Origin of the sequence: Megamonas rupellensis DSM 19944 (genome assembly GCF_000378365.1) — a bacterium.
Classification (GTDB): domain Bacteria; phylum Bacillota; class Negativicutes; order Selenomonadales; family Selenomonadaceae; genus Megamonas; species Megamonas funiformis.
This window is the reverse complement of sequence record NZ_KB899566.1, coordinates 115344-173014: the sequence shown is the minus strand read 5'-3', so window position 1 is coordinate 173014 and position 57671 is coordinate 115344. Positions and strand designations below refer to the sequence as shown.

The 57671-nt window shown below is 31.5% G+C and carries 59 protein-coding genes, 2 tRNA genes and 1 riboswitch (2 of these 62 cut by a window edge); of the genes, 44 read left to right on the top strand and 17 right to left on the bottom strand.

Going from position 1 to position 57671, the window contains the following annotated elements:
- The 6 genes from F553_RS0100965 to F553_RS0100940 all read right to left on the bottom strand — a co-directional run.
- Window positions 1-13, bottom strand: partial view of a DUF2905 domain-containing protein gene (locus F553_RS0100965; protein ID WP_015563056.1) — the start only. 200 nt of this gene lie to the left of the window's left edge; only the first 13 of its 213 coding nucleotides appear in the window; it begins with the start codon at window positions 11-13; the stop codon falls past the left edge of the window.
- A gap of 24 nt (window positions 14-37) precedes the next feature.
- Window positions 38-2482: a DNA gyrase subunit A gene (gene gyrA, locus F553_RS0100960; protein ID WP_018998628.1), complete on the bottom strand. Its 2445-nt coding sequence runs from the start codon at window positions 2480-2482 to the stop codon at window positions 38-40.
- A 185-nt stretch (window positions 2483-2667) separates the two neighbouring features.
- Window positions 2668-3363, bottom strand: coding sequence for a DNA alkylation repair protein (locus F553_RS0100955; RefSeq protein WP_018998627.1), 696 nt, complete (start codon window positions 3361-3363; stop codon window positions 2668-2670).
- A 6-nt stretch (window positions 3364-3369) separates the two neighbouring features.
- The gene (locus tag F553_RS0100950) at window positions 3370-4278 is read right to left on the bottom strand and encodes a Ppx/GppA phosphatase family protein (protein WP_018998626.1); all 909 of its coding nucleotides are present in this window, start codon (window positions 4276-4278) and stop codon (window positions 3370-3372) included.
- 457 nt (window positions 4279-4735) lie between these two features.
- Complete coding sequence (locus F553_RS0100945; protein WP_018998625.1) at window positions 4736-5500, bottom strand: TSUP family transporter; 765 nt, start codon at window positions 5498-5500, stop codon at window positions 4736-4738.
- A 161-nt stretch (window positions 5501-5661) separates the two neighbouring features.
- Window positions 5662-6681 (bottom strand): pyridoxal-phosphate dependent enzyme, encoded by a 1020-nt coding sequence (locus tag F553_RS0100940; RefSeq protein WP_008539063.1) that lies wholly within the window; start codon window positions 6679-6681, stop codon window positions 5662-5664.
- Between the two features lie 401 nt (window positions 6682-7082).
- Between F553_RS0100940 and F553_RS0100935 the strand changes: the two genes are divergently transcribed.
- Together F553_RS0100935 and F553_RS0100930 are read left to right on the top strand one after the other, a co-directional pair.
- Window positions 7083-7159: transfer RNA gene (locus tag F553_RS0100935), tRNA-Pro, on the top strand.
- A 100-nt stretch (window positions 7160-7259) separates the two neighbouring features.
- The gene (locus tag F553_RS0100930; RefSeq protein WP_018998624.1) at window positions 7260-8438 is read left to right on the top strand and encodes an MFS transporter; all 1179 of its coding nucleotides are present in this window, start codon (window positions 7260-7262) and stop codon (window positions 8436-8438) included.
- A gap of 71 nt (window positions 8439-8509) precedes the next feature.
- On the opposite strand, the gene F553_RS0100925 is transcribed toward F553_RS0100930, so the two are convergent.
- Window positions 8510-9475 (bottom strand): type I phosphomannose isomerase catalytic subunit, encoded by a 966-nt coding sequence (locus F553_RS0100925; RefSeq protein WP_018998623.1) that lies wholly within the window; start codon window positions 9473-9475, stop codon window positions 8510-8512.
- A gap of 274 nt (window positions 9476-9749) precedes the next feature.
- On the opposite strand from F553_RS0100925, the gene F553_RS0100920 reads away from it, so the two are divergent.
- The 11 genes from F553_RS0100920 (at window position 9750) to F553_RS0100870 (ending at window position 18168) form a co-directional block, all read left to right on the top strand.
- Window positions 9750-10661, top strand: coding sequence for a cation diffusion facilitator family transporter (locus F553_RS0100920; protein WP_018998622.1), 912 nt, complete (start codon window positions 9750-9752; stop codon window positions 10659-10661).
- Between the two features lie 2 nt (window positions 10662-10663).
- Window positions 10664-10858, top strand: a complete 195-nt coding sequence (locus tag F553_RS0100915) for a DUF951 domain-containing protein (RefSeq protein ID WP_008539055.1) — start codon at window positions 10664-10666, stop codon at window positions 10856-10858.
- A 72-nt stretch (window positions 10859-10930) separates the two neighbouring features.
- Window positions 10931-11018: transfer RNA gene (locus F553_RS0100910), tRNA-Ser, on the top strand.
- An 80-nt stretch (window positions 11019-11098) separates the two neighbouring features.
- A complete protein-coding gene (locus F553_RS0100905; protein WP_008539053.1) occupies window positions 11099-11389 on the top strand; it encodes a hypothetical protein in 291 nt (96 codons plus the stop codon).
- Between the two features lie 36 nt (window positions 11390-11425).
- Complete coding sequence (locus F553_RS0100900; protein WP_018998621.1) at window positions 11426-12649, top strand: molybdopterin molybdotransferase MoeA; 1224 nt, start codon at window positions 11426-11428, stop codon at window positions 12647-12649.
- 33 nt (window positions 12650-12682) lie between these two features.
- Window positions 12683-13645 carry a GTP 3',8-cyclase MoaA gene (gene moaA / locus F553_RS0100895; RefSeq protein ID WP_018998620.1) on the top strand — a complete coding sequence of 321 codons (963 nt, stop codon included), beginning with the start codon at window positions 12683-12685 and terminating at the stop codon, window positions 13643-13645.
- A gap of 62 nt (window positions 13646-13707) precedes the next feature.
- The gene (locus tag F553_RS0100890; RefSeq protein ID WP_018998619.1) at window positions 13708-15018 is read left to right on the top strand and encodes a nucleobase:cation symporter-2 family protein; all 1311 of its coding nucleotides are present in this window, start codon (window positions 13708-13710) and stop codon (window positions 15016-15018) included.
- Window positions 15019-15168: 150 nt separating this feature from the next.
- Window positions 15169-16182: a selenide, water dikinase SelD gene (gene selD, locus F553_RS0100885; protein WP_018998618.1), complete on the top strand. Its 1014-nt coding sequence runs from the start codon at window positions 15169-15171 to the stop codon at window positions 16180-16182.
- A gap of 20 nt (window positions 16183-16202) precedes the next feature.
- Window positions 16203-16814: a sulfurtransferase-like selenium metabolism protein YedF gene (gene yedF, locus F553_RS0100880; protein WP_008539041.1), complete on the top strand. Its 612-nt coding sequence runs from the start codon at window positions 16203-16205 to the stop codon at window positions 16812-16814.
- Window positions 16811-17938 carry an aminotransferase class V-fold PLP-dependent enzyme gene (locus F553_RS0100875; protein WP_008539039.1) on the top strand — a complete coding sequence of 376 codons (1128 nt, stop codon included), beginning with the start codon at window positions 16811-16813 and terminating at the stop codon, window positions 17936-17938. Before yedF ends, F553_RS0100875 begins: the two co-directional genes overlap by 4 nt.
- The gene (locus tag F553_RS0100870) at window positions 17926-18168 is read left to right on the top strand and encodes a putative Se/S carrier protein (protein ID WP_018998617.1); all 243 of its coding nucleotides are present in this window, start codon (window positions 17926-17928) and stop codon (window positions 18166-18168) included. The genes F553_RS0100875 and F553_RS0100870 overlap by 13 nt, the downstream gene beginning before the upstream one ends.
- Here the strand turns inward: F553_RS0100870 and F553_RS0100865 are convergent.
- Window positions 18165-18773, bottom strand: a complete 609-nt coding sequence (locus F553_RS0100865; RefSeq protein WP_018998616.1) for a nucleotidyltransferase family protein — start codon at window positions 18771-18773, stop codon at window positions 18165-18167. The genes F553_RS0100870 and F553_RS0100865 overlap by 4 nt on opposite strands.
- Window positions 18774-18801: 28 nt before the next feature.
- Here F553_RS0100865 and yqeC point away from each other — a divergent pair, with 28 nt between their 5' ends.
- Genes yqeC through F553_RS0100830 form a run of 7 tightly spaced genes read left to right on the top strand, consistent with a single transcriptional unit; the run spans window position 18802 to window position 23035 of the window.
- Complete coding sequence (yqeC, locus tag F553_RS0100860) at window positions 18802-19524, top strand: selenium cofactor biosynthesis protein YqeC (protein ID WP_018998615.1); 723 nt, start codon at window positions 18802-18804, stop codon at window positions 19522-19524.
- A gap of 34 nt (window positions 19525-19558) precedes the next feature.
- Window positions 19559-20368, top strand: coding sequence for a selenium-dependent molybdenum cofactor biosynthesis protein YqeB (gene yqeB / locus F553_RS0100855; protein WP_018998614.1), 810 nt, complete (start codon window positions 19559-19561; stop codon window positions 20366-20368).
- A complete protein-coding gene (locus F553_RS0100850; RefSeq protein ID WP_018998613.1) occupies window positions 20365-21354 on the top strand; it encodes an XdhC family protein in 990 nt (329 codons plus the stop codon). The genes yqeB and F553_RS0100850 overlap by 4 nt, the downstream gene beginning before the upstream one ends.
- 26 nt (window positions 21355-21380) lie before the next feature.
- The gene (tatA, locus tag F553_RS0100845) at window positions 21381-21575 is read left to right on the top strand and encodes a twin-arginine translocase TatA/TatE family subunit (protein WP_008539032.1); all 195 of its coding nucleotides are present in this window, start codon (window positions 21381-21383) and stop codon (window positions 21573-21575) included.
- A 21-nt stretch (window positions 21576-21596) separates the two neighbouring features.
- The gene (gene moaC, locus F553_RS0100840; protein ID WP_018998612.1) at window positions 21597-22076 is read left to right on the top strand and encodes a cyclic pyranopterin monophosphate synthase MoaC; all 480 of its coding nucleotides are present in this window, start codon (window positions 21597-21599) and stop codon (window positions 22074-22076) included.
- 22 nt (window positions 22077-22098) lie between these two features.
- Entirely contained in the window at window positions 22099-22533 is a 435-nt protein-coding gene (locus F553_RS0100835; RefSeq protein WP_018998611.1) for an MOSC domain-containing protein, read from the top strand.
- Window positions 22534-22546: 13 nt separating this feature from the next.
- Window positions 22547-23035: a MogA/MoaB family molybdenum cofactor biosynthesis protein gene (locus F553_RS0100830; protein WP_018998610.1), complete on the top strand. Its 489-nt coding sequence runs from the start codon at window positions 22547-22549 to the stop codon at window positions 23033-23035.
- 120 nt (window positions 23036-23155) lie between these two features.
- On the opposite strand, the gene F553_RS0100825 is transcribed toward F553_RS0100830, so the two are convergent.
- The 3 genes from F553_RS0100825 to F553_RS0100815 form a co-directional block, all read right to left on the bottom strand.
- On the bottom strand, window positions 23156-24319 hold the full coding sequence (locus tag F553_RS0100825) for an MFS transporter (protein WP_018998609.1): 1164 nt from the start codon (window positions 24317-24319) through the stop codon (window positions 23156-23158).
- A 572-nt stretch (window positions 24320-24891) separates the two neighbouring features.
- Complete coding sequence (locus F553_RS12050) at window positions 24892-25155, bottom strand: VOC family protein (protein WP_018998608.1); 264 nt, start codon at window positions 25153-25155, stop codon at window positions 24892-24894.
- 24 nt (window positions 25156-25179) lie between these two features.
- Entirely contained in the window at window positions 25180-25965 is a 786-nt protein-coding gene (locus F553_RS0100815) for a histidinol-phosphatase HisJ family protein (protein ID WP_018998607.1), read from the bottom strand.
- A gap of 113 nt (window positions 25966-26078) precedes the next feature.
- Between F553_RS0100815 and F553_RS0100810 the strand changes: the two genes are divergently transcribed.
- Window positions 26079-26954 (top strand): AraC family transcriptional regulator, encoded by an 876-nt coding sequence (locus F553_RS0100810; RefSeq protein ID WP_018998606.1) that lies wholly within the window; start codon window positions 26079-26081, stop codon window positions 26952-26954.
- A gap of 49 nt (window positions 26955-27003) precedes the next feature.
- Here the strand turns inward: F553_RS0100810 and F553_RS0100805 are convergent, their stop codons facing one another.
- On the bottom strand, window positions 27004-29373 hold the full coding sequence (locus F553_RS0100805) for a heavy metal translocating P-type ATPase (RefSeq protein WP_018998605.1): 2370 nt from the start codon (window positions 29371-29373) through the stop codon (window positions 27004-27006).
- Between the two features lie 405 nt (window positions 29374-29778).
- Between F553_RS0100805 and F553_RS0100800 the strand changes: the two genes are divergently transcribed.
- The 14 genes from F553_RS0100800 (at window position 29779) to F553_RS0100735 (ending at window position 42628) form a co-directional block, all read left to right on the top strand.
- On the top strand, window positions 29779-30828 hold the full coding sequence (locus F553_RS0100800; RefSeq protein WP_018998604.1) for a DNA cytosine methyltransferase: 1050 nt from the start codon (window positions 29779-29781) through the stop codon (window positions 30826-30828).
- Window positions 30825-31784, top strand: coding sequence for a HaeIII family restriction endonuclease (locus F553_RS0100795; RefSeq protein ID WP_018998603.1), 960 nt, complete (start codon window positions 30825-30827; stop codon window positions 31782-31784). Before F553_RS0100800 ends, F553_RS0100795 begins: the two co-directional genes overlap by 4 nt.
- 148 nt (window positions 31785-31932) lie before the next feature.
- Complete coding sequence (locus F553_RS0100790; protein WP_018998602.1) at window positions 31933-32511, top strand: GNAT family N-acetyltransferase; 579 nt, start codon at window positions 31933-31935, stop codon at window positions 32509-32511.
- A gap of 46 nt (window positions 32512-32557) precedes the next feature.
- Window positions 32558-32732, top strand: a riboswitch (cobalamin riboswitch).
- A 109-nt stretch (window positions 32733-32841) separates the two neighbouring features.
- Window positions 32842-33948, top strand: coding sequence for a cobalt-precorrin-5B (C(1))-methyltransferase CbiD (gene cbiD / locus F553_RS0100785; protein WP_018998601.1), 1107 nt, complete (start codon window positions 32842-32844; stop codon window positions 33946-33948).
- Window positions 33933-34559, top strand: a complete 627-nt coding sequence (cbiE, locus tag F553_RS0100780; protein ID WP_018998600.1) for a precorrin-6y C5,15-methyltransferase (decarboxylating) subunit CbiE — start codon at window positions 33933-33935, stop codon at window positions 34557-34559. Before cbiD ends, cbiE begins: the two co-directional genes overlap by 16 nt.
- A gap of 36 nt (window positions 34560-34595) precedes the next feature.
- Window positions 34596-35177 (top strand): precorrin-6Y C5,15-methyltransferase (decarboxylating) subunit CbiT, encoded by a 582-nt coding sequence (gene cbiT / locus F553_RS0100775; protein ID WP_018998599.1) that lies wholly within the window; start codon window positions 34596-34598, stop codon window positions 35175-35177.
- Window positions 35178-35201: 24 nt separating this feature from the next.
- A complete protein-coding gene (gene cobM, locus F553_RS0100770) occupies window positions 35202-35963 on the top strand; it encodes a precorrin-4 C(11)-methyltransferase (protein ID WP_008539017.1) in 762 nt (253 codons plus the stop codon).
- A complete protein-coding gene (locus F553_RS0100765) occupies window positions 35963-37024 on the top strand; it encodes a cobalt-precorrin 5A hydrolase (RefSeq protein WP_018998598.1) in 1062 nt (353 codons plus the stop codon). The genes cobM and F553_RS0100765 overlap by 1 nt, the downstream gene beginning before the upstream one ends.
- Window positions 37015-37752: a precorrin-3B C(17)-methyltransferase gene (gene cobJ, locus F553_RS0100760; protein ID WP_015563025.1), complete on the top strand. Its 738-nt coding sequence runs from the start codon at window positions 37015-37017 to the stop codon at window positions 37750-37752. Before F553_RS0100765 ends, cobJ begins: the two co-directional genes overlap by 10 nt.
- Entirely contained in the window at window positions 37749-38516 is a 768-nt protein-coding gene (locus F553_RS0100755; RefSeq protein WP_018998597.1) for a cobalt-precorrin-6A reductase, read from the top strand. Before cobJ ends, F553_RS0100755 begins: the two co-directional genes overlap by 4 nt.
- An 11-nt stretch (window positions 38517-38527) precedes the next feature.
- Window positions 38528-39163, top strand: a complete 636-nt coding sequence (locus tag F553_RS0100750; protein WP_008539011.1) for a precorrin-8X methylmutase — start codon at window positions 38528-38530, stop codon at window positions 39161-39163.
- 15 nt (window positions 39164-39178) lie between these two features.
- A complete protein-coding gene (locus tag F553_RS0100745) occupies window positions 39179-40573 on the top strand; it encodes a cobyrinic acid a,c-diamide synthase CobB (protein ID WP_018998596.1) in 1395 nt (464 codons plus the stop codon).
- Window positions 40573-42105 carry a cobyric acid synthase gene (locus F553_RS0100740; protein WP_018998595.1) on the top strand — a complete coding sequence of 511 codons (1533 nt, stop codon included), beginning with the start codon at window positions 40573-40575 and terminating at the stop codon, window positions 42103-42105. Before F553_RS0100745 ends, F553_RS0100740 begins: the two co-directional genes overlap by 1 nt.
- A 166-nt stretch (window positions 42106-42271) precedes the next feature.
- Window positions 42272-42628 carry a hypothetical protein gene (locus tag F553_RS0100735; protein ID WP_008539008.1) on the top strand — a complete coding sequence of 119 codons (357 nt, stop codon included), beginning with the start codon at window positions 42272-42274 and terminating at the stop codon, window positions 42626-42628.
- Between the two features lie 38 nt (window positions 42629-42666).
- On the opposite strand, the gene F553_RS0100730 is transcribed toward F553_RS0100735, so the two are convergent.
- On the bottom strand, window positions 42667-42945 hold the full coding sequence (locus tag F553_RS0100730) for a metal-sensing transcriptional repressor (protein ID WP_008539007.1): 279 nt from the start codon (window positions 42943-42945) through the stop codon (window positions 42667-42669).
- 222 nt (window positions 42946-43167) lie between these two features.
- Between F553_RS0100730 and F553_RS0100725 the strand changes: the two genes are divergently transcribed.
- From F553_RS0100725 to manZ, 8 genes are all read left to right on the top strand, one after another.
- Window positions 43168-44421 (top strand): Nramp family divalent metal transporter, encoded by a 1254-nt coding sequence (locus tag F553_RS0100725; RefSeq protein ID WP_008539005.1) that lies wholly within the window; start codon window positions 43168-43170, stop codon window positions 44419-44421.
- A 131-nt stretch (window positions 44422-44552) separates the two neighbouring features.
- Window positions 44553-45818, top strand: coding sequence for a DAK2 domain-containing protein (locus F553_RS0100720; RefSeq protein WP_015563018.1), 1266 nt, complete (start codon window positions 44553-44555; stop codon window positions 45816-45818).
- A gap of 50 nt (window positions 45819-45868) precedes the next feature.
- The gene (locus F553_RS0100715; RefSeq protein ID WP_018998594.1) at window positions 45869-46624 is read left to right on the top strand and encodes a C40 family peptidase; all 756 of its coding nucleotides are present in this window, start codon (window positions 45869-45871) and stop codon (window positions 46622-46624) included.
- Between the two features lie 116 nt (window positions 46625-46740).
- Window positions 46741-49467, top strand: coding sequence for a sigma-54-dependent transcriptional regulator (locus tag F553_RS0100710; RefSeq protein ID WP_018998593.1), 2727 nt, complete (start codon window positions 46741-46743; stop codon window positions 49465-49467).
- 237 nt (window positions 49468-49704) lie between these two features.
- Complete coding sequence (locus F553_RS0100705) at window positions 49705-50148, top strand: PTS sugar transporter subunit IIA (RefSeq protein WP_008538999.1); 444 nt, start codon at window positions 49705-49707, stop codon at window positions 50146-50148.
- On the top strand, window positions 50148-50624 hold the full coding sequence (locus tag F553_RS0100700; protein ID WP_018998592.1) for a mannose/fructose/sorbose PTS transporter subunit IIB: 477 nt from the start codon (window positions 50148-50150) through the stop codon (window positions 50622-50624). Before F553_RS0100705 ends, F553_RS0100700 begins: the two co-directional genes overlap by 1 nt.
- A 70-nt stretch (window positions 50625-50694) precedes the next feature.
- Complete coding sequence (locus F553_RS0100695; RefSeq protein ID WP_018998591.1) at window positions 50695-51513, top strand: PTS mannose/fructose/sorbose transporter subunit IIC; 819 nt, start codon at window positions 50695-50697, stop codon at window positions 51511-51513.
- Window positions 51514-51529: 16 nt separating this feature from the next.
- Complete coding sequence (gene manZ / locus F553_RS0100690; protein ID WP_018998590.1) at window positions 51530-52345, top strand: PTS mannose transporter subunit IID; 816 nt, start codon at window positions 51530-51532, stop codon at window positions 52343-52345.
- 70 nt (window positions 52346-52415) lie between these two features.
- Here manZ and F553_RS0100685 read toward each other — a convergent pair whose 3' ends face one another.
- Window positions 52416-53261, bottom strand: a complete 846-nt coding sequence (locus F553_RS0100685; RefSeq protein WP_015563011.1) for a menaquinone biosynthesis protein — start codon at window positions 53259-53261, stop codon at window positions 52416-52418.
- Between the two features lie 306 nt (window positions 53262-53567).
- Between F553_RS0100685 and dhaL the strand changes: the two genes are divergently transcribed.
- Window positions 53568-54191, top strand: a complete 624-nt coding sequence (gene dhaL / locus F553_RS0100680) for a dihydroxyacetone kinase subunit DhaL (RefSeq protein WP_008538994.1) — start codon at window positions 53568-53570, stop codon at window positions 54189-54191.
- Between the two features lie 724 nt (window positions 54192-54915).
- On the opposite strand, the gene F553_RS0100675 is transcribed toward dhaL, so the two are convergent.
- From F553_RS0100675 to F553_RS0100665, 3 genes are all read right to left on the bottom strand, one after another.
- Window positions 54916-56109 carry an FtsW/RodA/SpoVE family cell cycle protein gene (locus tag F553_RS0100675; RefSeq protein WP_008538992.1) on the bottom strand — a complete coding sequence of 398 codons (1194 nt, stop codon included), beginning with the start codon at window positions 56107-56109 and terminating at the stop codon, window positions 54916-54918.
- Entirely contained in the window at window positions 56109-56777 is a 669-nt protein-coding gene (trmB, locus tag F553_RS0100670) for a tRNA (guanosine(46)-N7)-methyltransferase TrmB (RefSeq protein WP_018998589.1), read from the bottom strand. The genes F553_RS0100675 and trmB overlap by 1 nt, the downstream gene beginning before the upstream one ends.
- 121 nt (window positions 56778-56898) lie before the next feature.
- On the bottom strand, window positions 56899-57671 hold the 3' portion of the coding sequence (locus F553_RS0100665) for a sulfite exporter TauE/SafE family protein (protein ID WP_018998588.1). 13 nt of this gene lie beyond the right edge of the window; the window shows 773 of its 786 coding nt (coding positions 14-786); its start codon lies off the right edge, out of view — the gene reads right to left on this strand; it ends in the stop codon at window positions 56899-56901.

Below are 57671 nucleotides of genomic sequence, written 5' to 3'. Positions count from 1 at the left end.
CCATATCATACATAGCAAAATCCTTTTGTCTTATAAATTATTTATCGTCTTCTTTGATTTCAAAAGCGGCAAGAGCAGCTACTTTATCATTATTATCCATATTCATCATTTTTACGCCTTGAGTATTTCTGCCAATTACAGAAACTTCTTCAATATTTGAGCGAATGACGATACCTTCAGTAGAAATGAGCATGAATTCTTGTTGGCTATCTACAACTTTAATGCCGATTACAAAACCAGTTTTTTCAGTGACTTTGATATTGATAAGACCAATGCCACCGCGAGTTTGTGTGCGATATTCAGAAGTTGCAGTACGTTTGCCAAAGCCATGTTCAGTAACAGTTAAGACTTCGCAATCATCACGGATATTGTCCATGCCAATTACTGTATCTTCACCTTTTAATTTTATGCCAATGACACCGCGAGCAGTTCTACCCATAGGACGAACATCTTGTTCATTGAAGCAAATAGACATACCATCACGAGTACCGATGATGATTTGGCGATTACCATCAGTGAGTTTTACACCGATTAATTCATCATTTTCTTTTAAAGAAAGTGCGATAAGACCTGTCTTTTTGCGATTAGTATCAAATTCGCTAAGACCTGTCTTTTTAACGATACCATGACGAGTAGCCATAAATAAATATCTATCTTTAGAGAATTCCTTAATAGGAATGATAGCTGTGATAGTTTCTTCTTTTGCTAATGGTAAAAGATTTACAATGGCTGTGCCTTTTGCAGTTCTACCGGATTCAGGAATTTCATATCCTTTTAATTGATATACAAGTCCTTTATTAGTAAAGAATAAGATTGTATTGTGTGTAGATGTGATAATCATATTTTCAACATAATCTTCTTCTTTTGTACCCATGCCAGTAACGCCACGACCACCGCGTTTTTGATTGCGGTACGTAGTTACAGGGATACGTTTGATATAGTTATTATGTGTTAAAGTGATTACTACATCTTCTTCAGCAATTAAGTCTGCGATATCTACATCAGAACTATCATCTGTGATTTGAGTGCGACGAGCATCGCCGAATTTAGCTTTAACAGCAGAAAGTTCTTCTTTAATGATATCTAAGATTTTTTGTTCATCTGCTAAGATATTTTGTAAATCAGAGATATAATCTAAGATTTCAAGATATTCATTTTCGATTTTTTCGCGTTCAAGACCAGTTAAACGTTGTAATCTTAAATCCAAAATAGCTTGAGCTTGTTTTTCAGTAAGCGTATAATCGCTCATTAAGACTTCTTTAGCGCTATCGCCATTTTTAGAATCACGAATAGTTTTAATGATTGGGTCTAAATGGTCAAGTGCAATAGTTAAGCCTTCTAAGATATGAGCACGAGCTTGAGCTTTTGTGAGTTCATACTGTGTACGACGGCGAATAACATCTTCTTGATGTTTGATATAGTAATGTAAAACTTGTTTCAAGTTGAGAATACGAGGTCTGCCATCAACTAAAGCAAGCATAATTACACCGAAAGTTTCTTGTAATTGAGTATGTTGATATAATTGATTTAAAATAACTTCTGGATTTGCATCGCGACGTAAATCAATTACAATACTCATACCATTGCGGTCTGATTCGTCATTTAAATCGGTAATACCATCAATTGTTTTATCACGAACAAGTTCAGCAATGCGTTCTACAAGACGAGCTTTATTTACTTGATATGGTAATTCAGTTACAGTGATACGTGGTTTACCATTTGGCAAAGTAGTAATTTCTGTGCAAGCACGCATTTTTACTGCACCACGACCTGTTTTATAAGCAGAAATAATGCCATCACGACCCATAATCATTGCTCCAGTAGGGAAATCTGGACCTTTGATAGTTTGCATTAATTCTTCAATAGTAATTTCAGGGTTATCAATCATCTGTAAAACGCCATCAATTACTTCGTTTAAATTATGTGGTGGTATATTAGTTGCCATACCAACGGCAATACCAGAAGAACCATTTACTAAAAGATTTGGTATTTTAGATGGTAATACAGATGGTTCTTGTAGGGATTCATCATAGTTTGGTGTGAAATCTACTGTTTTTTTATCGATGTCTTGGAGCATTAATTCTGCAATTTTTGACATACGAACTTCTGTATAACGCATAGCAGCAGCAGAGTCGCCATCAATAGAACCAAAGTTTCCATGACCATCAGCTAATACATAACGGCAAGAGAAATCTTGAGCCATACGAACAATAGCATCATAAACGGAAGTATCACCATGTGGATGATATTTACCTAGTACTTCCCCGACGATACGAGCAGATTTTTTATATGGTTTATTAGAGCCCATACCAGCTTCTTGCATAGCATACAAAATACGGCGATGAACTGGTTTTAAACCATCACGTACATCAGGTAACGCACGCATAACAATTACACTCATAGCATAATCAATATATGAGTTTTTCATTTCATCTTCAAGATTTACAGGGAGAATTTTTCCTGTATTTATAGTTTCTGTCACATTCTCACCTCAATTTTAATCTACGGTCAAAATATGACCGAAATAACAAATTACGACAATCATCTTAACTAATATATTTTATCATTTTTAGCGAAAAAAGTCTATGATATAAGGCTTTAGAGCTATATTAGATAAAAAAATCAGTTGTTAAATAATGAATGTTAGATAACAACTGATAAAAATTTTTATAAATTTTTTAATGCCTCTTTATAACGAGAAGAAACTCTGTGAGAGTCTCTTATTTTTTGACAAGTCATTTTAAAAACATCTTTAGATAATGACTGTGTTTGCAAAAATTTTAAGCCTTTGTCTGGATAATACGAAAAATATTTACTAAAAGCCCATGCTTTAGCCATATTTACACTATAGGAAATATCTTTTGTGTTATAGACTAATTGAAGTGTATTGTCAGCAAAATCTTCTGTTAAATAATAGTCTAATAACATCACGATGGCAAAACGCAATTCATATTCGTTAGGGCTGTTTAAATAATTTTTTATAAAAGATAGATATAAATCTTTATCTTTAGTTTTTAATTGGAAACTGGCGCAAAAACTATCGCAAATAGACCAATTATTTATCTTAGGTAAGAAATTTTGAATTAATTTTTGTTTTGCATTTACATCAATAGGAGCATAAGCAATGACAAAGCCTTCAAGCATGATTTGCTCAAAATATTCATTTGTATTTTGATTTAAAAATTCTTGCCAATTATTTTTTACTAGGTCTTTAGCAATTTTTCGCAATTGTGGTAAACGAGTACCGATAATTTTTATATTTTCTCTATTAATATTTTTAGGCAATAATTTTTGTACAAATTGAGCATAATTTTTATCTTGATAGGAGAATAATATTTGTAAAATATCGTTATTTTTTTGCATAAAAAACTAACCTTCAATTACATGAGTATATAAAAATCCTTCACGCATACCAGCGTCTTTATAAGTTATTGCTGTAGCATGGATTAATTTAGCGATTTCATTAGCTATGACCATGCCAGGAATGATAGTATGCAAACGGTCAGGTACGGTTTTTAATAAAGTTGTGATATCTTTATCTGTTAATTTATGCCCACGAGTGAAATGAGAAATCATTTCAGGAATTTTGTCAGCAGGTATAGTTTCATTTGCATCATCTTGAGCGTACATTTCGTTATATAAAGCTCTAGCTCCTTTACATGTACCGCCAATGCCACAGATTTCAGCATGGGAAATATCTTTAAATTCAGGTGCTGTATCAATAATAGCATGAACTTCTTTTATCATTTGTGCGATTTCTTCTTCGCTAGGTAAAAAGTCAGTCGCATATTTTGTATGGAGAGCTAAAGAGCCGATAGGCAAGCTAGTCTTTTGGATAATTTTATTGTCAGCAAAACGAATGAGTTCTGTACTAGCACCACCGATATCAATGATAAAACCATCATGATAATCAAGTTCATGTGTAGCAGCGATAAAATCATAAGTTGCTTCTTCATCACCAGAGATGATATGCAAATCAATACCAGTACGAGCAATGATTTCAGCGACAGCTTCTTTACTATTTTGAGCATTGCGAAGTGCAGCAGTAGTGAAAGCACTTACATTTTCGATATTAAAAGAAGTCAAGAAGGATTTAAAGCTATTTAAAATCTCGCAAGCTTTATCAATACCAGCTTGTTCCATGACATTATCCTTGACATAACTTGCTAAACCTACAGTATATTTGCGCTTATGAATAAGATTTAACTTATTATCCAAGATTTCATAAATAGCCATACGAATAGTAGTAGAACCAATGTCAATAACTGCATATAACATAAAAATATACCCTCCCAATTATAATATGTTCATTTCTTTGATGACAAAGAAACGAACCAAAGAAATCACCGCAGATAAATTTTTAGCTTTGAAAATAATTTTCGCTTCATACAACGCTTAGAAACTCGCTTCGCTCAAACATTCAGACTAAAACCGTATTCAGCGACAATTATTTTCAATAACCTAAAGGTTACCACTAAAAATTTATAATGCGGAAAATAATATTACGTGTTATTAATATAATACCAAACTTTCCCGTATTAGCAGACTTTTACGGTAGCTGAAAGCTATTGACAAAGATAAAACTATGGATACGGTTTTAGTCCTACTGTTTGAGCGAAGCGAGTTTAGAGCGTTGTAGACATAGTTTTATCTTTGTCAAAGTAAAATCAATATTGCGGGTAGATTTTCTTTTTGGTTCATTTTTCTTTTACATAAAAGAAAAACGAACATTGTATTATTTGAATAAATCAATTACTTGTTTTCCGATTAATACGATGGACATGATGATAAATAAGGTTTTTACGTATGTAGCACCTTTGGCAATGGCCATGCGAGCTCCACAGAAGGCTCCAACCATCATGGCAAGTCCCATAGGAATGGCGTAGGCGAAATCGACAATGCCAGAGCTGATGAAAAATAATGCACCAGCGATATTACTAGCGAAGTTTAAACCACGAGCATTAGCAGCAGCACCGATAAAATCAAAACCTATCCAAAGAAATGCAAATAATAAAAATGTGCCAGTACCAGGGCCGAAAAATCCATCATAAAAGCCAAAAATAAATGCAGCAATAGCGCTTAGTATCCACATTTTTTGACTCATACCATTAAATGTAGCGACTTGACCAAATTCTTTTTTTGTCAAAGTATAGATAGTTACAGCTACAAGTAAAATGATAATCAAGGGACGAAGAAAGTCAGAAGGAATTAATTTTAAAATACTAGCACCACAGATTGAGCCAATGAAAGAAAGTGGTAGTAAATATTTTATAGTAGAAAAATCTACTCTACCAGAGCGAACAAAAGAGGTAAAACCAATTGTAGCACCCATAGAAGCAGACACTTTATTCGTAGCTATAGCTGTAACGGGAGGCATGCCAGTAAATAAAAGTGCAGGTAAAGAAATAAGACCACCACCGCCAACTACAGTATCGATAAAAGCTGCGATAAATCCAGTAACAATTAGAAATAAACACATATAGATATTAATATCTTCCATCAAAACATCCTTTCTAAAAATAAATTTAATTTGAGTTAATTAATAATATATTTTATCATAAATTTTTAGGGATAAAAGATATATAGTAAGTTATTTTTGATGATGATGGATATGTTGATAAAAAAAGTCAGTTTTAGCTTTTACTAAAACTGACTTTTATTTTAATCTTTGTTACTAGAAGTATTGATACCAGCACCAGTTATTGGAATGATAACACGGTAGTTATCAGGTTTTCCTTTTTTGAAATATTTTAAAGCACCAGCAACGGAAGCAGCAGCAGTTGGTTCAATATAGATACCTTTTCTACCTACTTGATGTTGAGCTTCGATAATTTCTTCATCATCTACAGTGAGGACTTCACCATTGCTACGAGTAATTGCCATGAGCATTTCTTTTAAACGCATTGGTTTTTCTACACGTATGGAATCAGCTATAGTATAACCAACTTTGGAACCTTTGCGTTTTTTCTTGAATGCATTATATAAAGGACAGCAATTTTCGCTTTGAACAGCGATGAATTTTGGTAAACGACCAATTTCTTCAAATCCATAATAAAGACCGAGAAGCATTGTACCATTACCAACAGGAAGGAAAATATATTCAGGTACATGGTCATTTAATTGATGGTAAATTTCATAAGCTAGAGATTTTATTCCTTCGAAGAATAAAGGATTATAGACATGAGAAGCATAATATGTTTTAGATTTTGTAGCTTCTTTTTGAGCTGTTTTGGCTGCGGTATCACGATTACCAATAACAAGGCGAATTTGAGCACCAAATGTTTCAATTTGTTTTAATTTGCCTTCAGCTATATTTTCAGGTACATAAGCAGTACATTTCATATTTGCCGCAGCTGCGTAAGCTGCTATAGCAGAAGCTGCATTTCCTGAAGAATCTTCAATTATGTGTTTTATGCCTAGATTTTTTAGTATGCTAATCATTGTCTTGGCACCACGGGCTTTGAAAGAACCTGTTGGATTTAAGTTTTCCATTTTAAAGAAAAACTCTTGTTTACCAAATTTTATAGGTATAAGCGGTGTTTCAATTTCTCCAATAGAAACTTCTGGTGTTATAGGATCAGTGTTATTTTTATATAATCTAAATAAACCACCACAAGAACAATGGTAAGAAATTGAATTTAATGGATATTCTTTTTTACATTTTTCACAATAAAAATGCATACTAATCATCTCCTAGAAATATTTTTGTAACATAAAATGGGAATTTATTCCTTTGTAGATTTAAGGAAATATTAAAAAATATATTAATATTTAATAAATTAACGAGCGTTATATGTAGGTCATAATTATATTATTAAGTATATAAATATATATTCTATAGAATAAAATATTTTTCCTTTTAAAATTTTAAATAATGATGAATTTATTAAAAAAGATATAGAAAAAATGCAAAAACTTTTGTATGATTATAGTTGAGCATGAAAAAAATCCTTAATTTATAAGGTTTTTTCAGCTATAAAAACTTTTTTAAAAATTTTTATAAAAAAATTAAAAAAAGGTGTTGACATTTCCTTGTAAAGGTCATATAATAATACATGTTCTCACGGGGAACAAGTGAGAAACGGGGCATGGCTCAGTTTGGTAGAGCACCTGGCTTGGGACCAGGGGGTCGCAGGTTCGAATCCTGCTGCTCCGACCATTAGAAATTATAGGAAGCGAAAGCTTCCTTTTTTTGTTTATTAGCGAAGGCATAAGCTTTCGCTTTTTTTATAAATAAATTTAATTTCGAGGTATACATAATGTCAACTGAAGTAGTAGTTAAGAAATCTTATTTGCAAGTTATTTTATTAGCAATGGGTCATTTTTTTAATGATTTTTATTGTAATTTTTTACCTATCTTATTGCCGATTTTAATACCTAAATTGGGCTTATCACTTACCTTAAGTGGTGCGTTAGTTATGGTTATGTCTTTATCTGCAAATGTGTTACAGCCTGTTTTTGGTTATTTTATGGATAAATATAATTTTAATAAGATTATGCCACTGATTATTCCTTTTGGAGCTGTATTTATCTGTCTTACTAATTGGGCAAGTAATTTTATTGTATTAGCTGTTTTGATTGGACTTAGTGGATTGGCTGTTTCTACATTTCATCCTATGGGTGCTGGTTTAGTCAGCAAAGTGGCACCTGATGGAAAAATATCAACATGTATCTCAATATTTGTAGCCGGTGGCAGTTTTGGTTTTGCATTGGCTCCTATTTTATTAGTTTATTTTATGCAGATGTACAGTTTAGATTATTTACCTATATTGATTATACCTGCGATTATTTTAGGTATATTGATGTATAGTTCAGGATTATCCAAAGCGCGTTTTGTCAATGAACAAGTAGCTAAGAATATGCATTTTAATTTAGCTCAAATTTTGCAAAATAAACCGTTAATGTTGCTTAATATATCTATGGGACTTAGAGCATGGTTATTTACAGCTCTAGTTACATTTTTACCTTTATGGGCAATAGAAAAAGGCTGTGATAATACTTTAAGTGGTTGGATTTTGACAATATATTTATGTGGTTCTGTAATCGGTGGTTTAATCGGTGGAGCGTTAAATGATAAAATCGGCTATAAAAAAGTAATTTTATGGGCTTTGATATTTACATTAATCCCTACAATGTATTTCTTGTTTGCACAGCAAATAGATATATTGATGTATATTGCTTTATTTGTTGGTGGTGGCTTGGTCATGGCAGCAAATCCAGGAGCTATAGTTTGGGGTCAGGATTTATTGCCAGATAATCCAGGTATGGCTTCCGGTATGATGCTCGGTTTATCTTTTGGTCTTGGTGGTTTTGGCACAATGCTTACAGGCTCACTTGCTGAAAGTTATGGACTTACTATGGCATTAGCATTGACTGCTATATTATTAGTTATAAGTATTGTATTAGTTTATTTAACTCCAGAAAAAAGAAGACAATAAATTTATTATGTTGAAATATAAAAAAGGCAAGTAATTTAATTTACTTGCCTTTTGTTTTTATTATATTGTAATCATAATGTAGTTAAGATAAATTCACCTGTGCCGTTTAAGATATATTCACCCATATCAGCAGGAATAAATACACTTTCGCCTTTGGTGATAGTGAAGCTATCACTACCATAAGTCAATGCTATTTGTCCATCTAAAACTAAGATAGAATGGAAACTATCCTTTTTAGCATTTAATGAGCAATTGCCGTGTAAATCAAAATGACTTACATTGAATAATTCACATTGTGCGAGAATTGTTAAATCATAATCTGCAAAAGCTGTGAGTTTGGCAATAGGTTCAGGTTTTCTAGTTGGTGGTTCAAGTTTAGTTACAGCGAGAGCTTTTTCAATATGAAGTTCACGAAGTTTACCGTCTTTGCCTACACGACCATAATCATATACACGATAAGTAGAATTGGAACTTTGTTGAATTTCTGCAATCAATGCTCCTGCACCAATAGCATGGAGTGTACCTGCTTTGATGAAAAATACATCACCTTTTTTTATTGGCACTTGGTTGCAAACTTCAAGAAGAGTATTATCTTTGATGCGACGTTCAAATTCCTGGTGAGAAATTTCATGAGTAAATCCATAGATTAAAGTAGCATCTGGAGTTGCATCCATTACATACCACATTTCAGTTTTACCAGATTCGCCTTCGTGTAAAAGTGCATATTTATCATCTGGGTGAACTTGTACAGATAAACTTTGTTTAGCATCAATAAATTTAATTAAAATAGGGAAATCTTTATCTTTAGGAGCTTTTGTACCAATTACTTGTTTGCCTACTGTTTCAATATATTGGGCTAAAGTTTTACCAGAAAATTCGCCATTACTGATAATGCTTTGTCCATCATGATGGCAAGATAATTCCCAGCTTTCAGCTACAGGATCAATATCAGTTTGTTTATTAAATTCATCGCGTAATCTTGTACCGCCCCATAGATAATCTTTAAAAGCTGCATTTAGTTTTAATGGGTAAAGCATTATATCAAATCCTTTCAATTCGCTTAAATAAAATACTAATTTTATCTTATCATTAATTTAATTTTTGTCTAGTAAATTTATGTTAATTTTTATATTATTTAGAAATTCTAAACAATATGTTTTACTTTACATATATTTTTCCGTGTGTTAGGATATAAATAATATTTTTTGTCAAATCTGCACATCTAAATGAGATGTTGCAGATTTTTTGCTATGAAAAACTTTTTGAATGATAATTAATAGCATTTATATTTTTAGGGGATGGGTGATTTTTATGACAGATGCAAATACTTTAAAACGTAATACAGCATGGCTGTCGATTATGTCGAATACTTTATTAGTTATTTTAAAACTAGCTGTTGGTTTATATGTAGGCGCAGTAAGTTTAGTCTCAGAAGCACTTCATTCAGGTGTGGATTTGATTGCTGCTTTTATTGCTTTTTGGGCTGTGCGCAAAGCTGTAGTACCACCAGATAAAGAACATGATTATGGTCATGGTAAATTTGAAAATTTATCTTCAGCAGTAGAAGCGTTATTGATTGTAGCCACTGCTATCTTTATTATTTATGAAGCAATACACAAATTTAATACACCATTAGACCCAGAATTTTTACAATATGGTATTTATATCATGTTTATTTCTATTGTAGTAAATATAATTGTTTCTCGTCGCTTGATTGCTGTAGCTAAAAAAACTGATTCTCAAGCATTAGAAGCCGATGGATTGCATCTTCAAGCAGATGTTTGGACTTCTGTAGGTGTTTTATTAGGTCTTGTAGGTATGAAAGTCTTTGGCTTTTTATGGTTAGACCCTGTTATTGCAATTATAGTGGCTTTGATTATATTCCGTGCTGGTTATAAAATGGTAGTAGATAGTGCAAGAGAATTGACTGATAGCAGTTTATCTCAAGAAGATGAAGCGATTATTGGAGAAATAATTTTATCACATAAAGGATTAAAAGGTTATCATCATTTACGCACTAGAAAATCTGGTTCCGATAGACTTTTAGATGTGCATGTTACTTTTGATAAAGATATGCACTTAGAAGAAGTTCATAATATTTGTGATGATATTGAATGCAAGATAAGAAATAGATTTGGTGGATTTGATATCACTATTCACCCAGAACCAGTAGATGAAAATGGTTCAGTTATAAAAAAAAACTACGTTGAAGCAGTGAGGTAAAGATGGTGGAAAAAGTTCAATATAAAGTAAATGATGTAGTGCGTATGAAAAAAAAGCATCCATGTGGTAGTGATACATGGACAATACTTAGAGTGGGTATGGACTTTGGTCTAAAATGTAATGGTTGTGGTCATTTTGTAATGATGCCTCGTGTAAAATTTGAGAAAATGGCTAAGGCTATAGTGACTGAAGAATAATAAATCTAGGTATTGTATTTTGATTTTGACAATGATATAATTTTTGTGGTTCTAATCATATCATGAATAAGTGGAGAGGTGTCCGAGTGGTCGAAGGTGATTGACTCGAAATCAATTGTACCGAGAGGTACCGTGGGTTCGAATCCCACCCTCTCTGCCATATGTGCATAATAGACCTGCTCATAAGAGCAGGTCTTTTTTGTTTTTATCTGAAAATAAAGATTGAAGGTGGGTAAAAAGATGGTAGAATGTTCAATTTGTCATAAACATATTGATGAAAAAGTAGCTTTAGTCAATACTGATAAAGATGGCAATAAACGTGTTATTTGCCAAGAGTGTTTTAAACAAGAAGCAGGCGTAGATTATGAAACTTTTGCTTACCGTAAAGAAAATGCTAAACAAATTTCAATCGCAGTTATTATTTGTTTGGTGATGACCATTTATGCTTTTGTTGAAAAAGGACCATTATATGGAGCTTTAGGACTTGTTTTAACTGTACTTATATATTTCTTTTCTGGAAAGATAAAATAATAAAAAATATAAGTAACATAATTATGAGGTGATATTATGGCTTATCGTGAATATGTAGAAAAGGGTTATATGCCTTCTCGAGAAATGATGAAAAAATTTCTCATAGAGCAGATTGACTTTAAACGAAATTTTGAAGTTGTGGATTTATATAATGCTGTAGATAAAGTCAGTGCTGAAGATGTGAAGGCAAAAGTCGTTTTACCTAAATTGCCAGTGAGTAAAATGGACGGCATTGGTGTTTGTTTTGCAGATTTTAAAAATGGCATACCAGATACTAAAAATTGGCAAGAAGGCAAGGGATATATTTTTGCCAATACTGGCTGTGTAGTGCCAGAGCCATATGATACAGTTATTTTAATAGAAGATGTTCGTTTTATAGATGGTAAATTAAAAATTTTAGCTAAACCTGAAACAAAGGGACAATTAATCGACCCACCAGGAAGTCTTATCGGTAAAGATGAAGTTTTAGTAAATAAATATGAAAAAATCACAGCACCTCAAGTCGGTTTATTAGCATCAGGCGGTATTAAAGAAGTAAAAGTTATAGCAAGACCAAAGATTGCATTTATTCCAACTGGTGATGAATTAGTTTCATGGCAAAGTGAAGATTATCCAGTAGATAAAAATATAGAGTCAAATAGCATGATGTTATCTGCTTTTTGTAAACAATATCAAGCAGATTTAACTATATTTCCGATAATCCCTGATGATAAAGAAAAAATAAAAGAAGCTCTTACAAAAGCAAGTGAAATAGCAGATATCATCTTAATAAATGCAGGTTCTTCTAAAGGAACAAAGGATTTTACGCTTGATTTATTAGAAACAGAAGGTGAAGTTTTAGTTTATGAATTAGGTTGTAGACCCGGTAAACATTCTAGCTTCTCTAAATTTAACCAAAAACCAGTATTAGGTATTGCAGGCCCTCCAAATGGTGCAGAATTAGCTATGCGTTTTTATTTAAAAGCTATTATGCAAGCTTATTATCATCAAAAATTAAGCAGTTTGGAAACTGTAAACGTAACTGTAGATTTTGATTTTACAGCACCGAAAAATGCAGATTTTTGCTTGCAAGTTCATATTTTTAAACAAGATGATAAATATCATGCGCAAATAATTAATCCTAAAGGAGTAACAAGAGCTACTTTATTGCAAAAATATAACGGTTTTATCTATCAATTAAAGGGTACAAGTTTGAATGTAGGCGATGAAGTAACTGCTGAATTGATAGTTGAACGCAAAGAGATAGAAAATCAAAATTAAGCTTATGTAAAATAGAAATGATGAGGATTTTGAATGCAAGATTGTTTTAAGCGTAATATAGATTACTTGCGTGTATCACTTACAAGTAATTGCAATTTACGTTGCCAGTATTGTATGCCAGAGCAAAAAATAAAGCAGACAGAAGAAATGCTTTCGCAAAAAGATTTAATACATTTAGTGGAATTAATCAGTTCAACGGGTATAAAAAAAATAAGGCTCACTGGCGGAGAGCCATTATTATATCCAAATATTGAAGATTTAATAATAAGATTTAAAGCAATACAAGGTATAGAAAAAATAGTATTGACTACAAATGGCATATTATTATCTAATAAAGTAGATGTTTTGAAAAAAGCTGGTATAAGTGGTATAAATTTAAGTTTAGATTGTATTGATAAAGATTTATTTAGAGAAATTACACGTGGTGGAGATATAGATAAAGTTATATTAGGAATAAAATTAGCTCAAAAAGAAAATATTCCTTTAAAAATCAACAGTGTAATTATGCAGGGTATAAATGAAAAAGAAATTATACCTTTGATAGAATTTGCCAATTGTAATAAAATAGATTTGCGTTTTATCGAGTTAATGCCGATGAATGTGGCAAAGAATTTTAAAGCGGTAAAAGAAGATGATTTAAAAGCTATAATTAGTAAAAAATATGGAGCTTTAAAACAAATAGATGTATTTGAAGGTCCAGCACATTATTATCAAGTAGAAAATTTATCAATAAAAATAGGATTTATTTCTGCATTATCACATAAATTTTGTGCTAATTGCAATCGTTTACGATTGACATCAACAGGCATGTTAAAACCTTGTCTACATTATAATAGTGGTGTTAATTTAAATGATTTATTGAAAAAGAATGTAACAGATGAAGAAATTTTAGCGATAATAAAGGATACTATTTATCATAAACCTAAAAATCATCACTTAGAAAATGAAGCTTTTTCACAAAAAGAAGATAAATCTATGTCTTTAATTGGTGGATAAGTGATATAATAAATAAATATCACTATATTATATATTTTAATTGAATACAGGAGGTATTTTTAATGAACAAATCTGTACATCCAGTTGATGAAAGATTGCCATTAGGTCAAACGTTTCTCTATGGTCTTCAGCATGTATTAGCAATGTATGCTGGTGCGGTAGCGGTACCACTTATCGTGGCGAATGCTATCGGTCTTAGTACAGAGGATTTAATTTATTTGATTAATGCAGACTTATTTACTGCTGGTATTGCGACTTTAATTCAGACTTTGGGTCCATGTAAAATGGGAAGTAAATTACCAATTGTGCAAGGTGTAACATTTGCAGCTGTTTCGCCGATGATAATGATTGGTCAAGCTGATGGGTTAACAGCGATTTATGGTGCTGTTATAGCCAGCGGGTTGTTCATGTTTTTAATGTCTCCATTTTTTAGCAGATTGGTTGGCTTTTTCCCTCCAGTAGTAACTGGTAGTGTTATTACAATTATTGGTTTGTCTTTATTGCCAGTAGCAGTAAGATGGGCTGGTGGCGGTAATCCAGCTGCTGCAGATTTTGGAAGTATTCCAACTTTATTGTTATCTGCTTTTGTTTTATTGTTAGTAATTATATTCTATCGTTGGTTTTCTGGTGTATGGAGAAATATTTCCGTATTGTTAGCATTAGTAATAGGTACAGTAGTAGCTTCTTTCTGTGGTTATACAGATTTTAGCCATATCGGTAAAGCTGATTGGCTAGGTCTTGTTACTCCTCTTCATTTTGGTGTACCAACTTTTGATATTCCAGCAATTATTGTAATGATTTTAGTTATCTTAGTTGTTATGACAGAAACTACTGGTGATATTATCGCTGTAGGTGCTATCGTAGGTAGACCAGCAGACCAAAAAACAATTACAAGAGGTCTTCGTGCTGATGGTTTCTCCACTTTACTTGGTGGTATCTTAAATACTTTCCCTTATACAGCATTTGCTCAAAATATCGGTCTTATTACACTCACAAATGTAAAAAGCCGTTTTGTTGTAGCTGGTTCTGGTGTGATTTTAATGTTATTAGGTTTATTCCCTAAAATGGCAGCTTTAGTTGCATGTATTCCAGCTCCTGTACTTGGTGGTGCTGGTATCGCTATGTTTGGTATGGTAGCAGCAAATGGTATTCGCGTATTAGCGAAAGTTGAATACGAAGGCGAAGGCAATTATAATGTCTTAATTGTAGGTATCAGCCTTGCAATGGGTCTTTTATCTATGGCTGTTCCTGAAATCTTCAAACATTTAACTGGCATTTGGAGCATTATCTTCCATAGTGGTATTACAATCGGAAGTTTAACAGCAATTATTTTAAATGCTATTTTAAATAGAAATAATAAATTAAAAAAATAATAAATAATAAAAGAAACTCCTTTAGTTTTTAGCTAAAGGAGTTTTTTATTGTTAGGAAATATGTGGTAAACTTTTATTAAATCATTTGATAAAAAAGTAAAAATAAAATTTTTATAAATTTAATTGATTGAAATTGGGAGGAGGATATTTATGATTTTTTGTAAAAGTGGTGGTTGTAGTGCCAAATTAGGGCCGAAGGTTTTAAGTAAAGTTTTATCTAAATTGCCTAAATTTGAAGATGAAAATTTATTAGTGGGTTTTGATTCAAGTGATGATGCTTCTGTATATAAATTGACAGATGATATTGCAATGATACAGACATTGGATTTTTTCCCACCGATGGTAAATGACCCTTATATTTTTGGGCAGATAGCAGCAACAAATGCAGTAAGTGATATTTATGCTATGGGTGGCACAGTAAAAACTGCACAGAATATAGTGTGTTTTCCTGAAAATGAAGATTTAAATATTTTAGGGCAGATAATGGCTGGTGGAGCTAGTAAAATCATGGAAGCTGGCGGAATTTTATCTGGTGGTCATTCTGTAAATGATGAAAGTATAAAATATGGTTTGGCAGTAACAGGTATTGTCAATCCTCAAAAAATATATCAAAATAATACTATAGAATTAAATGATGATTTAATTTTAACAAAGCCATTAGGTGTAGGTATTATTATGGCGGCAAATTCTGTTGGTGAAGCAAGTGATGAGGCTATGCAAAAAGCCATAAAATCCATGACTACTTTAAATAAAAAGACAGCAGAAATCATGACTGATTATGATGTTCATGCTTGCACTGATGTAACAGGCTTTGGTTTTATTTGTCATCTTTTGGAAATGGTAGCTAAAGATTATAGTGTAGATGTTTATGCAAAAAATTTACCGATTATCAAAGAAGCCTTGACTTATGCAGATAATTTTTTAATCACAAGTGCAGGTCAGAGAAATCGCAATTTTGCAGGAGAAAAAGTTTCTTTTGCAGACGAAATATCTTTTGCTATGCAAGAAGTTTTATTCGACCCACAAACTTCTGGCGGTTTATTGATAAGCGTAAATTCTAAGGATAGTAAATCTTTAGTGGAAGAAATGCAAAAAGCAGATATAGATGCTCGCATTGTGGGCAAGGTGACAAATTTAAATAAATATAAAATAAATGTTATGTAATTTTTTTAGAGGTGATTTTTATGGAAAAAACTATAGATGCTAGAGGTCAGGCTTGTCCAAAACCGCTTGTAATGGCTAGAGATACATTAAAAACTTTGACACAAGATGATAAATTAAATGTAGTTGTCGATAATTTAGTTTCTGCACAGAACTTGGAAAAAATGGCAAGCCAGATGAATTTACCATCTCAAAAAGTACAGCAAGGTACAGATTATATAGTATCTTTGTTCGTAAAAAAATCCATGTTCATTCCTCAACAAGAAGAAATAAAATGTGAAGTGCCAACCAAGACAGATAATTCTTTCGTCGTTGTAGTCAGCAGTAATGTAATGGGTCATGGCGATGATAAATTAGGCAGTATTTTGATTAAAGGCTTTATTTATTCTTTGACTTGCTTAGAAACTTTACCTAAAGCTGTTATTTTTTATAATAGTGGTGTTAAATTAGCAGTTGAAGGTTCTGAAGTATTAGAGGACTTAAAGACTTTAGCTGATGCTGGTGTAGAAATAGTAGCTTGTGGCACTTGTTTAGAATTTTATCAGTTAAAAGAAAAATTAGCTGTAGGTAAAATCGTAAATATGCTTGATATTGTAGAGCGTCAAGCAAAAGCGACGAAAGTGGTAAAACCATGATTTATTTTGACCAAGCAGCAACGAGTTATTATCGTCCAGATTGTGTAGTTACTGCTGTTATTGAAGCGTTAGCTAATGCTGGCAATTCATCAAGAAGTGCAACAGGGCCATCTATTTGGTCTTCACGAATTGTTTATGAAGCACGTGAAAAAATTGCTACTTTATTTAATGCCAAACCAGAAAATGTGGCATTTACTTCTGGGGTAACAGAAAGTTTGAATTTAGTCATAGCATCTTTTTTTAATAAAGGGCATATCATAACTACAGCAAATGACCATAATTCTGTATTGCGCCCATTATATCTACGTGATGGCGATTTGGATTTAACCATAATTCCTGTAGATAAAGATGGAAATTTTGAATATGAATTGATGGAAAGAGCTTTTCGTCCTGATACTTTGGCTGTGATTACAACAGGAGCATCAAATGTTACTGGTAATCTCATGGATATACAGCGTATAGGAACTATAGCTCATGAACATAATGCTTTATTTATTTTAGATGCTGCTCAAGTAGCTGGTTTAATACCGATAGACATGGAAAATTTCAACATAGATATTTTATGTTTTACAGGTCATAAAGAATTATTTGCTCCGCAAGGTACAGGTGGTATAGTTTTGCGAGAAGGTCTTCACCCTGTACCTGTGAAAGTTGGTGGCAGTGGTTTTTATAGTTTTGCGAAAAATCACCCAGATATGATGCCAAATGTATTTGAAGCGGGAACAGCAAATGTTCATGGTATTGCAGGGCTTAATGCTTCTGTAGATTGGATTTTAAAAAATGGTTTAGATACAGATGCACTTTTGTTGGCAAAAGATTTTTATGAAGGTCTAAAAAATATTGAAGATGTAAAAATCTATGGCTGTTTTAAAAGAAATCGTGTACCAGTGATAAGTTTTAATATCAAAGATATAGATTCTTCGATAGTTGCAGATAGATTATGGATGGAATACAGCATTGCTGTCCGCAGTGGTATACACTGTGCGCCACTTATTCATCAGGCTTTAGGAACTGATAAACAAGGCACAGTGCGTTTTAGTTTTTCAAGATTTAATACACAAGAAGAAGTAAAACAAGCATTAATAGCAATAAAAGAAATCAGGGACGATTTATGTCAAGATTAGGAAAATCTTTAAAGTTAGTGATAACATTTGATAATCCAACACATGCTTTTGCTTTTGAATCTGCTTGTAAAAAAGGAAATATCGCTGGCAGATTATTGCCTGTACCTGTGGAGCTTACAGGTGGCTGTGGCATTGGTTGGACTAGTAAAATAGAAGATAAATTTATAGTAGAAGATTTTATAAAACAAAATAATTTAGCAGTTGGTCATATTTTAGAGCTTGAGTTTTAGTCTTGAAGTTCATTTAATATGGATAATGTATCTACATCTACTAATTCTTTAGCAGAATTCACTTCGACTAAAGTTAATTCATCAAGATGTTTTTGAATGACAACGCGACCGCCTTTATCTCCTTGGATAGCGAGTAATTCTGGCACGTATTTTTGAGCGAAAATCACAGGATTACCTCTTTTCCCTTTATATGATAGAGCGCAGATATTATCTTTTTTTTGCCATGTTTGATAAAGCTTATTTAGACTTGTAAATGTCAAAAATGGTTGGTCGCAAACGATGAATAAATAGCCGTTAATATTATTATCATTTGTATTATCAGCAGAAGATAATTGTTGGCTGGCTCTTATGGCTAATTGCATAGAATGAGATTGACCCAAATGAGTATCATAGTTAGGAACGACTATTATATTTGGGTCAATTTTTTTGGTGATTTCAGGATATTTAGTAACTAAAATTGTCTGCTTAGGATTTAGTTTTTTGATTAAATTTAAAGTATATTGATACATAGGGATATTATTTATAGGATAAAGCAATTTATTCGCACCGAAACGAGAGCTATTGCCAGCAGCTAAAATAACAACGCATAGAGATTTTTTATACATAGAAAACACCTCATAGGAGAATAAATTTATGTTTTTAGAATATACAAAGAAAAAGTTGATTAATAAAAGTATAGTAGAGTATTTGCAAGTGAAAAATCAAGATATAATTTCTGTATCTGGAGCAGGTGGTAAAACTTCTACGATAAAATTATTAGCTAAAAATTTAGTGCGTGAACATAAGAAAATTTTGATTACAACAACGACAAAGATGTTTAAAACAGCAGATGCTATAACGATAAGAGATAAAAATTTATTAAAGCAAAAATTAAAACAGCAAAATTGGGCATTTACTGGTCAAGATTATGGGGAAAAAATAAGTTCATGGGACGAAGAATTTTTGCGAGAAATCATATTTTTGGCAGATATAACTTTGATTGAAGCTGATGGAGCAAAAAGATTGCCATTTAAATTCCCCAAACAAAATGAACCCGTTTATATATCTTCATCAAATAAAGTAGTGTATATCGTAGGCATGAGTGCATTAAATCAGCCGTTAAAATCTTTATGTAGAGCCGAACTTTTAGCAAAGTTTTTACAAAAGCAAGTAAATGAAAATCTGACAAAAAATGATATAATAAAAGTGATATCAAGTGAACAAGGAGCAAGAAAAGATATAGGTAAGCGAGATTTTTTCGTCATCTTAAATCAAGTTGATAATTTGTTTGCTTTACAAAAGGCTGTATTTATAGCTGAAAAATTAGCAGAATATGGAATAAAAGTGGCGATAAGTAGTTATCGTGATGAATTTTAAAAAGTAAAAATAGAGAAAGTAAAGGTAAATTTTTATGGAAAAAATATTGATAAAAGGTGCTGGAGATTTAGCCTCAGGCATTGCTTGGCGATTACAAAGAGCTGGATTTCCGATTATTATGACGGAGATAGAAAAGCCTTTGACTGTGAGATTGACAGTGTCTTATTCTAATGCTGTCTATGAAAACGAAGTGAATATAGAAGGCATAAAAGGAAAGTTAGTAAATAGTTATCAAGAGGCACAAGCAGTTATCGCACAAGATAAAATCGCTGTAATTGTTGATGAAAATGCTGATATTGCGAAAGAATATAAACCAGATATTATCATTGATGCTATAATGGCTAAGAAAAATATAAATACAAAAATTGATGATGCACCGATTGTCATTGCTGTAGGGCCTGGATTTACAGCTAAAAAAGATTGTGATTATGTTATCGAAACGAAAAGAGGTCATTTCTTAGGTAAGGTAATCGAAGATGGCAGTGCTATAAAAAATACAGGTGTTCCAGGAAATATTGGTGGTTATACTGTAGAGCGAATTATCAGAGCTAATGGCGAAGGCGTATTTAAATCCGTGGCAAAAATTGGTGATTTTGTAAAAAAAGGCGATATTGTAGCTTATGTTGATGATAGAGAAGTAACAGCCTTAATAGATGGTATTGTCCGCGGTATGTTGCATGATGGCATTGTAGTTACAGATAAGATGAAATGTGGAGACATTGACCCACGAGCAGAGCAAAGCCATTGTTTTAGTATATCGGATAAATCTAGAGCTATAGGTGGCGGTGCTTTAGAAGCTGTATTATATGGCTTGAAAAATTTGAGAAAGCAGGGCAAGAAATGATTACAATAAAAGCTTTTTGGCAAAAAGTGCAAATGCAATTAAAAGCAAATAATCCTGTGATTTTAGCAATGGTCATGGAGAAAAAAGGCTCTGCTCCGCGTGGAGTGGGTGCACATATGCTTATTTTATCTGATGGCTCAACAGTGGATACAATTGGTGGTGGCCCTTTAGAATATTTGGCTATACAGGAAGCTAAACAAAATATAAAAAATGGTAAATCCATAGTGCAGACGTTTTCTTTAAATAATGCTACTGCTGGTGAATACGGTATGGTTTGTGGCGGTCAGTTGACAGTTGCTCTATATTGTTTACAGCAAAAAGATTTAGTTCAAGTGGAAAAAGCATTGACTTTAATCAATACGAAAAATAAAATCGTTTTAAGTTTAAGTTGGCAAAATGAAAACTTCGATTTTAAAGTTTATGACTTAGCGGAAAGCTTTGCTTTGAAAGAAAAGTTGACTAAAAAATCTTTATTGCAGATGGATACAACAAATCAATCTGGGCAGTATTTAGAAATCATGAAGCAAAGCCCTAGAGTTTATTTGTTCGGTGGCGGATATGTAGCTCAAGAGGTCGCAAAATTATTGCCAAATTTAGAATTTGAATATATAGTGCTTGAAGAACGCAGTGAATTTGCTAAAAAAGAATTATTTCCAGACGCTAAACGCATTGTAGTTGTAGATTATGCAGATTTTAGTAAGCAAGTGGAAATAAAAAACAGCGATTATGTAATAGTTGTGACTAATGGACATACAAAAGATACCTTGGTTTTAGAAAGTTTATTGAAAAATCCTCCAGCATATATTGGTGTGATTGGCAGTAGACATAAAAAAATTCATGTAGAAAATTATTTAGCTGAAAAAGGATTTAGCGAAGATTTAATAAAACAAATTATTATGCCTATAGGGCTAGATATTAAAGCGGAAACACCTTCCGAAATTGCAATTAGTATTGTAGCTCAGTTAATTCAAAAAAGAGCACAGTAAAATAATTTTAGATGGGAGAAAAATAGATGTTTGGATTAGGTATACCAGAATTAATTTTGATTTTAGTGATTGCTTTAGTAGTATTTGGACCTAAGAAATTGCCAGAAATAAGTAAGGCTCTAGGTAAAAGTATAAAGGAATTTAGAAATTCAACATCAGATATCACAGATACAGTGAATACAGTTAAAGATGTAACTGATGTGGCTAAAAAATTAAAATAATAAATTATAAATGAGGAAAATATGGCGAATTTTACGCATTTTAATCAAGATGGTGAAGCTATCATGGTTGATGTCAGTCAAAAAGACATTACCATGCGGATAGCTATTGCCGAAGGTAGTATAAAAGTAAATCAAGAAGTTTTTCGTTCAATCAAAGAACAGACTAATAAAAAAGGTGATGTATTAGCTGTTGCTAGGATAGCTGGTATTATGGCAGCGAAAAAAACAAGTGATATGATACCGCTTTGCCATCCATTATTTATTACAAAAGTTACGATTGATTTTGAATTGGATGAAGAAAATTATATGATAAAAGCTATTGCTACGACAAAAGTCAATGGCAAGACTGGTGTAGAGATGGAAGCACTACATGCTGTATCAGTTACTTTATTGACGATTTACGATATGTGCAAGGCTATAGATAAAAGTATGGAAATAGCAGATATACGTCTATTGCATAAAGAAGGCGGAAAATCTGGCGTTTATGATTATGAAAAATAATAAGGAGTATAGAATTTAATTGATGGGAAAAATTTTAGCTGTATGTATCAGTGAACAAAAAGGTACTTTAAAAACTGCTGTAGATAAGGGCTTGATGATAAAGGATTTTGGTTTAGAACATGATGCTCATGCTGGAAAATGGCATCGTCAGATAAGTTTATTAGCAGTAGAAGCGGTGAGAGCTTTTGAAGAAAAATATAATTTCAAAGTTCCTGCTGGTGCATTTGGCGAAAATCTTTTAGTTGAAGGTATTGATTTAAAAAATTTGCCGATTGGTACAAGATTGAAAGTAAATGATATTTTATTAGAAATCACTCAGATAGGTAAAAAATGCCATTTAGGTTGCAATATTCAAAAGCAAACAGGTGAATGTATCATGCCTAATGAAGGTGTGTTTGCGATTGTATTAAATGGCGGAGAAATTAAAGCACAAGATACGATTTTTGTAGAAGCTTGAGAAGGTGAAAGAAATGTTTGAAGTAGCGATAATCACTGCAAGTGATAAAGGTGCAAAAGGTCTTCGTGAAGATTTAAGTGGTCCATGTATAAAGCAGATTGTAGAAGAGTTTGATTATAAAGTAGTATCCATGGAAATTTTGCCAGATGATAGAGCTTTATTGGCAGATAAAATGATAGAGCTTGCGGATAAAGAAATTCCTTTGATTTTGACAACAGGTGGCACAGGTTTTTCACCAAGGGATAATACACCTGAAGCGACAAAAGATGTAATTGAAAAAGAAACACCAGGAATTTCTGAAGCTATGCGTATGTATAGTTTAAAAATTACACCGAGAGCTATGTTGAGTCGAGCAACTTCAGGCATTAGAAAAAAATCTTTGATTATTAATTTGCCGGGAAGTCCTAAAGCTGTAAGAGAATGTTTGGAATATTTATTGCCAACATTAGACCATGGTCTTAAAATTATGCTTAATTTAGATAGTGAATGTGCTAGAAAATAATAAAAAAATTAGATGTAGCTTCTTATAACTAAATATTTAAATGATTTTAAATATGAATCAAATAAAATGGTTTATTTAAATTAAAACCATTTTATTTGATTTTTTTATTAAATTTTTTATTTAATTCAATCGTTTAAAAATATACTTAGATAATAAAGCTTCTATTATAAAGAAAATACATAGTAAATAAAATACAAATTTTATACCTATACCATGGGCGATAAAACCTAAGAGTGCAGGCCCTAAAATTACGCCAGTATAGCCCATGCAAGTTATAGCAGTAACGGCTGCATTTATTGGCATATCATTTTGATTCTTAAGTAAAGAATAAAGTACAGGTACAATATTAGCAGATCCTAAGCCAATACAGATAAAACCAATTGGCATCAAATAAAAATTATCAATAAGAACTACCAATAAGAAACCAAGTCCAGAGATAAGAGCCCCAAATACACAAATTTGTTCTTCTCCAATATATTGAACTGCTCTATCACCTATAAAACGAATTATAAGCATTGCTACAGAAAAAATAGCATAACCTATACCTGCTAAAGATAATTCCAAGTTTTTAGTTTCTGTTAAAAATATACCACTCCAATCCATTATAGCTCCTTCTGCTAAAAAACTTATGCAAGCTAAAATGCCAAATAAAATAACAATACCATGTGGTATAGCTATTGGTTTTTCGTTATTAGCACCTTTATATGTTAAAAAATATGGGCTAGCAATTAAACAAAATGTAAATATTATAATGCCATGAATAATTGATATCATTGTAATATCTAAGCCTTGTTTGGCTAATATACTAAATAGACCAGCACTGCAAAAACAACCTACACTCCAAAAAGCATGCATACTAGACATAATACGTTTTTTCGATAATTTTTCTACTATTACAGAATTTATATTCATTGTAACATCTATTGTTCCCATAACAGAACCAAATAACAATAAAAATATGACAAGTGACCATATATTATTAAGTGAAGAAATGATTATTAAAATTAAAGCAAATAAGATAATATTTATTTGTAACATTTTTTTACAACCTAATTTTTGATTTAAAATTCCAGCAATGGGCATAAAGACAAATGCACTAACTCCTATGCATAATAATAATAGACCTAAAATATTATCACCAATTTGTAAACGTTCTTTGATAACTGGTATCATTGGTGCCCATGTAGTAATAGTAAATCCTGCTAAAAAAAATGCACATCGTGCAGCATATTGTTCTTTTTTTCCTGCTTTATATTGACTTAAATATTTATCTTTTGTATCCATAAAAAGTTCCTTTCTATTATTTTATACTTTTGAGAAAGTATAAAATTTATAACAAGTTATCTTGATAGTATAGTTTTATTATAAGAAGATGTTATTATGATAAGTAAAGATTATTAGTCAGAATTTTGGGCTCGTGTGTTATCTTCAGCTAATGTTTTTATGGTTAATTGATATAGATTTTTGTAATAATAATGTTGTTCATTATTGAAAATAATTAAAATAGGTTACACTAAAATCAGTCGATATAAATAAGATTGATAATAAAAATATATTAGTTTAATTGATGTCTATGAATATTATACAAAACATGTCTATTGTAAAATTATTTGGTGAAAATAATTTAATCAATACCATGAATATTATAAATTAAGATTTGGCTATTATTGATAATTATAAAAATTCTTATAGTATATAAGAATTTTTAAGGTTTAATAATAAATAAAATTAATAATTTCAAGCAATAAGTTCTAAAATATTATTTTCTGGACCTAAAACATAGCTTTCATAATAGCCATCACCTGTTGTACGTGGTTCACTTAAAATTTCATATCCATCATTTTTTTAACAGGCAGTTAATTCATCAACTTTTTTTTGTTGCCTAAACTAAAAGATAAATGAATTAATCCTTGGCGATATAGGATAAATTCTGTTTTTGCTATGTTGGTACGAGTCATGAGTTCTAAACGGGTGTTACCTTCAAATGATAGAAAATATGTGGATAATCCAGTTTTAGGATTGTGATATAAATTGTTAGCGATAGCATTGAAGTACTTAATAAAAAATTCTTTTGTAGTTTCTAAATTTTCTACATAAATAGCAATATGGTCGATTTTCATAAAAATTTCTCCTTGTTTTAATTATTAAATTGTATGAGCAATAGGTTTCATTTTGTCAAATGTATAGATATATTTAAATCCTAAATCTTTTAATATTTGTTTAGTCTCTTGGATTTTAAAGCCATATTGGTCAACATCATGACCGTCAGAACCAATGGTTATAATATCGCCACCTAATTTTTTATAGAGTTTTAAAATTTCAACGGAAGGCGTTAAATCTTTTAGACCATAACGATAACAAGAAGTATTAATTTCAATGCCCTTATGATCATTTATGACTTGTTTTAAAATTTCATTTACAAGGTCAAAGACTTTATTGAAAGGATAAATCCCTTTTTGGTCGTAACGATTAATCATATCTAAATGACCGAGAACACAATAATCTTTATATTGCTGGATTACTTTTAAAATTTCTTGGTAATAAAGTTCATTATATTCTTGTTGTGTTTTTCCTTGTTGAAAAGCTTGGTTCCAAAATTCAAGGTTATTGACTTGATGACAAGAAAGTATTATAAAATCAAAGGGATAACTAGCAAATGTTTTGGCAAATTGATTGATAGTATGTGTTTGCATACCAAATTCCATGCCGAATTTTAGTTTTATTTGGGGAGAAAATAATTTTTGATAATATGTAAATTTTTCAAGGTATTTTTGACAATCACAATTTAAATCTGTTTTTACACCATAATCAATATGTTCAGTAAAACAGATTTCATCGAAATTTTTAGCTATTGCTGTTTGTATAGCTTTTTCCATAGGGCAAGTAGAGTCATCACTAAATTCAGTGTGCATATGATAATCAGCTAACATGATAAAACCTCCTAAAATAATTAATTATAGAGTCATAATAATATATAATAAGGGATAATACTATCAATATTGACCGAGTTTTTTATAACAATAATCTGCTGAGGATGAGCTTTATGCATATAATAGAAAATAATTTAGAAGTAGTAGAATATGAAAATTTATTATTGCCAATATCTATAAAGATAAGAGAATTAATACAATATGAAAATAAAAGAGCTTTATGTCATTGGCATGATGATATAGAAATTATAAAAATTTTATCAGGTTCAATGAAATTTTATATAAATGGAGAAATTTTTCATTTAATAAAAGATGATATTTTAATTGTAAATTCAAAGCAGATACATTATGGTTATGAATATAATCATGATGATTGTAAATTTATTTGTTTAATGGTAAATCCTTCAGTATTAAAAATTAATAAAGCTATGTATCGAGAATATGTAATTCCTATTATTGAGAATAATGGACTATTGGCATGGTGTTTGAAAAATAATGAAGGAAAACAATTAGATAGAATATTATTTGCATTAATAGATTGGCAGGAAAAATCTTGTAGAGCAAAAGAATGGAAATTGTTGTCTTTAGTATATGATTTATGGTATCAAATATATAATTTAATAGATAATGATAAAAATTTAAACTTAATAAAAGATGATACTTCTGATGATGTGAATATATTTAAACAGATGGTAATATTTATTTATCAAAATTATAAAAAAGCAATAATTTTGCAAGATATTGCAAAATCTGGAAATGTAGGTAAAAGTAAGTGTTATGAACTTTTTAAGCGATATGTAAATAAAACACCAAATGATTTTGTCAATTTATATAGGTTAGAAAAAAGTAAGATTTTATTGAAGAATGAAGATTTATCAATTACAGAAGTTGCATTAGAATGTGGATTTAATAGTGGAAGTTATTATGCAGAACTTTTTAAAAAATATAATGGATGTACTCCAAGAAATTTTCGTAAATATAAAAAATAATCTGTTCATCTAAAAAGAAAATGAACAGATTATTAAAAGTTAGAAGCTATTAATAGTTTTTATAAAGAATGCGAATGGAGTTTAAAATACAAATCATAGCTACGCCAGTATCAGCAAAAACAGCTGCCCACATGGAAGCAAAGCCCATAAGACCGAGTATCATGATGAGTATTTTTACACCTAAGGCAAAGATTACATTTTGCCAAGCTATGTGAATGGTATCACGAGAAATATTTATAGCTTGGAAAATAGAATGAACTTTAGAATTCATAAATACTACATCAGCAGCTTCAATGGCGGCATCAGCACCACTACCCATAGCAGCGCCAACATCAGCACCGGCGAGAATAGGAGCGTCGTTTATACCATCGCCGACAAAAAATACATTACCATGTTCTTGTCTAAGTGAGGATAATTTTTTTAATTTATCTTCAGGTAAAAGTTTAGCATGAACTTTATCAATGCCTACTTCATTAGCTACAGCATAAGCACTATGTTCATTATCACCTGTGAGCATAGCTGTAGTTAAACCTAAATTTTTTAATTTAGCAATAGTGGATTTTGCATCATCTTTAATAGTATCATCAATAACAATAGAGCCAGCATATTTATCATCTATACCAATGAATATTTCAGTACCAGCATTAATAGGTAAATCATCAGGTAAAGCAATATTAAATCGTTGCATTAAGCGTTTATTACCACAATAAATTTTTTGCTTGTCAATAGTGCAGATTATACCTTCACCAGCAATTTCTTGATTATCAGTAGTAGTTTTTAAATTGAGTTTTTGTTTAGTGGCTTCATTGATAATACTGATAGCAATAGGGTGAGAAGAAATTTTTTCACAACTAGCACAAAGAGCGAGCAATTCTTCTTTTGTGTAATTGTTTGTAGGATTTATAGTTTTAACTGTGAAATTACCATGAGTCAGTGTACCTGTTTTATCCATGACGATAGTTTTTATATTTTTTAAAGCTTCTAAAGCTAGACCACCTTTAAATAAAATTCCTTGTTTGGAACCGCTACCGATACCAGAAAAGAAAGCAAGTGGTACACTTAATACTAAAGCACAAGGGCAACTAATTACTAAAAAAGTCAAAGCTGTATAAATCCAATGTTCCCAATCACCTGTAATCAGCGAAGGAATGATAGCTGTAAGCGTAGCTACTAAAACGACAATAGGAGTATAAATTCTAGCAAAACGAGTGATGAATTTATCTATTTTAGGTTTATTAGCAGCGGCATTTTCTACAGCTTGTAAAATGCGAGAAACCATAGATTCAGATAAAGGTTTTTCCACTTTCATTTTGATAGCGCCGGAAATATTTAAACAACCAGAAGTGATAGAGCTATTAGGGGCAATTTTTATTGGAACGGGCTCGCCAGTAACAGGTGATGTATCCAAACGGCTTTCTCCTTCAATGACAATGCCATCAACAGGAATTCTATCACCAGCACGAACTAATAAAATATCGCCAACCTTGGCTTCATGAGCAGAAATAATAGAAATTTTATCACCATGGAGAAGATTTACTGTTTCAGGTCGTAAATCAACAGCGTCCATGATTTGACTGCGACTTTTTTCTGTAGCACGTTCTTCAAAATATTCGCCAATGCGATAAAATAGCATAACACCGACAGCTTCAGGATATTCTTTGATAGCAAATGCTCCCAAAGTTGCGATACTCATGAGGAAGTTTTCATCGAAGACATTGCCATGAAATAAATTGGTGATGGCAGTTTTTAGTATATGGAAACCTAAAATTAAATAAGCTACAATATAAAGATAAAGTGTGTATTGGTCAGGTACAAGAGAGGTAAATTCGCCAATGATAAATAAAATGGCACCAAATACAATTTCAATAATATCAATGGTTTTTTCATCAAAAAATTTTTTTGTATTTTGATGAGATTTTGAAGAAGCTTCATCAGCATTTATGATTTTTACACCATTTTCAATAGAATTGGCTATTTTATTTATTTGAGGTAGAAGTACATCAGGATTTTGAGCTACTATTTTTAATTTTTTAGTAGCAAATGTCAATTGAGCAGATTTAATATCAGCTAATTCGTTTAATTTTTTTTCGATTTTAGCACCACAGTTAGCACAATCTAGATTTTCGATTAGATAGATTTTTTCTTTATAATTAGAAACATTTTCTTCAAGTTGAGAGATTATAGTGCCAGGTTCAATTTTGTCTGCTATTTTTTGAATAGTAGGTAATAATTCATCAGGATTTTTAGCTGTTAAAGTTAATTGTTTAGTCAAAATAGAAATAGTAGCGTTATCTACATCAGATAATTCGTTGATTTTTCGTTCGATTTTGGCAGCACAATTAGCACAATGGATATTGATTGAATATGCTTTTTGTTTGTGATTATTATTATCAATAGATAAATTGGAAGTAGTAGCCATATGTACGCCTCTTTTCTAAAATAATTATATACCCCTAGGGGTATTATCTTTACGTCTTTAGTATACCCTATGGGGTATATAGTGTCAAGAATGAATATCAATAATGATTAAATTTTTATTTAACTCAATATAATTTTTAGTTAGAATTGTTTATTATGGATATTTATATATTTAATGTGTTAGTTGATTTTTTATTTATATATTATTGCTTTGCTAAGGTATATATAATATATTTGTTGTTATGTTTATTAAGCAAGTATAACTATTATTGTTTTTTTTAAATGTGTTTGCTTGTATAAAAGATTAATATACTATATAATCAAAATATTATGTTAGCATATAGATTATTTGGGTAATATAATATTTTATATACAGAAAAATAATTTGAAATATATGGAGAAAATTATGAATATAATTAGTTTATTTAGTGGTTGTGGAGGTTTAGATTTAGGTTTTAAAAAAGCTGGGTTCAATATTCCTGTTGCAAATGAGTTTGATAAGAGTATATTTGAAACATTTAAAGTAAATCATCCAGATACGCATTTAATTGAAGATGATATTAGGAAAATTACTTTTGAAGATATTTTACCTTTTGTTGCTATGGATAAAGTCGATGGAATTATTGGTGGACCACCATGTCAATCTTGGTCAGAAGCAGGTTCTTTAAAAGGAATTGAAGATGTTAGAGGACAACTTTTTTTTGATTATATTAGAATTTTAAAAGATTTTAAACCTAAATTTTTTTTAGCTGAAAATGTCAGTGGAATGTTAGCAAATAGACATAATAGAGCTGTTCAAAATATTATTAATTTATTTGAAGAAGCAGGATATGATATTTCTCTTACAATGGTTAATGCTAAAGATTATGGTGTTGCAGAAGAACGAAAAAGAGTTTTTTATATTGGATTTAGAAAGGATTTGTCAATTAAATTTATATTTCCTAAAGGTTCTACTGAAAATGATGATAAAAAAATAACTTTAAAAGATATTATATGGGATCTACAAAATACAGTTGTTCCAGCAGAAGAAAAAAATTATCATAATCCTAATGCTATAAATAATAATGAATATTTTACAGGGTCATTCTCACCTATTTTCATGAGTCGTAATAGAGTTAAAAGTTGGAATGAACAAGCATTTACCGTGCAAGCTTCTGGACGTCAATGTCAGCTACATCCTCAAGCACCTAAAATGCAAAAAATAGGTAAGGATAGTTTTTGTTTTGTTGAAGGATGTGAACATCTTTATCGCCGTATGAGTGTTAGAGAAATTGCAAGAATACAAGGATTCCCAGATGATTTTCAATTTATTTATAAAAAAACTAATGATGCCTATAAAATGATTGGAAATGCTGTTCCTGTTAATCTTGCTTATGAAATTGCTATAGCTATTAAGATGTTTTTGCAAGGTGAAGGAGATAAGGTTAATGGTATTGAAATGGAGAGAAATAAATGAGTGCAAAAAGTAATAATCAAGGACGAGCATATGAATATGCTTGGTGCCAAGCTTTAGTGAAATCACTTAAAACATTACAAAAAATTAACATTGTAAAAAATTCAAGTTTTTTTGCAAATCAAAAAGCATGGAATAACTTAAGCATAGAAAAACAAGATTTATTTTTTATTTCAGCTAATGCTACAATAGATAACATATTAGAATTAGAACCTATTATACAAGAAAGTATAGAGGAAACATTATATATTGAATTTCAAAAAGATGAATTTGGTAGAATAGGTGATGTTCGTGATATTATTGTTCGTAGGAATAATATTGACTGGGAAGTGGGTTTTAGTATAAAACATAATCATTCTGCTGTTAAACATAGTCGATTAAGTCATGCTTTAGATTTTGGTAGTGAATGGTATAATGTACCTTGTAGTGAAATATATTGGAATGATGTTAAGTCTATTTTTAATATTTTAAATCAATGGAAAAGTGAGAAGAAAAAATGGGTTGACTTAGATAATAAAGAAAAAGATGTTTATTTTCCATTATTAAAAGCATTTTTAGAGGAAATAAAGAGAGCTTATAAAAAGGATCATAATATAGTTATAAAATTATTTTATTATTTAGTTGGAATAAAAGATTATTATAAAATTGTTAGCGATGATAAAAAGCAATTAACATTTATACACACTTTTAATCTTTATGGGACTTTGAATAAACCGAGTAAAATAAAAATATCTGCATTTAATATTCCAATATCAAATATACCAACAGAAATATTAACTGTAAGATTTAAACCAAATAGTAGAACAACTGTTGAAGTTTATATGGATAATGGTTGGGCATTTAGTTTTAGGATTCATAGTGCCAGTAGTTATATACAACCAAGTTTAAAATTTGATATTCAATTTATTTCTACGCCTATTTCAGTTTGGAATATTGAATGTAAATGGAAAAATAAATAATATAAAAACGGTTAACTGTTAAGTTAACCGTTTTTATATTATAGTGAAATATATAGTATAGATTAATATATAGTATGATAATATATTACGGAATTATTTAAATTTGAAGTTAGAATATAAAAATATTAATATTTTTGAGGTGAAGTAAGTGAATGAACAATTATATTTTCGTTTAGCCAAAATAGATGATGCAGAAAAATTAGTAGAAATTTATGCTCCCTATGTAAAAAATACAAATATCACTTTTGAATATGAAGTACCAACAATTGACGAATTTAAACAGCGTATAACAAAAATAATGTCAAAATTTCCTTATATTGTAGCTTGTATTGGTGATGAAATAGTAGGTTATACATATGCTTCTACTTTTAGAGAACGACAAGCTTATAATTGGTGTGTAGAAACTTCTATTTATATTAATGAAAAATATCAAGGTAGAAAAATAGGAGAAATTTTATATACGAAATTAGAAGCGATTTTAAAATTGCAAAATATAACTAATTTAGTAGCAAGCATAACATATCCCAATCCGCAAAGTATAGCTTTCCATGAAAAATTTAATTATAAGAAAATAGCTCATTTTACAAAATGTGGTTATAAACAAAATTGTTGGTATGATATGATTTTCATGGAAAAAATGATAAATAAACATGAAACATTGGTAAAAGAAATTATTTATTTGCCTGATTTAAATAAAAATTTAGTGGAAAAGATATTGCAGAAATAATAATTTGATTTGCAGTATTAATGGATAATGCCTATAATATAATATATTAAATTAAATAGAGATAGGTGCGTAAGCTTAATAAGGAAACTGGAAGAGCCAGTACGGTCCCGCCACTGTAAGGGGAGCTATTTTCAATTATGTCACTGAAATAATTTATTTTGGGAAGGCGAAAATTAGCGAGGAACCTAAGTCAGGAGACTTGCCTATTGGAAAAACACCGTGAAATTTATAGATGATATATTTTTCAGACTCACGAGAGATGGGCAGGTGGAGAATTTTTCGTAGAAATACGGGATAAGTCTATCTCCCTGCCCAAAGGGAGATTTTTTTATGCGTAAAGAAATGAAAAGTGGCTATACAACAGGTTCTTGTGCAGCTGCTGGCACAAAAGCTGCTATACTTGCTTTGCAGGGAAATGTCGTTCAAGAGATTGAATTATACGCTCTAAGTGGAGAATTATTGCATATTCCTATTAAAAATGTAGAGCTTACATCAACTGGAGCAAGGGCAGAAGTTATAAAAGATGCTGGTGATGATCCAGATATCACACATGGAGCTTCTGTATTTACGGAAGTAAAAATAAATAAAGATGATGATAAAATCAATTTTTATGCTGGCTTAGGTATTGGAAAAGTTACAGAGGCAGGTTTATCTATTCCGCCAGGAGAGCCGGCAATAAATCCAGGGCCAAGAAAAATGATGACGAAAGTCGTTCGTGAATTGTTGCCAGAAGGTTATGGTTGTGATATTACGATTTCTATTCCTAAAGGAGTGGAACTAGCGAAAAAAACGCTTAATCCTATATTAGGTATAGAAGACGGTATTTCTGTAATTGGCACTACTGGCGTGGTGCGTCCAATGTCTGAAGAAGGCTTTAAAAATTCACTTACACCGCAAATTTCTGTAGCTAAAGCAAATGGCTTTGATGATATTATTTTTGTTCCTGGGAAAATTGGTGAAAATATCGCTAGTAAATTAAACCTTCCAGCAAAAGCTATGGTACAGACAAGTAATTTTATCGGTCATATGTTGGAATTTGCTGCTGATGAAGGAATTAAATCAGTGCTTTTATTTGGTCATTTAGGTAAATTGGTAAAAGTAGCTGGAGGAATTTTCTATACACATAGTAAAATAGCTGATGCTCGCTTGGAAATATTAGCTTCTTATGCTGCTCTTTTGGGCATGGATAAAAAAGGCGTAGAAGAAATTTTTAAAGTGAAGACAACAGAAGCAGCTATGCCAATCATTGAAAGATATGGATTGGTAGAAAAAGGTTTTTATGATTTATTAGCTAAAAGAGCTAGTCTTCGCAGTGAACAACATGTATTTAATGCTTTCAAAGTAGGAACTGTGATGGTTACTTTGAAAGGTGAAATTTTGGGTATGGACGATAATGCAAGAGAAATAGGTGGTAGATTAGGTTGGAACATAAAATAATTGTGGCTGGAATTGGTCCAGGGGCGAAAGAATATGTCATTCCTATGGCTATGCAAGCTATAAACGAAGCAAAAGTTTTAGTTGGAGGAACAAGAGCATTAAATGAATTTTCTCATCAAGGTCAAAAAACTTTTGCCATAAAAGCAGATATCACTGCTGTAATGGATTTTATAAAAGTTGAATTAAATGATAATGATGTAGTAGTGATGGTATCTGGCGATCCAGGATATTATTCTTTGTTAAGTGCTTTGCGCAAGAGTTTTCCTTTAGAAAATATAAAAGTAATTCCAGGGCTAAGTTCCATGCAAACAGCTTTTGCCAAGATAGCACTTCCATGGCAAGAAGCTAGTCTACTTAGTTTTCATGGACGTGTGCCAAGTGATGAAGACTTAAAATATTATCCAGGTCGCATAATCGGTATGCTCACAGATAATAAATTTAATTCTAATGCTATAGCCACATATTTGATAGCAAGAGGTTGGGATAAAAATGCAAGAGCATATATTTGTTCTAGACTTTCTTATCCTGATGAAAAGATAGTCAGCTTATCTTTAGATGAAGCACAGACAAAAGCATGTGTGAGTCATTGTGTGATGATAGTTGAAGGTTAATATAAAATAAATTATGAATAGAAAGTTGGTGCATATTTGAATTTACCAGGAATAGCAGATGAAGAATTTATTCGCGATAAAGTGCCAATGACAAAAGAAGAAATTCGCATTTTGACAATGTGCAAGGCAAAAATTCGTCCTGATAATATTATCTGGGATATTGGTGCTGGTACAGGTTCTTTATCTATTGAAGCGGCTTTACTTGCTCCCCAAGGAAAAGTTTATGCTATAGAGAAAAAAGATTTAGCTGTTGATTTATTACATCAAAATATTGCTAAATTTAAATTAGAAGATAAAGTTAAAGTCATTGCCACAGAAGCACCAAAAGGATTAGGTGAATTGCCAAATTGTGATGTAGTATTCATCGGTGGCAGTGGCAAACATATGTTTGAGATTTTAGATATAATTGATAGCAAATTAAATGAAGGTGGACGCATTATCGTAAATGCGGTGACAATCCAGACAATATCTGAAATTACGACATATATGAAGCAAAAAGAAAATTACACTTATGAAGCAATTCAAATACAAGTAAATCGTTTAAGACAAATCGGTTCATACGATATGTTTAATGCACAAAATCCAGTTTATATTGTTACTTGTAAAAAACTAAAATAAGATAAATTAGGGAGGATATTTTTTATGGTTTATATTATTGGTGCAGGTCCTGGGGATCCTGAACTTATTACAGTTAAAGGTCAAAGATTATTAAAAGAGGCAGATGTAATTATTTATGCTGGTTCTCTTGTAAATCCTGCATTATTAGATTATGCAAAAGCAGATTGTGAAATTTATAATAGTGCTTCTATGACTTTAGGTGAAGTTATTGAAACAATTACAGCAGCAGAACAAGAAGGCAAAATGACAGTTCGACTTCATACTGGTGACCCTGCGATTTATGGTGCTATTCAAGAACAGATGGACGAATTATCTCGTCGCAATATTGAATACACTGTAATTCCAGGTGTAAGTTCTTTCTTAGCTACAGCAGCAGCTTTAAAACAGGAATATACACTTCCTGAAATTTCTCAGACTGTAATCATCACACGCAATGAAGGTAGAACACCTGTTCCTGAAAAAGAAAAATTAAAATCCTTAGCAGCTCATCAAGCTACTATGTGTATTTTTTTGAGCGTGCATATGATTTCTGAAGTAGTAGAACAGTTGATTGAAGGTGGCTATGAACCATCTACACCTATTGCTATCGTGCAGAAAGCTTCTTGGCCTGAACAAAAAATTGTACGCGGTACACTTGAAACTATTGCCGATATCGTTAAAGAAAATAATATTTCTCGTACAGCTATGATTGTTGTAAGTAAATGTTTAGATACAGAATATGCAAAATCTCGTCTTTATGCACCAGAATTTAGTCATATGTATCGTCAAGGTACAGATAAAGCTTAATGAAATATGCAATTATTACTGTAACTAAAAATGGTGCTGATTTAGCTTGTAAATTGCAAAATACCTTGAAAACTTGTGATATCTATGTAAAAAAAGATAGATATGATATTAGTTTAACTGGTCATATACATGAGTACGAAAAAATGAGTGAAGTGATAAAAAATATTTTTGCTGAGTATGAAGCTATTATATTTTTCACTTCGACAGGTATTGCTGTGCGAATGATAGCACCATTTATTGTGCATAAAGTCAAAGACCCAGCTGTAATAGTTTTAGATGAAAAAGCTAATTTTGCGATAAGTTTATTATCTGGTCATTTGGGTGGAGCAAATGAACTCACGTTGAAGATTGCTGATATATTAAATGCTATTCCAGTTATTACTACAGCGACAGATACGAATAAAATAATTGCTCCTGATGTGGTGGCAAGAAAATATAATTTAGTGCCATATCCTTTAGAACATATAAAAATAATTAATTCAGCATTAATTCAACAGCAAAAAGTTATTTATTATGTAGATAAAGATTTAAAGCAAAGTGAACAGATGATAATTGATTTGGCTAGAGATTTTAAGATTGAAGCTAAATTGATTGATGTAGAAGAACTTGATAGGCAAAATGACTTTTGTGTATTTATCACAGATAAACGACAAGTGCGAAACAATATATTATTTTTAACGCAAAAACAATTGATAATTGGCGTTGGTTGTCGCAAAGATGTTGAATTAAATCTTGTGGAACAGGCAATAAATGAAGCTAAAAAAATGGCAGATTGTGAAAATTTAAAAATCAAAGCATTAGTTTCTACAATCGTCAAGCAAAATGAGAAAGCTTTACATCAATGGGCAGAAAAATATAAAGTAGAAACTTATTTTTATGATAATACAATCATGCAAAATGTGATTGATAAATATAAATTACCTGAATCTAATTTTGTGAAAAAACAAATTGGTATAGGAAATGTATGTCAAGCTGCTATATTGGCATATAATGAGAGGGCAAAAATAATTTTGCCGAAAACAAAATTTGAGAAAGTGACGGTGTCCTTAGCATGGGAATGATTAAAGTAATTGGAATTGGTCCAGGTGGTAAAGAGGATATGACTCCTCGTGCTTTAAATGCTATTTTAGAAGCTGATACAGTAGCAGGATATAACACATATATTAAATTGATTAAACATCTTTTAGATGGAAAAAATGTAATTGGCACAGGAATGATGCAAGAAGTTGACCGCTGTAAAATGGCTATTGAAGAAGCTGTAAAAGGTCATAATGTTGCAGTAGTTTCAAGTGGTGACTCTGGTGTATATGGTATGGCAGGTCTTGTTTTAGAATTATTATTGAAATTGCCAAAAGAAGAAAGACCACAAGTTCAGATTGTAGCAGGACTTTCTGCTGTAAATGCAGCCGCTGCCGTATTAGGTGCTCCACTTATGCATGATTTTGCAATCATCAGTTTGAGTGATTTATTGACTCCATGGGAATTGATTAAAAAACGTGCAGACCTTGCAGCTCAAGGTGATTTTGTAATTGGTTTATACAATCCCAAAAGCCATAAACGTGTACAGCATATCGAAGAAATTCGTGAAATCATGTTAAAACATAAAGACCCTAAAACTCCAGTTGGCATTGTAAATAGTGCAAGCCGTGAAAATGAAACAATGGTTATTTCTGATTTAGAAAACTTCACAAAAGAAGATATCAATATGTTTTCTATGGTAATCATTGGCAATAGCAAAACTTTTGCTAAAGAAGGCTTTATGATAACACCTAGAGGCTATGAAGTATGATTTTTGTAGCTTCAGGAACGCAAGATGGTAGAGGTCTTGTAGAATATTTATTAAAGCAAAATTATAAAGTTATGGCTTCTGTAGTTACTAATTATGGTAAAGAGTTATTACCGAAAGATGAAAATTTAATCATCAATGACCATAAATTAGATGAAGAAGCTATGAAGAATTGCTTAAAAGAAAATCAGATAAAAGTTTTTGTAGATGCTACGCACCCATATGCGGTGAATGTATCTAAAACAGCTATGCAGGTTTGTGATGAATTAAATATACCTTATATTCGTTATGAAAGAGAAGTAACGCCAATACCTGCTTATAATAAACTTCATTTAGTGAAAACTTATGAAGAAGCGTCTGACCTTGCTATGCAACTAGGTGAAAATATCTTTTTGACAACAGGTAGCAATCGTTTAGATTTATTTGCTAATGATAGTAAAAAATACAATAAGCATATTATAGCGAGAGTACTTCCTGCTATTGCTTCTCTGCAAATCTGTGAAAACTGTGGAATATCTCCCAAAGATATAGTAGCTGTGCAAGGGCCTTTTTCGGAAAGCTTGAATATAGCTTTATATGAAAAATACAATGCAGATGTTGTTGTAATGAAAAATAGTGGTACTTTAGGTGGCACAGAAACAAAATTGACAGCTGCAATTAAATTAGGTCTAGAAATTGTCATTATTGATAGACCTAGAATAGATTATAAAAAATTAACTCATGATTATGATTGTGTAGGCACATTTGTTGCCAAATATGAAAAATAGGAGGGATTTTGATGGAATTTATCAAAGACCCAATGGCGATAGAAGTTCGTAGTTTTGAAATTATCAAACCATATATTGAAAAATTAAATTTAAGCGAAGAAGAAACAAAAATTTATTCTCGTATTATTCACGCTTCTGGTGATGTGGATTATGCACCAATCATTCGCATTCATAAAGATGTAGTAGCTTCCATGAAAAAAGCTTTGCTTTCTGGTTGCAAAATCTATACTGATGTAGAAATGGTTCGCACTGGTATCAATAAACGCAAATTAGCTTCTTGGGGTGGCTCTGTAGAATGTAAAATTGCAGATCCTGAAATTGCAAAATATGCCAAAGAACATGGTATCACTCGTTCTATTGCTGCTATGCGTCATTTTGGCAAAGAATTAGATGGAGCAATCGTTGCTATTGGTAATGCACCAACAGCTTTATTTGAAGTTATCCGTTTAATGAATGAAGAAAATATTCGTCCAGCTGCTATCATTGGTACACCAGTTGGTTTTGTAGGAGCTGCTGAATCAAAAGATTTATTAATTGCTGAATCAAAAGTTCCATATATTACAGTAACAGGAACAAAAGGCGGTAGCCCAATTGCTGCTTCTTGTATTAATGCAGTAATGTATATCATTGATAATACACGCATTTAATAAGGTGATTTAATGATGAAAAAAGTAAATATTCCTCGTGTAGTTATTGCAGCCACTCAAAGTAGTTCAGGTAAGACTACAGTCGTTACAGGAATACTTCGTGCATTAAAAAATAAAGGTTTAAATGTACAGCCGTATAAAGTTGGCCCTGATTATATTGATCCTAGTTATCATGGTATGGCGGCAGGAAGAAAAGGTCATAATCTCGATACATGGCTTGTTGATGAAAGCGTGATAAATGATTTATTTGTGCAAGAATCAAAAGATGCCGATATAGCGATTATCGAAGGTGTTATGGGGCTTTATGATGGCGGAAAAAATGGTGTTAGTTCTACAGCACAATTAGCGAAAAAATTAAATGCACCTGTGATTTTAGTCATCAATGTGCAATCAATGGGCGATTCAGCCGCAGCTATAGCACTTGGTTTTAAATTATATGATAGCGATGTGAATTTAGCCGGTGTAATTTTAAATAAATTAGGTTCACCAACACATAAAGCTTTGATTGAAGAAGCTATGAAGAAAATAAATGTGCCTGTTTATGGTGCAATTTTCCGTGATGATAATGTGCATATGCCAGAGCGTCATTTAGGTTTGACACCAGCTGGAGAAAATAATGCACGTGAGGTCATCGAAAAGATTTCTGAAAAAATTGCTCAAGAAGTGTATTTAGATGAAATCATTGAACTTGCTAAAACAGCACCAGCTATCGAAGTTGAAGAATTTGAAGCTGAAAATATCAAAAAAGATATAACCATAGGTATTGCACAAGATAAAGCTTTTTCTTTTTATTATCCAGCAAGTTTAGCTCAATTAGAAAATTTAGGGGCGAAGTTGAAATTTTTTAGTCCACTAGAAGATGAAGCTATTCCTGTTGATGTTGATGCTTTGATTTTTGGCGGAGGTTTTCCAGAAGTTTTTGCCCAAGAACTTATGCAAAATACTTCGATGATAAAATCCATACGTAAAGCTAATGAACGCAAAATGCCGATATATGCTGAATGTGGTGGCTTTATGTATTTAATGCAGGGAATTTATGATTTTGAGCAAAGATTTTATGAAATGGTGGGGCTTATTCCTGCGAAAGCTCAAATGAATAAAAAATTGCAGACTGTGGGTTATGTAAAAGCAAAAATTCTGCAAGATAATATTTTAGGAAAACAAAATGATGAGATAAAAGGTCATGAATTTCATTTTTCAACGCAGATTGATGTACAAGATGAAAGTTTTCCGTGGGCATTTGAATTTACGAAAATGCGTAATAATATGAAATACAAAGCAGGATATGCTAAAGATAATATTGTAGGTTCATATTTGCATTTACATTTTTTAGGCTCAAAGCAAAATGCTAAATATTTTGTGGAAAAAATAAGAGCTTATAAAAAATCACTAGAGATGGAGGAAAACTGATGACTAAACATATTATGTTACAAGGTACTTCTTCTCATGTAGGAAAAAGTATTTTAACTACAGCTTTATGCAGAATTTTTTATCAAGAAGGTATGTCTGTAGTGCCATTTAAAGCACAGAATATGGCACTTAATTCTTATGTAACTAAAGATGGCGATGAAATGGGTAGAGCTCAAGTAGCTCAAGCAGAAGCAGCAGGTCTTGAGCCATTTGTAGAGATGAACCCTGTATTATTGAAGCCAACAGGAAATGCTTGTTCACAAGTTATTTTAATGGGAAAAGCTGTAGGAAATATGTCTGCACGCGAATATCATAAGGGATATTCATTAAAAGCTTTTGATACTGTAAAAGAAGCTATTCGTCGTTTAGAAGAACGCTTTGATATGATGGTAATTGAAGGTGCAGGCAGTCCAGCAGAAGTGAATTTAAAAGCAAATGATATCGTAAATATGCGTATTGCTAAATATTTAAATGCACCAGTATTGTTGATTGCTGATATTGACCGTGGCGGAGCATTGGCTTCTCTTGTGGGAACTTTAGAGCTTTTAGAACCAGATGAAAGAGCTTTAGTAAAAGGACTTATCATCAATAAATTCCGTGGCGATGTAACTATTTTACAGCCTGCACTTGATTTCCTCGAAGAAAAAACAGGAAAACCAGTTTTAGGTGTAATTCCTTATTTACCTGATTTAGGTATTGAAGATGAAGACTCTGTATCTTTAGATGATAAAAAGACTCAAGCGAAAGATAAAGCAAATGCACCAATAAAAATTGCAGTAATTCAAACTCCTAAAATTTCTAATTTCACTGATTTTGATGCTTTGAGTAAAGAAGATGATGTAAATCTTTATTATGTAAAAGAAGGTCAAGAAATCGGTGATGCAGATTTAATTTTACTTCCAGGTAGCAAAAACACTACAGAAGATATGCTTTATTTGCGTGATAGTGGTATGGAAAAAGCTTTAAATGAAGCTCATGAAAAAAACATTCCTATCATCGGCATCTGTGGTGGCTATCAAATGCTTGGTGAAAAAATCAGTGACCCATTGCATACTGAATCAGATAATGATAGCGTAAAAGGACTTGGCTTCTTGCCAATGGAAACTACTTTTGTAGAGAAAAAACTCACTTCACAAGTTGAAGCAAAATGTCTTTCTTGGGAATTTTTAGGTGAAAAATTATCTATAGATGATTTATTTGGTTATGAAATTCATATGGGAACTACTAAATTTACAAAAGAAGCAAATCATCCATTCATGATCACAAAACGTGCTGATAAAGATGTACAGGTGGCAGAAGGTATGATAAATCAAGAACAAAATGTCATGGGTGCATATATTCATGGTATTTTTGATAATGATAAATATCGCCGTAGTCTGATCAATATATTGCGTAAACGTAAAGGATTAGAAGCATTACCTGTAAGTACAAATTATGCAGCAGCGAAACAAGCAGCATTTAATCGTTTAGCAGATACTGTTCGTCAAAATATGAATATGGAAAAATTAAGAGAAATTTTACAAGAAGCATAAAAAATGCACCTTAAGACTTAATATAGTTTTAAGGTGCATTTTTATTTGATAATTAGTTACTTTAAAGTAACTATGTTACTAAAAGGTGCTTACTTTACAGCCGTTTTGAGTAGTTATATTATAAAAGTAATGAGAAAATAATACTTAGAAAGGCGATGGATTTATCATGGATCAAAAAGTATTAGATTATGTTGTAGAAAAAACACATGAATTAATGAATGCTCCTTCTTGTAGCAAAGAAGCAAAACAAGCAGCACAAAATTGGCTTGATGCTATTGGCACGGATAATCAATTAGCAGAAACTAAAAAATATATAGCAGAGCTTGAAGCTGATATTATGCCGATTGATGGATTGATTGCTTTTGCTAATTCTGAAATGGGTTTTAAAGTTTTTGGTGAAGAAATGGCAAAAAATGTATTAGCTCATGCTCAAGATATTAAGGCAAAAGGTGCAAAATATTGTGATTGTCCAGCATGCAAAGCTGTAGCAGATATTTTAGCGAAAAAAGAACAAATGCTCTAATAATAAAAAAAGCGATTGATGAAAATCAATCGCTTTTTTTATGATAGTCTAGAAAAATGGTCAATGGCTTTAGCAAATTCTTCAACTGTTTTTTCTGCATCACCATGTTGAATACCATCAATTACACAGTGTTTTAAATGCCCTTCTAAAATTACTTTGCCAACACTATGTAGAGCGGATTTTGCAGCATTTACTTGCATTAAAACATTTTCACAAGGAATAGTTTCATCATCAATCATTCTATCTATGGCATTTAATTGCCCAATAATTTTTTTTATACGGCGATGGAGCTTTTCTGTTTCCATACATTGTTTCATAAGATAATCCCCTTTTTATAATGATATAATCATTATATCATGAAGCTAAATATTATTAATAATGCTATTTAAATAAAGGAAAATAATATATAAATTATTTCGTTAATGAATGATTTTATGAAAAAGAAATATTTGTTGATTATATATTTATATTTGTTATAATTTAAATTAAATATTAATTGAGAAATATTTTCAAATAAATAAAAGTAAAGGAATAAATTTATGTTAAAAGATTATAGTAAAAAACATTCAGCAAGCGAAAGAGCTAGAGAAATTCTTCGCTATATTGGTCCAGGTCTTTTAATTACAGTTGGTTTTATTGACCCTGGTAATTGGGCATCAAATTTGGCAGCTGGTGCAGATTTTGGTTATTTATTGTTGTGGATGGTAACACTTTCAACGATAATGCTTATTTTGCTTCAACATAATGCAGCTCATTTGGGAATAGTAACAGGACTTTGTTTATCGGAAGCATCTACTAAATATCTACCGAAGTGGCTTTCACGACCAATATTAGCAACGGCAATGATGGCATCTATTGCGACAGCTTTAGCAGAAATTTTGGGCGGAGCTATAGCACTCAATTTATTATTCAATATACCACTTGTTATAGGCTCTATAATCACAGCAGTTTTTTGTGCTGTTTTATTAAAAACTAATTCTTATCCTAAAATGGAGAAAATAATCATAGCTTTTGTATCTATTATTGGTTTTTCATTTTTACTTGAATTGAATATGGTTTCAGTTGAGTGGACTGAGGCTATAAGTGGTTGGGTAACACCTTCTTTTCCAGAAGGCTCAATTGTTATTATCATGAGTGTATTAGGGGCAGTAGTCATGCCACATAATTTATTTTTACATTCAGAAGTAATACAATCGCGTCAATGGAATTTGCAAGATGAAAAAATTATAAAACGACAATTGAAATATGAGTTTTTAGATACTTTATTTTCTATGGGACTTGGTTGGGCAATAAATAGTGCGATGATTATTATTGCAGCCAGTGTATTTTTCACAAATAATTTACAAGTAGATGATTTAGCACAAGCAACAGAATTATTAAGACCTATTTTAGGTGATAGTGCAGCCTTAATTTTTGCCATAGCTTTATTATTTGCAGGGATATCTTCAACAGCGACATGCGGAATAGCAGGAGGCAGTATTTTCTCTGGCATTTTTGGTGAAGATTATAATATTAAAGATTATCATTCATGGCATGGTGTATTAATAACTTATGGTTTAGCTATATTAGTTATATTATTTATTCAAGACCCGTTTGAAGGTTTGATTTATTCACAAATGTTTTTAAGTATACAATTACCAATTACTATTTTTTTATTGATATATTTAACCTCTAGTAAAAAAATAATGGGTAAATTTGCAAATCATTTATATCAGAAAATAATTTTAATCATTGTCGGTATAATTGTAACTTGCTTAAATTTAACTTTATTATGGGAAATTTTTTATAAATAAGTGATAAAATGGATGTATAATTTTAATGCATCCATTTTTTTGTAAATAATAAAAGGATATATTGATGGATTTTTAGAATATTATCTAGTAGAATATATATATTATTCAGGTAGAATATTGGAGTGGTTTTTATGACAGGAAATAGAGAAGTAATAACAGGTAACGATTTTAAAAGAATGATAGCAGGTGCCTACAGTGCCTTTTTATTAGAATATGAAAATATCAATGCTTTAAATGCTGATTCTTTAATGGATGAAAAAGCAGGTACACATATTTTACGTACAATTGGTGCAGCTGCAATGTCTCTTCGTGATTTACAGGCAGATAGCATTGGTGGAGTATCTAAACGTGTAGGTAGTGCGGCAGTTTTAGGTGCTCATGGCAATGCAGGTGTATTGATTTCACAAATTTTACGTGGTATTGCTAAAGGTTTGGCAGGAAAATATGATGCATCATCTTCTGTTTTTGGAAAATCTTTCCAATATGGTATTTTATATGCTCAACGTGCAGTAAATGATGAAGTAGAACGTCCTTTGATTATTACAGCAAAAGCAGTGGCAAAAGGTGCTTATAATGCTGTTCGTGCAAATTTACCAATTGCTGAAATTTTAACAGAAGCTATCAAAGCAGGTGGCATTGCATTAAGTCAAGCTGAAAAGAAAAATGGCTTTGTAGATGCAGGGGCAAAAGCTCTAATGGTATTTTTACAAGGTTGTAGAGCTGGTTTAGATGGAAATTATGTATCACCAGTATTATTATTTTCTTCTGGATTTAAAAAATCTCATGATGTGCCAAATCCTAAATTCGATATTGTTTATACATATGCAGTATCATTTAGTTTAGTAAAATGTCGTGCTAGTATCAGTGATTTAGAAAAAATGTTAAATCCATTAGGTAAAGTAATAGTAGTAAAATCATTAGATGATAGAATAACTGTGTATTTACACACAGATTGCCCAGGCTTAGTAGTTGGTCAGGCTGTAGATTGGGGTCAAATTGAAGACATTAAAATTCAAAATTTGGCTATGCCACATGATTTGAAAAATGTAGATAAAACTATTATGGATATCGCTATTTTAGCAGTAGCTGATGATGAAAAAACAGCTCAAAGTTTAGAACAATTAGGTGCAATTGCAGTAATCACTCAAGATAAAGTAAGTGGCCCTGCTGTTGGTGATTTAATTAATTTAATTCATGGCGATATTGCTAAAAACTATATTATTTTATCTAATAATAAATCAAGCTCATTAGTTATGGCACAAGTAAAACGCTTATTAAAAAATAATATAGAAATTCTTTATACTAATAATGTAGAAGAACAAATAAAAGCTTTAAAAGCTTTTGATGTTAATGAAACTTTAAAAGTTAACTTACAGAATATGCATGAAGCTATTTAATATCAATTATTGTATAAATAAAAGTGAAGGGACGGTGGGAATAGGTGGAGATGGCAAAACGATATTGTATATTAAGTTATAAAGTATTGATTTTGGCAATTATTTGTTGTTTTATAAATGCTAATGCACAGGCGGCACCAATACTAAAATTGAATTCTCATGGACATGATGTAATAGTTTTACAGCAAAACCTCATTCGTATGAATTATGATTTAAGTAAAGTTAGCGGTAATTATGATAAAGAGACGCAAGAAGCAGTAAAAGCTTTTCAAAAAGATCATAAAATAAAAGTTACAGGTATTGTAAATCGTGAGACATGGTGGGCTATTAAAGGCGGAAAACAAAATGTTATAGTCAATTCGCAGTCATCTATTAACGAAAAAATTATTTTAGATAATTTATCTTCAGTGCCATATGGCAGACAATTTTTATCTAAAAAAGAAGTCTCAGGTATTATAGCTACAGCGAAGGATTATATTGGCGTGCCGTATGTGTTTGGCGGAGATACACCAGCAGGTTTTGATTGCTCTGGTTATTTGGAATATGTTTTTGCTAAACATGGAATTCGCATACCTCGCACGGCAGATGAACAATATAAATTAGGAAAACTTGTCGAACCAGATGATTTAGAAGCTGGAGATTTAGTATTTTTTACTACGTATGAACCAGGAGCCTCTCATTGTGGTATTTATTTAGGCAACGGAAATTTTATACATGCATCAACAAGTAGAGGTATTCGCGTAGATAATTTAGATAATACGTATTGGGCATCTCGATATTATGGTGGTAAACATATAGTAAAATAAAGAAAACAGCAGGTTTTTTCCTGCTGTTTTTTCTAAAAATGGTAAAAAGAGATGATTTCATTGTTGAAGAAATCTAGGTGTGGAAATGAGTTTTTGAAATAGAAAGGTAATTGACAATGAAACGTATTGAAAGGGTTTTTGAATATTTACAAGAGGTAGCAAAGAGTCAAGATGGTGAGAAGGCTCTTACAGCTACTGCTATTGCAGATAATTTAGGAATTTTACGCAGTAATGTCAGTAGAGAGTTAAACAAATTATATAGAATGGGTAAAATAATGAAGATTTCAGGTAGACCTGTTTTATATAAAATAAATGATGAAAATATCAATGATAAGATAGAAATAAAAACTGTTAATAAAATAAATAAAATAGATAAATCTGCATTTAGTGATTTAATTGGTGCAGAAGATAGTTTAAAAACACAAGTAGAACAAGCAAAAGCGGCAGTGATTTATCCTCCAAATGGATTACATACACTGATTGTAGGTCAAACAGGTGTTGGTAAAACGCTTTTAGCACATATGATGTTTGAATATGGTAAAGAAGTTGGTCGTTTTGCTACGAATGCACCTTTTGTAACTTTTAACTGTGCAGATTATTATAATAATCCTCAATTGTTGATTTCACATATTTTCGGGCATATTAAAGGTGCTTTCACTGGAGCGGATAAGTCTGTACCAGGTTTAATTGAATCAGCAAATGAAGGTATTTTATTTTTAGATGAAATTCACAGATTGCCACCAGAAGGTCAAGAAATGATTTTTTATTTTATGGATACAGGGACTTTCAATCGTTTAGGTGAAACGAAAAGAGAAAGATCAGCTAGTGTGTTAATCATTGGAGCGACTACAGAAAATCCTGATTCAGTATTGACCAAGACTTTTAAAAGACGTATTCCTAATATAATATCTATACCACCATTAGCAGAGCGTTCGTTAAAAGAAAAATTGGAAATAATGACGGTGTTATTTACAGAAGAATCACGCAGTATAAAAAGACCAGTAAAAGTTTCTTCAGATGCGATAAAAGCGATTATCGGCAGTATTGGTAATGGTAATGTTGGTCAATTAAAATCTAATATTCGTCTTTTATGTGCGCAAGCATTTTTAAATGGTATAAAGACAGATGGTCATATTGAAATAACTTATCAAATGTTGCCTGCAAATATAAAATCAGGAATTTTGCCGATGAGTCAAACGCGTGAAGATATAGCTTTGATTAGTCGTTATATTGAAAAAGGATTGTATGTAACACCATCTAGCAAAAGTAAATTGCCTCGTGAAAGCGAAGATGAACCATTTAATTTATATCAAATGGTAGAAAATAAGGTCAATATGCTTAAGCGAGAGGGCATAGCGGAAGAATTAATTCAACAAATTGTCGTAGCTGACGTAAATACGTATGTAAAAACTTTTTATAATCAAAAAGATGATATTTCTTTATCTGTTTATGATAGATTATTGAAAATCATTGATGCAGATATGGTGGAATTTGCTCAGCAAGTAGTATCTTTAGTGGAACGTTATATAAAATTAGTATCAAGAGAGCGTTTTTTATATGCATTTGGTTTGCATTTAAGTTCATTATTCAATCGCATAAAAGGAAAGCAGAATTTGCATAATGCTTTGGAAGGTACAATTGACACAAATTCTATAGAATTTAAATTAGCGACAAAAATAAAATTAATGATTGAAGAAAAATATAAAGTATCTGTGTCAAAATCGGAAACAGAATATTTTGCCATGTTATTGCAATCTTTAAAACAAGAAGATAAATCGCAAAAAATAGTAATAGCAGTAGCTATGCATGGTGAATATACAGCAAGTTCTATGGTGAATGTAGCACGAAAATTATTTAGTGCCAATAAAGCTCCGCTACTAGCTTTTGATATGCCTTTAGAGTGTCGACCTGAGGATATGTTAAATCAGATTGTTGAGCAATTACAAAATATTAATTGCCAAGAAGGTGTATTATTGCTAGCGGATATGGGTTCTTTATGTAGTTTTGGCCCTATATTAGAAGAAAGATTAGGTGTGCCAGTTAGGACTTTAGGCATGGTTACGACGCCATTTGTATTAGAAGCGATGAGAAAAGCAGATATTGCAGGTATCAGTTTAAGTGCTATATATGATTCCTTGAAGAATTTTAATGGTTATGAACATAACACACTATCAATTGATGACACAAATGATAGACAAAAAGCTGTAGTAACAATTTGTAGCACAGGTAAGGGAACAGCGGAAAAATTACAAAATTTAGTGATTGATATCTTAATTGATGCTTCAATGAACCATATAAAAGTAATTCCTATAGGCATTGTGGATATGCATAAACGCTTAACGGAAATAGGGCATAAATATCAGATTATTGCTGTTGTAGGTATAAAAAATCCACATATAGATGCTCCGTTTATACCAATTGAGCAAATCATCAGCGGTCAAGGCGATATTATTTTGCGTGAAATTGTGGGAGCAAAAGATATTGTAAAAAAAGACGAAACAAATATTGTTTTGAAACGTTTTTGTGAAGATGGATTGCAGGAAATGTTATTGTATTTAAATCCGAATAAAATAATTGATATTTTACTTAAATTTATCAATATTTTAGAAGAAAAATTAAAATTAACATGGGACAATCCTCAGAAATTGCGCTTGATAATTCATATAGGCTGTGCATTAGAGCGAATGGTAATTAATAATGGACTTAAATTTAATGAAAAAAATATAGAAAATATAGATAAAGAAAAATTAAAAGTTGTAGAAAAAGCTGCAAAAATATTTGAGGAAACATTACAAATAAAATTAACAAAAGATGAAATGTATTATATTGTAAGCATGATTTAAAAAAAGTGTGTCTAAAAAAGTCTGTGTCAAATTAAAAATGACACAGACTTTTTGTTTTAGTGTCAATTTTTAATTGACACAGTTTAGTAAGTGGAAGAAGAGTGTCAATTTTTAGACAATACGCATAATTACCATTTAAAAAGTCCTTATAGTTACAGTAAAAATTTTGACACTAAAAGTTGGCACGCCATTTGCATATAATATATAACAAGAAGAATTTTGAAAGGGGAAATTAAAATGTTAGGTATTATTGTTGGTACACATGGCCATTTAGCAGAAGAATTAGTAAATACTTGTGCTATGATTTGTGGTCAGCCAGATAATTTAACAACAGTAACATTAGTACCAGGAGAAGGTCCAGAAGATTTAATGGCTAAATATAATAAAGCCATGGAAGAAATGGACACTACTAATGGTGTAATTATTTTAAATGATTTATTTGGTGGTAGCCCTTATAATGCTGCGTGCCGTGTTGCTATGGAAAATGATAAATGCGGTATTGTAACAGGCGTTAGCTTACCAATGCTTGTAGAAGTAATAAATTATCGTTTATGTAATGGCGAAAATGCAAATGTTCAAGATGCAATGGAAAAAGCTGTAGAAGCTAGTGTAGCTGGAGCTCAAAAATTCCATAAAAGCCAAGTAGAAAGCGAAACAGATGATGAAGGAGACGATTTATAATGAAAATTGTATTAGCTAGAATTGATGACCGTTTAATCCATGGACAAGTAGCAACTGTATGGGCAAAAGTTACTGGTTGCGAACGTATTATTGTATGTGATGATGATGTAGCAGCAGATACTATTCGTGCTACACTTTTAAAACAAGTAGCTCCTCCAGGTATTAAATCCAGTGTTGTTAGCGTAGATAAAGCTATCCGCGTATACAACAATCCTAAATATGAAAATGATAAATGCTTATTGCTCTTCACAAATCCTACAAGTGTATTACGTATGGTTGAAGGTGGCGTAGATATTAAATCTGTAAACGTTGGTGGTATGAGCTTTAAAGAAGGTAAACGCCAAATTACAAATGCTGTTTCTGTAGATGATAAAGATGTAGAATCCTTCAAAAAATTAAGTGAAAAAGGTATTGAAATCGAATTTAGAAAAGTAGATACAGATAAACGTGTTAATTTAATGGAAATTATTAAATAATTAAATGAAAAGATTAACAGCTATTAATTTTAATGGCTGTTAATCTGCTCTTATGAATGGAGGTTTTTTTATGGAACTCAGTGGAGTACAACTTATAGCTATTTTTATCGTTTCAGCAATAGCTGGTATGGGCAGTGTTCTTGATGAATTTCAGACACATCGTCCATTGATAGCATGTACATTAGTTGGTGCAATTTTAGGTGATATGACAACAGGCATTATAATCGGTGGTACTTTGGAAATGATTGCACTTGGTTGGATGAATATCGGTGCAGCTATGGCACCTGACGCAGCACTTGCTTCTGTTATTTCTACAATTCTTGTAATTGCTGGTCATCAAAGTATCGGTGCAGGTATTGCGATTGCTATGCCACTTGCAGCAGCAGGTCAGGTATTAACTATTATCTGCCGTACAATAACAGTATTTTTCCAACATAAAGCAGATGGTTTTGCTCAAGAAGGTAATTTAAGAGGTATTGATATCTGCCATTTAGGTGCATTATTACTTCAAGCTTTACGTGTAGCTGTTCCATCTTTACTTGTAGCTATGTACATTGGTACAGATGCTGTTCAAGGTTTATTAAATGCAATTCCTCCAGTAATCACAGGTGGTCTTCAAGTTGCTGGTGGCTTCATCGTTGTAGTTGGTTATGCAATGGTTATTAACATGATGAATGCTGGTTACTTAATGCCATTCTTCTTCCTCGGCTTTGTTACAGCAGCATTTACTGAATTCAATTTAGTTGCATTTGGTGTAATTGGTCTTGTTTGTGCAATTGTTTACATTCAGCTTAGCCCTAAATATCATCAAGTGGCAGCTCCAGCAGCAGCAAGCGCTGGCAGTGCAAAAAGTGATGTAGATGATGATCTTGATGATGAATTAGACTAAGAGGAGGTTGAAGATTATGAAAAAATTAAGTTCAAATGATTTATTCTGGACCTTTATTCGTTCAAATTTCCTTCAAGGTTCATGGAATATGGAACGTATGCAGGCACTTGGTTTCTGCTTTGGTATGGTTCCTATTATTAAAAAACTATATGAAGGCGAAGAAAGAAAACAAGCTATTAAAAGACATCTAGAATTTTATAATACACAGCCATTCGTTACAGCTCCAATCATTGGTGTAGTAGCAGCTATGGAAGAACAAAAAGCTAATGGTAAAGACATTCAAGATGGTGTTATCAACGGTATTAAAGTTGGTATGATGGGACCTCTTGCAGGTGTTGGTGACCCAATCTTCTGGGGTACTCTTCGTCCTATTTGTGCAGCTCTTGGTGCTTCTTTAGCTATGGGCGGTAGCTTACTTGGTCCTATTTTATTCTTTGTATTATTCAATGTAGTACGTTTACTTATTCGTTGGTATGGTATTAAATATGGCTACACTAAAGGTACTGATATTATTCAGGACGTAGCTGGTAATACTCTTCAAAAAATTACAGAAGGTGCTTCTATCTTAGGGTTATTCGTCATGGGGGCACTGGTAAATAAATGGACAACCGTTAATATTCCAGTAGTTATTTCTGAAGTAACTATGCAAGATGGTAGTGTAGTTACAACTACTGTTCAATCTATCTTAGACCAATTAATGCCAGGTCTCGTACCACTTTTACTTACATTCTTATGCATGAAACTCATGAAGAAAAAAGTCAATGCAATTTGGATTATCTTTGGCTTATTCGCTGTAGGTATTATTGGTTACGGTTTAGGTATTCTTAAATAAGTTCCCCGACCAAAATTAATATAAAAAATGGTGTTGATATTTTATCAACACCATTTTTGTTTTTACGTATTTAATTTTTAGTATTTGGATTGAATATATTTAATTGTGGAAGTGCATCAATTAGATTTAATTCAAAAGCATATTGATAAAATAAAGATAAAGCTTTGAGTTGTTCTTCTTGTAATTTCCATTGAATTATATGAAGATATTCATCTAATTGCGTGAAAGAAAATGGCTTATCTGTAGCGATTTCTTTTATAGCCTGATGAAGGTTGGTAAAACCATTGGCAAAACCATTTTTTATATATTGCTGAATAATAGAGGTTTTTTGAGGATTTTCTTGTGCAAAATCCTTGCGCACTACCCATACTGCATATACCATGCAAAGATTAGTGAATTCTTTCCATTGTTGACCGATATCGTAATAATATAAATTCTTATCTTGATGATATTTTAAAAAGAGAGCGTCATCACCAATGAATAGAGAAGCGGTAGCGTTTTCATCAGAAAAAGGATTTTGAGGTGAAACTTTGGCAATAGAATAATCTGGTGTAGCGTGATAACGTTTATTCATGATTATTTTCAAAAGACAATGTGAAGTAGCCGATTGAGATGTGAGTAAAATCTTATCTGTGGTAATTTCATGAATAGGTTTTTTGCTGACTAAAATTATACTTTGTACAGGGCCATCAGCCATAATGCTAATATCGGGTAAAATCATTAATTTATCAAAATTGCGAGCATAAATGATAGATGAAACAGGACTGATATCCAATTTATCTTGCGTGATTGCTTGATTTAAATTAGCAGGAACATCTTTAAATAAATTGAATTTATCACTAGGATTTTTAGTGAATGTATAAGTTAAAGGAAGACAATTTAAATAATTTATATGACCAACATTTGGCTTTAACATATAGATACCTCTTTTATTTAAATAGATTATAAAAAATGTTATATTAAAATATTGTAAAAAATAGAATAATATAATATACTATTATATTATTTTAGCAAAAGAAATACAACAAAGGTGATTTTTGTACAGTTTGTATTGTATAATTAGATAAAAGTGGTATATTGATAGATATCATTTTTTTAGATATACATATACACAGTAAGCAGATTATATGTTAAAATTAATCTGTATATTTAGGCTATTTATAAGTTATTTAATTAAATAATATTATAATTTTCATTAAAATTTTGGGAGGAAATATCGTATATGACAAGAATTAAAGATGCAGTTGAACATATAGCAAAAGCTATAATAGCCCAAAAAGATTATTTAAATATGTTAGATAAAGCTATTGGTGATGGCGACCATGGCAATAATATGGCTATTGGTTTTGAAGCTGCTTTAGAAGAAATTGACAATATGAATGATGATGGAAATCCAGCAAAAGTTTTCAAAGCTATAGGTACAGCTTTTTCTGAAAATGTAGGCGGTGCAGCTGGTCCATTATATGCAGCAGCTTTCAACCGTGCAGCTAAAGCTTGTGATGAAAATACATCTTTTACAGTTGATTCTGTAATTAAAGTTTTAGGTGAAGCTATCGAAGCTATTAAAAAACGTGGTCGTGTAGAACCAGGTGAAAAAACAATGTTAGATGTTTTAATTCCTGTACATACAGCTTTTGTAAAAGGTAAAGAAAAAGATTTAACATTATTCCAATGTTTAGGTGAAGCATCAAGAGCTGCAAAAGAAGGTGCAGATTATACACGCACTATTTCTGCAAGCAAAGGTCGTGCAAGCTATTTAGGTATTAGAAGTATTGGTCATCAAGACCCAGGTGCTACATCTTCACTTATTATGGTTAGAGAATTATATAACTTTTTTCAACGTTAATAAGCAAAGGATAATTCATAAGTGTCTACTATGAGATTTTTTAGTAGGCACTTATATTTTTTATTAAAATGTTATTTTTACAGAAAAAAATATATAAAAAAAATAATCTGATTATTGCAATAAAATATTGACTGTGCTATAATAAAGACAGAAAGAAAAGCTATAGTGCTTAAAACAATTGAATGTAATGATATAAAAATAGTTTATGGAGAATGAGCAATAGAAATTATTGTACAGAGGAACTAAAAATTATTTATATAGAATGCATTCGAAAGGAGTGAGGGTTATAGCGGATTTGCAAAAAGGCTTTAATGAAAGTTGCACTTAGATATCTCGTGCTGTTGAAGAAAGCAAGTTTGTAAAGAAAAACTAGATTTTATAGATAGTAAGGCATTGCTAGTTAAAGTCTAAACTGATTTATAAGTGTGCACAAATAGTAACGTTACAAAATTTATTATTAATTCAAAAAGTGTATAATACGTATTAGGTGTATTTTAAGTTAGTTAGAATATTATAAAAGAATGTAAAAAGATGTATTTGGAATTAAATGCATATTACACACGTTAGCTGACTGATAAATACAGCAAAGACTTCTATCTTAAGGGAAGATTTGCAAAAAAAAAATTAAATAGTGAGGTAGTTTGATGTATACACAGTATACTAGATAAAAGACGATTAGCATGAAGATATGTTAATCGTCTTTTATTTTGCCATTATTTATTTTTTATTTTAAACGATAGAGATGTTTTTTCTTGCTTAAATATTTAATAGGCGGAGTAGTTATCGTTTCATTTTTAGTACTTTTTTTAATGATATGATTATGTCGGTCTACGCTTAAAACTAAGCCGATGCTAATCATATTTAAGATAAGTGAAGTACCACCATAACTGATGAACGGTAAAGGTACACCAACTACAGGAACAATACCGATAACCATAGCCATATTGCCAGTAGCTTGACCTACAATCAATAAAGTAATGCCACATACAAGCATTTTGCCAAAATTATCTTTAGTGCGTAGAGCAATTTTTATACAATAAAAAGCTAGCGCAATTAAGAGTAAAAAGACAATAAAAGCACCCATAAATCCTATTTCTTGGCAAAAAACAGCAAAGGCAAAGTCTGTATGAGATTCAGGTAGATAAGAATATTTACTAAATCCATGACCTAAGCCCATGCCAGAAAATCCTCCAGAACCAATAGCTAAGATGGATTGGACTATTTGATAACCATCTTCTTGAGAGCGAGACCAAGGGTCATACCAACTATTGATACGGTCTAAACGATATGGTTGGAAGGTTGCTAATAGTGTAAGTAAGATAAAACCAATACCACAGATTATACCAATCCATTTTTTGGATAGACCAGCAATAAAATACATAATGGTTGGAATACCAATGATGATAAGTGCGGTTCCCATATCAGGTTGAGCTTCAACAAAACCTGCAATTATTAGACATAGAAGAAATATGATATTTTTTTGTGGATTTACCGTTATAGGAATTTTTTTATCTATACATTGACCAAGATAAGAGGCACTGATGATAATGGTAACAATTTTGGCGATTTCAGAAGGTTGGAATTGCATAAATCCAAGTGATAGCCAACGCTTAGAACCATTTACAGTAACACCCATAATTAATACAGCACTTAAGGATAAAATCGTTATGACTGTAAGCAGTAAAGATTTATTTTTTAATTTTTTATAATTAAATCTAGAAGTTAAAGCAAAAGCGACAAATCCAATTAACAAACTTATTAAATGACGAATTAAAAAGAAATAGGGATTTTCAAAGTTAGTATAAGCGGTTATTAAGCTGGCACTACAAATATTTATAGTGCCAATGACAATCAGGATAAACATGATACAGGTGATAGCTTCCATATCATTTATCCAAAATTTTTGCTTAGTCAACATTATTTTTTATCCTGCTTAGTAAAAGTTACCTCACAGCGATTGATTTTTTCACCGAAACCGCTAAATTTACGTTCATATTCTGTCATAATATTGTTAGCTTGATATTCACTATTATGAAGGTCAAAAGTAAGTGCATTTACTTTTAAATTAGCAAGTTCAAATTGTTCTAATGAAAAATCAAATAGAGGTCTATTGTCGGTTTTAAAGAATAATTCCCCATTATCTTTTAAGAGTTTGCGATATTTTTCCAAAAATCCTATATGAGTTAAACGTCTTTTTGCATGACGAGCTTTTGGCCATGGGTCGCAGAAATTGATATAAAAACGGTCAACTTCATCTTCAGCAAAGATATTTTCAATTTGTTCGATATTAAATACCATTAAGCGAACATTAGTTAAGCCAAGTTCTTTTACTTTTTTAGCAGCATAGTATAAAACATCTTGTTGAAGTTCTATACCGATAAAATTAACTTCAGGATGAAGAGCTGCTGTTTTACTGATAAAATCTCCTTTTCCTGTGCCAAGTTCTACATAAAGAGGTGCCTGGCGGTCAAATACTTCATGCCAATGACCTTTAATTTCTTCAGAAGGACTTTGTCCTTTAGTATATACAAAATCATTAAAATCTAAAATAGCTTCATCAATCCAAGGTTTTCTTCGTAAACGCAAAATAATTCTCCTTTTTATAAATATATTCAAAGATTATTTTATCACAAAAGATTTATAAATACATGGTTTTTACATAAAAAGCTTCTGTTCTTTTTTAGAGTCGAGAACAGAAGCTTTTTGCTTAAAATAAGAGATTGCTTTCAACAATCATGCGAATACCTAATAAGAATAAAGAAATGCAAAGAAGTAAAATGATACTGCGAGGTTTAGTTTTCTTGGATAATCTAGCACCGATTTGAGCGCCGATTACAGCACCAAAACCAACAGCAAGAGCAGGTATCCAAACGATATGATTTAAAAATATATGAGATGTAACACCCATAAAAGAGGAAACAGCTAAGACAAAATGAGATGTTGCAGTTGCCATATGTGGTGGAAAAGCGAGGGCATAAATCATAACAGGAACATGAATGATACCGCCACCAATACCAAAGATGCTAGAGATAAAACCTACAAACATACTTAAAATAATACCGAGTTTTTTGCGAGCTATAAATAAGGTTTCATCAAAATTAGTAGCGATAGCTTTTTTATTAGATGAATTCCAATACATGATAGCAGAGATGATTAAGATAAAGATACCATAACTAAGACTGAAAGTAGGGCCTGTGAAATAATCACTGACAAGGCTACCTAAAATAGCTCCAGGAAGTGTAGCAATAGCAAAAGGAATGGCTGCTTTAAAATAAACGCGATGTTGTTTTATATAAGCATATGTCCCTGAAAGTGCATTTAAAAATACACCAAATAATGAAGTACCAACGATTTCAGGAGCACTATGAAAAATAGAAGGTGTGAGTGCAAAAGTAAAAAGTGGTATCATGATTAAACCACCACCAATACCTATTAAAGTACCAAATGTACCTACGCCAATACCGACGACAAATAATACAA

Excerpts from the sequence above, each read along its gene's own strand:
- F553_RS0100750 (WP_008539011.1), top strand. The coding sequence starts at position 38,528 with ATGGAATTTATCAAAGACCCAATGGCGATAGAAGTTCGTAGTTTTGAA.
- F553_RS0100920 (WP_018998622.1), top strand. The coding sequence starts at position 9,750 with ATGACAGATGCAAATACTTTAAAACGTAATACAGCATGGCTGTCGATT.
- dhaL (WP_008538994.1), top strand. The coding sequence starts at position 53,568 with ATGACAAGAATTAAAGATGCAGTTGAACATATAGCAAAAGCTATAATA.
- F553_RS0100915 (WP_008539055.1), top strand. The coding sequence starts at position 10,664 with ATGGTGGAAAAAGTTCAATATAAAGTAAATGATGTAGTGCGTATGAAA.
- yqeB (WP_018998614.1), top strand. The coding sequence starts at position 19,559 with ATGGAAAAAATATTGATAAAAGGTGCTGGAGATTTAGCCTCAGGCATT.
- F553_RS0100825 (WP_018998609.1), bottom strand. The coding sequence starts at position 24,319 with ATGGATACAAAAGATAAATATTTAAGTCAATATAAAGCAGGAAAAAAA.
- F553_RS0100720 (WP_015563018.1), top strand. The coding sequence starts at position 44,553 with ATGACAGGAAATAGAGAAGTAATAACAGGTAACGATTTTAAAAGAATG.
- F553_RS0100830 (WP_018998610.1), top strand. The coding sequence starts at position 22,547 with ATGTTTGAAGTAGCGATAATCACTGCAAGTGATAAAGGTGCAAAAGGT.
- F553_RS0100705 (WP_008538999.1), top strand. The coding sequence starts at position 49,705 with ATGTTAGGTATTATTGTTGGTACACATGGCCATTTAGCAGAAGAATTA.
- F553_RS0100795 (WP_018998603.1), top strand. The coding sequence starts at position 30,825 with ATGAGTGCAAAAAGTAATAATCAAGGACGAGCATATGAATATGCTTGG.
- F553_RS0100835 (WP_018998611.1), top strand. The coding sequence starts at position 22,099 with ATGGGAAAAATTTTAGCTGTATGTATCAGTGAACAAAAAGGTACTTTA.
- yedF (WP_008539041.1), top strand. The coding sequence starts at position 16,203 with ATGGAAAAAACTATAGATGCTAGAGGTCAGGCTTGTCCAAAACCGCTT.
- F553_RS0100875 (WP_008539039.1), top strand. The coding sequence starts at position 16,811 with ATGATTTATTTTGACCAAGCAGCAACGAGTTATTATCGTCCAGATTGT.
- F553_RS0100755 (WP_018998597.1), top strand. The coding sequence starts at position 37,749 with ATGATTTTTGTAGCTTCAGGAACGCAAGATGGTAGAGGTCTTGTAGAA.
- yqeC (WP_018998615.1), top strand. The coding sequence starts at position 18,802 with ATGTTTTTAGAATATACAAAGAAAAAGTTGATTAATAAAAGTATAGTA.
- F553_RS0100810 (WP_018998606.1), top strand. The coding sequence starts at position 26,079 with ATGCATATAATAGAAAATAATTTAGAAGTAGTAGAATATGAAAATTTA.
- F553_RS0100865 (WP_018998616.1), bottom strand. The coding sequence starts at position 18,773 with ATGTATAAAAAATCTCTATGCGTTGTTATTTTAGCTGCTGGCAATAGC.
- F553_RS0100730 (WP_008539007.1), bottom strand. The coding sequence starts at position 42,945 with ATGAAACAATGTATGGAAACAGAAAAGCTCCATCGCCGTATAAAAAAA.
- F553_RS0100715 (WP_018998594.1), top strand. The coding sequence starts at position 45,869 with ATGGCAAAACGATATTGTATATTAAGTTATAAAGTATTGATTTTGGCA.
- F553_RS0100930 (WP_018998624.1), top strand. The coding sequence starts at position 7,260 with ATGTCAACTGAAGTAGTAGTTAAGAAATCTTATTTGCAAGTTATTTTA.
- F553_RS0100700 (WP_018998592.1), top strand. The coding sequence starts at position 50,148 with ATGAAAATTGTATTAGCTAGAATTGATGACCGTTTAATCCATGGACAA.
- F553_RS0100870 (WP_018998617.1), top strand. The coding sequence starts at position 17,926 with ATGTCAAGATTAGGAAAATCTTTAAAGTTAGTGATAACATTTGATAAT.
- tatA (WP_008539032.1), top strand. The coding sequence starts at position 21,381 with ATGTTTGGATTAGGTATACCAGAATTAATTTTGATTTTAGTGATTGCT.
- cbiD (WP_018998601.1), top strand. The coding sequence starts at position 32,842 with ATGCGTAAAGAAATGAAAAGTGGCTATACAACAGGTTCTTGTGCAGCT.
- F553_RS0100900 (WP_018998621.1), top strand. The coding sequence starts at position 11,426 with ATGGCTTATCGTGAATATGTAGAAAAGGGTTATATGCCTTCTCGAGAA.
- F553_RS0100745 (WP_018998596.1), top strand. The coding sequence starts at position 39,179 with ATGAAAAAAGTAAATATTCCTCGTGTAGTTATTGCAGCCACTCAAAGT.
- F553_RS0100735 (WP_008539008.1), top strand. The coding sequence starts at position 42,272 with ATGGATCAAAAAGTATTAGATTATGTTGTAGAAAAAACACATGAATTA.
- moaC (WP_018998612.1), top strand. The coding sequence starts at position 21,597 with ATGGCGAATTTTACGCATTTTAATCAAGATGGTGAAGCTATCATGGTT.
- selD (WP_018998618.1), top strand. The coding sequence starts at position 15,169 with ATGATTTTTTGTAAAAGTGGTGGTTGTAGTGCCAAATTAGGGCCGAAG.
- F553_RS0100950 (WP_018998626.1), bottom strand. The coding sequence starts at position 4,278 with ATGTTATATGCAGTTATTGACATTGGTTCTACTACTATTCGTATGGCT.
- F553_RS0100710 (WP_018998593.1), top strand. The coding sequence starts at position 46,741 with ATGAAACGTATTGAAAGGGTTTTTGAATATTTACAAGAGGTAGCAAAG.
- cobM (WP_008539017.1), top strand. The coding sequence starts at position 35,202 with ATGGTTTATATTATTGGTGCAGGTCCTGGGGATCCTGAACTTATTACA.
- F553_RS0100940 (WP_008539063.1), bottom strand. The coding sequence starts at position 6,681 with ATGCATTTTTATTGTGAAAAATGTAAAAAAGAATATCCATTAAATTCA.
- moaA (WP_018998620.1), top strand. The coding sequence starts at position 12,683 with ATGCAAGATTGTTTTAAGCGTAATATAGATTACTTGCGTGTATCACTT.
- F553_RS0100905 (WP_008539053.1), top strand. The coding sequence starts at position 11,099 with ATGGTAGAATGTTCAATTTGTCATAAACATATTGATGAAAAAGTAGCT.
- cobJ (WP_015563025.1), top strand. The coding sequence starts at position 37,015 with ATGGGAATGATTAAAGTAATTGGAATTGGTCCAGGTGGTAAAGAGGAT.
- F553_RS0100805 (WP_018998605.1), bottom strand. The coding sequence starts at position 29,373 with ATGGCTACTACTTCCAATTTATCTATTGATAATAATAATCACAAACAA.
- F553_RS0100695 (WP_018998591.1), top strand. The coding sequence starts at position 50,695 with ATGGAACTCAGTGGAGTACAACTTATAGCTATTTTTATCGTTTCAGCA.
- F553_RS0100740 (WP_018998595.1), top strand. The coding sequence starts at position 40,573 with ATGACTAAACATATTATGTTACAAGGTACTTCTTCTCATGTAGGAAAA.
- F553_RS0100675 (WP_008538992.1), bottom strand. The coding sequence starts at position 56,109 with ATGTTGACTAAGCAAAAATTTTGGATAAATGATATGGAAGCTATCACC.
- F553_RS0100925 (WP_018998623.1), bottom strand. The coding sequence starts at position 9,475 with ATGCTTTACCCATTAAAACTAAATGCAGCTTTTAAAGATTATCTATGG.
- F553_RS0100765 (WP_018998598.1), top strand. The coding sequence starts at position 35,963 with ATGAAATATGCAATTATTACTGTAACTAAAAATGGTGCTGATTTAGCT.
- F553_RS0100800 (WP_018998604.1), top strand. The coding sequence starts at position 29,779 with ATGAATATAATTAGTTTATTTAGTGGTTGTGGAGGTTTAGATTTAGGT.
- F553_RS0100815 (WP_018998607.1), bottom strand. The coding sequence starts at position 25,965 with ATGTTAGCTGATTATCATATGCACACTGAATTTAGTGATGACTCTACT.
- F553_RS0100890 (WP_018998619.1), top strand. The coding sequence starts at position 13,708 with ATGAACAAATCTGTACATCCAGTTGATGAAAGATTGCCATTAGGTCAA.
- F553_RS0100955 (WP_018998627.1), bottom strand. The coding sequence starts at position 3,363 with ATGCAAAAAAATAACGATATTTTACAAATATTATTCTCCTATCAAGAT.
- F553_RS0100725 (WP_008539005.1), top strand. The coding sequence starts at position 43,168 with ATGTTAAAAGATTATAGTAAAAAACATTCAGCAAGCGAAAGAGCTAGA.
- F553_RS0100945 (WP_018998625.1), bottom strand. The coding sequence starts at position 5,500 with ATGGAAGATATTAATATCTATATGTGTTTATTTCTAATTGTTACTGGA.
- F553_RS12050 (WP_018998608.1), bottom strand. The coding sequence starts at position 25,155 with ATGAAAATCGACCATATTGCTATTTATGTAGAAAATTTAGAAACTACA.
- F553_RS0100850 (WP_018998613.1), top strand. The coding sequence starts at position 20,365 with ATGATTACAATAAAAGCTTTTTGGCAAAAAGTGCAAATGCAATTAAAA.
- F553_RS0100685 (WP_015563011.1), bottom strand. The coding sequence starts at position 53,261 with ATGTTAAAGCCAAATGTTGGTCATATAAATTATTTAAATTGTCTTCCT.
- manZ (WP_018998590.1), top strand. The coding sequence starts at position 51,530 with ATGAAAAAATTAAGTTCAAATGATTTATTCTGGACCTTTATTCGTTCA.